The 57,671-nt window shown below is 60.4% G+C and carries 53 protein-coding genes (1 of these 53 only partly in view); 28 read left to right on the top strand and 25 right to left on the bottom strand.

What is annotated here, in order from left to right:
* Both K328_RS0113875 and K328_RS0113870 read right to left on the bottom strand, forming a co-directional pair.
* On the bottom strand, positions 1-511 hold the 5' portion of the coding sequence (locus K328_RS0113875) for a mechanosensitive ion channel family protein (RefSeq protein WP_028466488.1). Its footprint begins 308 nt before the window's first position; the window shows 511 of its 819 coding nt (coding positions 1-511); the start codon lies at positions 509-511; its stop codon lies beyond the left edge, outside the window.
* A gap of 49 nt (positions 512-560) precedes the next feature.
* The gene (locus K328_RS0113870) at positions 561-1,919 is read right to left on the bottom strand and encodes a hemolysin family protein (RefSeq protein ID WP_028466487.1); all 1,359 of its coding nucleotides are present in this window, start codon (positions 1,917-1,919) and stop codon (positions 561-563) included.
* Between the two features lie 124 nt (positions 1,920-2,043).
* Between K328_RS0113870 and K328_RS24075 the strand changes: the two genes are divergently transcribed.
* From K328_RS24075 to lepB, 5 genes are all read left to right on the top strand, one after another.
* Positions 2,044-2,415: a hypothetical protein gene (locus K328_RS24075; protein WP_051284908.1), complete on the top strand. Its 372-nt coding sequence runs from the start codon at positions 2,044-2,046 to the stop codon at positions 2,413-2,415.
* Entirely contained in the window at positions 2,412-2,900 is a 489-nt protein-coding gene (locus K328_RS0113860) for an ATP-dependent zinc protease family protein (RefSeq protein WP_028466486.1), read from the top strand. Before K328_RS24075 ends, K328_RS0113860 begins: the two co-directional genes overlap by 4 nt.
* The gene (gene rimK / locus K328_RS0113855) at positions 2,900-3,829 is read left to right on the top strand and encodes a 30S ribosomal protein S6--L-glutamate ligase (protein ID WP_028466485.1); all 930 of its coding nucleotides are present in this window, start codon (positions 2,900-2,902) and stop codon (positions 3,827-3,829) included. Before K328_RS0113860 ends, rimK begins: the two co-directional genes overlap by 1 nt.
* Complete coding sequence (locus tag K328_RS0113850; RefSeq protein WP_028466484.1) at positions 3,822-4,859, top strand: succinylglutamate desuccinylase/aspartoacylase family protein; 1,038 nt, start codon at positions 3,822-3,824, stop codon at positions 4,857-4,859. Before rimK ends, K328_RS0113850 begins: the two co-directional genes overlap by 8 nt.
* Positions 4,860-5,049: 190 nt before the next feature.
* Complete coding sequence (lepB, locus tag K328_RS0113845; protein ID WP_084608307.1) at positions 5,050-5,694, top strand: signal peptidase I; 645 nt, start codon at positions 5,050-5,052, stop codon at positions 5,692-5,694.
* A 12-nt stretch (positions 5,695-5,706) separates the two neighbouring features.
* Here lepB and K328_RS24070 read toward each other — a convergent pair whose 3' ends face one another.
* From K328_RS24070 to K328_RS26395, 3 genes are all read right to left on the bottom strand, one after another.
* On the bottom strand, positions 5,707-7,308 hold the full coding sequence (locus K328_RS24070) for an adenosine deaminase family protein (protein ID WP_051284907.1): 1,602 nt from the start codon (positions 7,306-7,308) through the stop codon (positions 5,707-5,709).
* A gap of 57 nt (positions 7,309-7,365) precedes the next feature.
* The gene (locus K328_RS0113835) at positions 7,366-7,755 is read right to left on the bottom strand and encodes a DoxX family protein (protein WP_028466482.1); all 390 of its coding nucleotides are present in this window, start codon (positions 7,753-7,755) and stop codon (positions 7,366-7,368) included.
* A 229-nt stretch (positions 7,756-7,984) separates the two neighbouring features.
* Complete coding sequence (locus tag K328_RS26395; protein WP_036554309.1) at positions 7,985-8,146, bottom strand: YqaE/Pmp3 family membrane protein; 162 nt, start codon at positions 8,144-8,146, stop codon at positions 7,985-7,987.
* Positions 8,147-8,446: 300 nt separating this feature from the next.
* On the opposite strand from K328_RS26395, the gene K328_RS0113825 reads away from it, so the two are divergent.
* Positions 8,447-10,798, top strand: a complete 2,352-nt coding sequence (locus tag K328_RS0113825) for a hypothetical protein (protein WP_156901356.1) — start codon at positions 8,447-8,449, stop codon at positions 10,796-10,798.
* A gap of 53 nt (positions 10,799-10,851) precedes the next feature.
* On the opposite strand, the gene K328_RS24060 is transcribed toward K328_RS0113825, so the two are convergent.
* Entirely contained in the window at positions 10,852-12,771 is a 1,920-nt protein-coding gene (locus tag K328_RS24060; RefSeq protein WP_051284906.1) for an ATP-binding protein, read from the bottom strand.
* Positions 12,768-13,835, bottom strand: a complete 1,068-nt coding sequence (locus K328_RS0113815; RefSeq protein WP_084608306.1) for an ABC transporter substrate binding protein — start codon at positions 13,833-13,835, stop codon at positions 12,768-12,770. Before K328_RS0113815 ends, K328_RS24060 begins: the two co-directional genes overlap by 4 nt.
* A 275-nt stretch (positions 13,836-14,110) precedes the next feature.
* On the opposite strand from K328_RS0113815, the gene K328_RS0113810 reads away from it, so the two are divergent.
* Positions 14,111-15,322: a M20/M25/M40 family metallo-hydrolase gene (locus tag K328_RS0113810; protein ID WP_028466479.1), complete on the top strand. Its 1,212-nt coding sequence runs from the start codon at positions 14,111-14,113 to the stop codon at positions 15,320-15,322.
* 58 nt (positions 15,323-15,380) lie between these two features.
* Here K328_RS0113810 and K328_RS0113805 read toward each other — a convergent pair whose 3' ends face one another.
* Positions 15,381-15,965, bottom strand: coding sequence for a GNAT family N-acetyltransferase (locus tag K328_RS0113805; protein ID WP_028466478.1), 585 nt, complete (start codon positions 15,963-15,965; stop codon positions 15,381-15,383).
* A 51-nt stretch (positions 15,966-16,016) separates the two neighbouring features.
* Complete coding sequence (ehuR, locus tag K328_RS0113800; RefSeq protein WP_028466477.1) at positions 16,017-17,417, bottom strand: MocR-like ectoine utilization transcription factor EhuR; 1,401 nt, start codon at positions 17,415-17,417, stop codon at positions 16,017-16,019.
* Positions 17,418-17,622: 205 nt separating this feature from the next.
* Between ehuR and K328_RS0113795 the strand changes: the two genes are divergently transcribed.
* The 5 genes from K328_RS0113795 to K328_RS0113775 all read left to right on the top strand — a co-directional run bounded on the left by K328_RS0113795 (position 17,623) and on the right by K328_RS0113775 (position 22,240).
* Positions 17,623-18,612: a threonine dehydratase gene (locus K328_RS0113795; protein WP_028466476.1), complete on the top strand. Its 990-nt coding sequence runs from the start codon at positions 17,623-17,625 to the stop codon at positions 18,610-18,612.
* Entirely contained in the window at positions 18,609-19,313 is a 705-nt protein-coding gene (locus K328_RS0113790) for an alanyl-tRNA editing protein (RefSeq protein WP_028466475.1), read from the top strand. The genes K328_RS0113795 and K328_RS0113790 overlap by 4 nt, the downstream gene beginning before the upstream one ends.
* Positions 19,314-19,340: 27 nt before the next feature.
* A complete protein-coding gene (locus K328_RS0113785; protein ID WP_028466474.1) occupies positions 19,341-20,147 on the top strand; it encodes a PhzF family phenazine biosynthesis protein in 807 nt (268 codons plus the stop codon).
* Positions 20,148-20,406: 259 nt separating this feature from the next.
* Complete coding sequence (locus K328_RS0113780) at positions 20,407-21,522, top strand: bifunctional transcriptional activator/DNA repair enzyme AdaA (RefSeq protein WP_028466473.1); 1,116 nt, start codon at positions 20,407-20,409, stop codon at positions 21,520-21,522.
* Positions 21,476-22,240, top strand: coding sequence for an isocitrate lyase/PEP mutase family protein (locus K328_RS0113775; protein ID WP_028466472.1), 765 nt, complete (start codon positions 21,476-21,478; stop codon positions 22,238-22,240). The genes K328_RS0113780 and K328_RS0113775 overlap by 47 nt, the downstream gene beginning before the upstream one ends.
* Here the strand turns inward: K328_RS0113775 and K328_RS0113770 are convergent.
* Genes K328_RS0113770 through K328_RS0113760 form a run of 3 tightly spaced genes read right to left on the bottom strand, consistent with a single transcriptional unit; the run spans position 22,237 to position 24,534 of the window.
* On the bottom strand, positions 22,237-23,409 hold the full coding sequence (locus K328_RS0113770) for an amidohydrolase (RefSeq protein ID WP_051284905.1): 1,173 nt from the start codon (positions 23,407-23,409) through the stop codon (positions 22,237-22,239). The genes K328_RS0113775 and K328_RS0113770 overlap by 4 nt on opposite strands.
* A gap of 19 nt (positions 23,410-23,428) precedes the next feature.
* Positions 23,429-23,719 carry a cupin domain-containing protein gene (locus K328_RS0113765; protein ID WP_156901354.1) on the bottom strand — a complete coding sequence of 97 codons (291 nt, stop codon included), beginning with the start codon at positions 23,717-23,719 and terminating at the stop codon, positions 23,429-23,431.
* A 17-nt stretch (positions 23,720-23,736) separates the two neighbouring features.
* A complete protein-coding gene (locus tag K328_RS0113760) occupies positions 23,737-24,534 on the bottom strand; it encodes a phytanoyl-CoA dioxygenase family protein (RefSeq protein ID WP_028466469.1) in 798 nt (265 codons plus the stop codon).
* Positions 24,535-24,691: 157 nt separating this feature from the next.
* Here K328_RS0113760 and K328_RS0113755 point away from each other — a divergent pair, with 157 nt between their 5' ends.
* Positions 24,692-26,317 carry an acyl-CoA synthetase gene (locus tag K328_RS0113755; protein ID WP_028466468.1) on the top strand — a complete coding sequence of 542 codons (1,626 nt, stop codon included), beginning with the start codon at positions 24,692-24,694 and terminating at the stop codon, positions 26,315-26,317.
* 19 nt (positions 26,318-26,336) lie between these two features.
* On the opposite strand, the gene K328_RS0113750 is transcribed toward K328_RS0113755, so the two are convergent.
* The 4 genes from K328_RS0113750 to fabI form a co-directional block, all read right to left on the bottom strand.
* Positions 26,337-26,819, bottom strand: a complete 483-nt coding sequence (locus K328_RS0113750) for a hypothetical protein (RefSeq protein WP_156901352.1) — start codon at positions 26,817-26,819, stop codon at positions 26,337-26,339.
* 10 nt (positions 26,820-26,829) lie between these two features.
* Entirely contained in the window at positions 26,830-28,599 is a 1,770-nt protein-coding gene (gene sppA, locus K328_RS24055) for a signal peptide peptidase SppA (RefSeq protein WP_051284904.1), read from the bottom strand.
* Between the two features lie 93 nt (positions 28,600-28,692).
* Entirely contained in the window at positions 28,693-29,778 is a 1,086-nt protein-coding gene (gene aroC, locus K328_RS0113740) for a chorismate synthase (protein WP_028466466.1), read from the bottom strand.
* 18 nt (positions 29,779-29,796) lie between these two features.
* Positions 29,797-30,609, bottom strand: a complete 813-nt coding sequence (fabI, locus tag K328_RS0113735) for an enoyl-ACP reductase FabI (protein WP_028466465.1) — start codon at positions 30,607-30,609, stop codon at positions 29,797-29,799.
* Positions 30,610-30,788: 179 nt separating this feature from the next.
* Here fabI and K328_RS25880 point away from each other — a divergent pair, with 179 nt between their 5' ends.
* Complete coding sequence (locus K328_RS25880) at positions 30,789-32,114, top strand: YihY family inner membrane protein (RefSeq protein WP_051284903.1); 1,326 nt, start codon at positions 30,789-30,791, stop codon at positions 32,112-32,114.
* A gap of 50 nt (positions 32,115-32,164) precedes the next feature.
* Here the strand turns inward: K328_RS25880 and K328_RS0113725 are convergent, their stop codons facing one another.
* Together K328_RS0113725 and K328_RS0113720 are read right to left on the bottom strand one after the other, a co-directional pair.
* Positions 32,165-33,112 (bottom strand): DnaJ C-terminal domain-containing protein, encoded by a 948-nt coding sequence (locus K328_RS0113725; protein WP_028466464.1) that lies wholly within the window; start codon positions 33,110-33,112, stop codon positions 32,165-32,167.
* An 83-nt stretch (positions 33,113-33,195) separates the two neighbouring features.
* Positions 33,196-33,669 carry an RT0821/Lpp0805 family surface protein gene (locus K328_RS0113720; protein WP_028466463.1) on the bottom strand — a complete coding sequence of 158 codons (474 nt, stop codon included), beginning with the start codon at positions 33,667-33,669 and terminating at the stop codon, positions 33,196-33,198.
* A gap of 275 nt (positions 33,670-33,944) precedes the next feature.
* On the opposite strand from K328_RS0113720, the gene pdxH reads away from it, so the two are divergent.
* The 4 genes from pdxH to K328_RS0113700 all read left to right on the top strand — a co-directional run bounded on the left by pdxH (position 33,945) and on the right by K328_RS0113700 (position 36,766).
* Complete coding sequence (pdxH, locus tag K328_RS0113715; RefSeq protein ID WP_036554304.1) at positions 33,945-34,541, top strand: pyridoxamine 5'-phosphate oxidase; 597 nt, start codon at positions 33,945-33,947, stop codon at positions 34,539-34,541.
* A gap of 140 nt (positions 34,542-34,681) precedes the next feature.
* Positions 34,682-35,551 (top strand): universal stress protein, encoded by an 870-nt coding sequence (locus K328_RS0113710; RefSeq protein WP_028466461.1) that lies wholly within the window; start codon positions 34,682-34,684, stop codon positions 35,549-35,551.
* A 40-nt stretch (positions 35,552-35,591) separates the two neighbouring features.
* Entirely contained in the window at positions 35,592-35,951 is a 360-nt protein-coding gene (locus K328_RS0113705) for a hypothetical protein (protein WP_028466460.1), read from the top strand.
* A gap of 74 nt (positions 35,952-36,025) precedes the next feature.
* Positions 36,026-36,766, top strand: a complete 741-nt coding sequence (locus K328_RS0113700) for an SDR family NAD(P)-dependent oxidoreductase (RefSeq protein ID WP_028466459.1) — start codon at positions 36,026-36,028, stop codon at positions 36,764-36,766.
* A 37-nt stretch (positions 36,767-36,803) separates the two neighbouring features.
* Here K328_RS0113700 and K328_RS0113695 read toward each other — a convergent pair whose 3' ends face one another.
* From K328_RS0113695 to K328_RS0113670, 6 genes are all read right to left on the bottom strand, one after another.
* Positions 36,804-37,169 (bottom strand): hypothetical protein, encoded by a 366-nt coding sequence (locus K328_RS0113695; RefSeq protein ID WP_028466458.1) that lies wholly within the window; start codon positions 37,167-37,169, stop codon positions 36,804-36,806.
* Positions 37,170-37,422: 253 nt separating this feature from the next.
* A complete protein-coding gene (locus tag K328_RS0113690) occupies positions 37,423-37,962 on the bottom strand; it encodes a transcriptional regulator (protein ID WP_028466457.1) in 540 nt (179 codons plus the stop codon).
* A 129-nt stretch (positions 37,963-38,091) separates the two neighbouring features.
* Positions 38,092-38,946, bottom strand: a complete 855-nt coding sequence (locus tag K328_RS0113685) for an ABC transporter permease (RefSeq protein WP_028466456.1) — start codon at positions 38,944-38,946, stop codon at positions 38,092-38,094.
* A gap of 11 nt (positions 38,947-38,957) precedes the next feature.
* On the bottom strand, positions 38,958-40,220 hold the full coding sequence (locus K328_RS0113680) for an ABC transporter permease (RefSeq protein WP_028466455.1): 1,263 nt from the start codon (positions 40,218-40,220) through the stop codon (positions 38,958-38,960).
* A gap of 99 nt (positions 40,221-40,319) precedes the next feature.
* Positions 40,320-41,390 carry a polyamine ABC transporter substrate-binding protein gene (locus tag K328_RS0113675; RefSeq protein ID WP_036554302.1) on the bottom strand — a complete coding sequence of 357 codons (1,071 nt, stop codon included), beginning with the start codon at positions 41,388-41,390 and terminating at the stop codon, positions 40,320-40,322.
* Between the two features lie 109 nt (positions 41,391-41,499).
* The gene (locus K328_RS0113670) at positions 41,500-42,588 is read right to left on the bottom strand and encodes an ABC transporter ATP-binding protein (protein ID WP_028466453.1); all 1,089 of its coding nucleotides are present in this window, start codon (positions 42,586-42,588) and stop codon (positions 41,500-41,502) included.
* Between the two features lie 282 nt (positions 42,589-42,870).
* Between K328_RS0113670 and K328_RS0113665 the strand changes: the two genes are divergently transcribed.
* The 6 genes from K328_RS0113665 (at position 42,871) to ygfZ (ending at position 51,790) form a co-directional block, all read left to right on the top strand.
* Positions 42,871-45,312 (top strand): GcvT family protein, encoded by a 2,442-nt coding sequence (locus tag K328_RS0113665; protein ID WP_028466452.1) that lies wholly within the window; start codon positions 42,871-42,873, stop codon positions 45,310-45,312.
* Positions 45,313-45,491: 179 nt separating this feature from the next.
* A complete protein-coding gene (locus K328_RS0113660; protein ID WP_028466451.1) occupies positions 45,492-47,060 on the top strand; it encodes an ABC transporter substrate-binding protein in 1,569 nt (522 codons plus the stop codon).
* Positions 47,061-47,148: 88 nt separating this feature from the next.
* Complete coding sequence (locus K328_RS0113655) at positions 47,149-48,123, top strand: ABC transporter permease (protein WP_028466450.1); 975 nt, start codon at positions 47,149-47,151, stop codon at positions 48,121-48,123.
* 3 nt (positions 48,124-48,126) lie between these two features.
* Positions 48,127-49,065: an ABC transporter permease gene (locus K328_RS0113650; protein ID WP_051284901.1), complete on the top strand. Its 939-nt coding sequence runs from the start codon at positions 48,127-48,129 to the stop codon at positions 49,063-49,065.
* 7 nt (positions 49,066-49,072) lie between these two features.
* On the top strand, positions 49,073-50,803 hold the full coding sequence (locus tag K328_RS0113645) for an ABC transporter ATP-binding protein (RefSeq protein ID WP_028466448.1): 1,731 nt from the start codon (positions 49,073-49,075) through the stop codon (positions 50,801-50,803).
* A 96-nt stretch (positions 50,804-50,899) separates the two neighbouring features.
* Entirely contained in the window at positions 50,900-51,790 is an 891-nt protein-coding gene (gene ygfZ / locus K328_RS0113640; RefSeq protein WP_028466447.1) for a CAF17-like 4Fe-4S cluster assembly/insertion protein YgfZ, read from the top strand.
* Positions 51,791-51,821: 31 nt separating this feature from the next.
* Here ygfZ and K328_RS0113635 read toward each other — a convergent pair whose 3' ends face one another.
* A complete protein-coding gene (locus tag K328_RS0113635) occupies positions 51,822-52,898 on the bottom strand; it encodes an ankyrin repeat domain-containing protein (protein WP_156901350.1) in 1,077 nt (358 codons plus the stop codon).
* Between the two features lie 201 nt (positions 52,899-53,099).
* On the opposite strand from K328_RS0113635, the gene K328_RS0113630 reads away from it, so the two are divergent.
* The 4 genes from K328_RS0113630 (at position 53,100) to K328_RS0113615 (ending at position 57,428) form a co-directional block, all read left to right on the top strand.
* Positions 53,100-54,032: a DMT family transporter gene (locus K328_RS0113630; protein WP_245577541.1), complete on the top strand. Its 933-nt coding sequence runs from the start codon at positions 53,100-53,102 to the stop codon at positions 54,030-54,032.
* Between the two features lie 69 nt (positions 54,033-54,101).
* Positions 54,102-55,688: a bifunctional phosphoribosylaminoimidazolecarboxamide formyltransferase/IMP cyclohydrolase gene (purH, locus tag K328_RS0113625; protein ID WP_028466444.1), complete on the top strand. Its 1,587-nt coding sequence runs from the start codon at positions 54,102-54,104 to the stop codon at positions 55,686-55,688.
* A gap of 10 nt (positions 55,689-55,698) precedes the next feature.
* A complete protein-coding gene (locus tag K328_RS0113620) occupies positions 55,699-56,709 on the top strand; it encodes a DUF3137 domain-containing protein (RefSeq protein ID WP_028466443.1) in 1,011 nt (336 codons plus the stop codon).
* Between the two features lie 137 nt (positions 56,710-56,846).
* Positions 56,847-57,428 (top strand): LemA family protein, encoded by a 582-nt coding sequence (locus K328_RS0113615; RefSeq protein ID WP_028466442.1) that lies wholly within the window; start codon positions 56,847-56,849, stop codon positions 57,426-57,428.
* Positions 57,429-57,671: the final 243 nt, after the last annotated feature.

Here is a 57,671-nt window from a genome sequence, read left to right as displayed (position 1 = left end):
CGACGACAACCAGCACCACGACCGTCAGCCCCTGCACCAGTCGGCCGAGCAGGTTGCGCTGCTGCTCGGGAACACCGGGCAGGGCGGCGATCAGGGCGTCGCGGGCAATATTGGCAAGAATGATCCCGGCGAAGATGATCAGCGCGCCGGAGAGGATCTGCGGCAGATAGGTGACCAGTTGTTCAAGCCAGCCGGTGAAAACCGTCAGGCCCAGCACATTCGTGGCCGAGGTCAGGAAAAACAGGATGACCAGCCAGTAGAACACGCTCGCCAGTACCTTCGTCGTCGAGCCTTCGGACCCGATGGTCCGGACCAGGCCGCCAAGCCCGAGCGCCTGCGCTCCCCGGTTCAGGGTCTTCGCTGACCGAAGGGTGATCGCCCGCACGGTGCGAGCCACAAGCCAGCCAATGACAAGAAGCAGACCGGCACTCAGCAGTGCCGGTAGCAGCTCGATAAGTGAATTCGCGATCTGCTTCAGCCCGGAAACGATGGGTTCTGCATGTTCAAGCATGGTGCTTCTCCTTGTTCGGATTGTTCACGTGCAGCTTTGTTGTGGTTTGTTAGTGCTTGGTCTCGTCGTCGCTATCGTTTTCTTCTGTAGACGCGGTGGCGTCGTCGTCGATCCGCGAGATGCGTAACCGCTCTATGCGCCGGTCCTTCATTGCGAGGACTGTGAAGCGGAAGCCATCCAGCTCAACGACGTCCTTCGCGAGTGGAATGCGTCCGAGCAGGCTCATGACGAGGCCAGAGACTGTATTGACCTCATACTCGTCGCTTCCGACGAAACCGGTTTCACGCTCGAAATCGGCCAGCGAGGCAAGGCCGTGGGAATCCCAGTGATCGCCCTTCCAGACAATCGGGAATTCCTGCTCGTCCTTGTCGGTCTCGTCCGCGATTTCGCCGACGATTTCCTCAAGCAGATCCTCAAGCGTGACGATGCCGACGAAGGAGCCGTATTCGTCAATCACGCACGCCATATGCGCCCGCTTGGTGCGCATCATTTCGAACAGGGTGGAGACACGCAGGGACTCAGGCACCACGAGTGGATCGCGGCAATAAGGCTTGAGGTTTTCCCAGGGAGCTTTTTTGCCGTCGACCAAGGCGTTCACCAGGTCGCGGACAAGGATGATGCCGATCAGATTGTCGTGACCGTCGCTAACAATCGGGAACCGCGAATACTGGGATTGACGGATGGTATCCAGATTCTCGGCAGCACTGGCTTCGGTCCGCAGGACCCTGGTTTCGGTACGCGGGATCATCACGCTCTCGACGGTGCGCTCATCGAAATGAAACAGATTGTGCAGCATGGTTGCACGCTCCGCCTCGACCTCTCCGTGTTCCGCTGAAACATGGATCAGGCCTTTCAACTCGTCGCTGGTCAGAACTTCCGCGTGGCTGGCTTCCTTTACGCCCATCAGGCGCAGGAGCGAGATCGAGGCCCAGTTCAGCACCCAGCTCAGCGGGAAGATGGCGAGGTAAAACCAGTGCAGTGGATAGGAGAGGAGAATGGAGACCGCGACCGCCTTGCGGATTGCATAGGTCTTCGGAACTTGCTCGCCAACGACGATATGCAGGGACGAGAAGACGATAAAGCCGATCACGAACGAGATCGTGTGCAGGGTTGCATCCGAAAGATGGAGAGGCTCCAGCACGGGCTTCAGGATCGCGGCGACCGCCGGCTCGCCAAGCCAGCCGAGACCGAGCGAGGCCATGGTGATGCCGAGCTGGCAGGCGGACAGATAGGCATCGATGTTTTCTTTGATCCGCAGGGTCATCCGGGCCGCATTGCTGCCGCCCTTTGCCCGGGTCTCGATCCGGAAATGCCGTGCTGAAACGAGTGCGAACTCGGCAGCGACAAAGAAGGCGTTCGCGGCCAGAAGCGCAGTGATTGCAAGAAGTTGCACGTAAAACGAGTTCAATTCGGCTCTCCGAAATCTCTTTGATTGATCGGCGGAATATATAAAAATATTAGCTTTAGTCAAAAAAATATTTGCTATAGCGAATAAAATTTATATTTTGGGTCGCGAAATGTGAGGCGGAAATATGGGTGACGACGTGGATATCGATTACGTGGATGTACGCACACGCCTAGTGGCGCTTTACGAGCATCCCTTCGCGGGGAAGCCGCGCGGGCGGTACCGGATTTCGATGAAGCTGATGCGCCAGCTGATGGGCGTACGGCGACTCTGGCCGGAGCAGATCGAGGCCCTCCGCCGGTCGCTTTACGAGATGGGATATCTGCTGATCGATCTTGAGACTTATTTCATCGTCGTCAGTCAGCAGACCTTTGCCAGTTACCGGCGCGTGAACGAGAGCGTCATTGCCGCCGCCATGGAGTTTCCTGTCGGTGCGGTGGTGGAAGCGGTGGAGCAGGGAAGCCTGGCAGATGAAACGCCGGGCGACGAGGGCTTATGACGCGTCACAAGGATGAACGGTTGCCGGTGATCGGGTGGCGCGAGTGGGTGTCCCTCGGTGAACTCGGTGTCGATCAGATCAAGACCAAGATCGATACCGGTGCCCGGACCTCCGCGCTGCACGCTTTCGACGTCCGTCAATTCACGGATCACGGTACGCCGCATGTCGCCTTTATCGTGCACCCACGCCAGCGCTATCGGCTGCCCGCAGTCGAATGCGTCGCGGAAGTTCAGGACATGCGCGAGGTAACGAGTTCCAGCGGTCACAAGGACGTTCGCTACGTCATCTCAACCGATGTTTCGCTCGCCGGCCTTACTTGGCCGATCGAAATCACCCTGGCGGATCGCGATCCGCTGGGGTTCCGGATGCTTCTTGGCCGTCAGGCTGTCCGGGATCGCTTTCTTATCGATCCGGGAAGCTCGTTCATGGCCGGCCGGAAGCAGAAAACAGGTTTAACCAAGGTAAAGACTGAAAGGACAAGCTAATGAAAATTGGTCTTCTTTGCCGCAATCCCGAACTCTACTCCCACCGGCGCCTTGTCGAGGCAGCCGAAGAGCGGGGACACGATATCGATGTCATCGATCACCTGCGCTGTTTCATCGACATTGCGTCGAATGACCCGGAAGTGCACTACAAGGGGCACTCCCTGACCGGCTATGACGCGATTATTCCGCGTATCGGTGCGTCGGTGACGTTCTTCGGGACGGCGGTTCTGCGCCAGTTCGAGATGATGGACGTTTATCCGCTGAATGAATCAGTCGGTATCTCCCGTTCCCGCGACAAGCTGCGCAGCATGCAGCTCCTGTCGCGTGAAGGCGTGGGGCTTCCCGTCACGGTCTTCGCACACCGGACCTCCGATGCCGAGGAATTGCTGCGCATCGCCGGCGGCGCGCCGGTCATCATCAAGCTGCTCGAAGGAACCCAGGGTATCGGTGTCGTACTCGGCGAAACACCGAAAGCGGCCGAGAGCATTATTCAGGCCTTTGGCGGGGTGAAGACGAACATCCTCGTCCAGCAGTTCGTGAAGGAAGCGAACGGCGAGGATATCCGCTGCCTCGTGGTCGGCGAAAAGGTCGTGGCGGCGATGATCCGCCGCGGCAAGGAGGGCGACTTCCGGTCCAACCTGCATCGTGGCGGCTCGGCGGAAGCGATCAAGATCACCGCTGCCGAACGGGCGACGGCGCTCAAGGCTGCGAACGCGATGGGACTCAATGTCTGCGGTGTCGACATGCTGCGCTCCAATGACGGGCCGGTGGTGATGGAGGTCAACTCCTCGCCGGGCCTCGAAGGTGTCGAGAAGGCGACCGGTGTCGATGTGGCCGGTAAGATCATCGAGTTCCTGGAAAAGAACGCACGTGCCGGTCGCACGCGAACCAAGGGCGGCAAGAGCCGCAAGAAGGTCAAAGTTGCGTAAGCCATTTCAGATCGGGGGAGAGGAAATCTCCCCCGGCACCCGCCGGATTGTCGATATCCCGCTGAGCGTGCTTTCCAATCACACCCCGATGAGCCTGCCGGTCCAGGTCATCCATGGCCGCAAGGACGGACCGACTGTGTTTGTCAGCGCGGCCGTGCACGGGGACGAGATTATCGGTGTCGAAGTCATCCGCAGGCTCGCGAGGAGTTCGGCGCTGCGGCGGATTTCGGGCACGCTTCTGCTGGTGCCGATCGTCAATGCCTTTGGCTTCATCAGTCACAGCCGCTATCTTCCCGACCGCCGCGACCTTAACCGGAGCTTCCCGGGGAGCCAGACCGGCTCCCTCGCCAGCCAGCTTGCATACCGGTTCCTCAACGATGTGGTTTCGCTGTGCGATCTTGGCATCGACCTGCATTCGGCTGCGGTGCATCGCGTGAACCTGCCGCAAATCCGGATCAATGCCGACGATACGAAGGCGCTGGAACTTGCACGTGTGTTCGAACCCCCTGTGATTATCAAGTCGGCTTTGCGTGAGGGATCGCTTCGTGCGGCGGCCGCGAAAATAGGCGTGCCTATATTGCTCTATGAGGCAGGTGAGGCCCTGCGGTTGGATGAGTTTTCAGCGCGGGTTGGCGTCAAGGGTATCCTCAAGGTGCTGAAGCAACTCGGCATGATCAGTGCGCGCAGCATCAAGATCGGCAATGTGGCGCCGCCACTGGTTGAGAAGTCTGCCTGGCTTCGGGCTACCGAGGGCGGCATCTTCCGGACATCGCGCAATGTCGGCGATGTTGTCCGCAAGGGCGATACCATGGGCTACATCGCCGATCCGTTCGGCGAAAAGGAAACGGAACTAAAAAGTGAAGTGTCCGGGCTGATCGTCGGCCGCACGAACCATCCGTCCGTCAATCAGGGCGATGCGCTCTACCATGTCGCCCAGCTCCCGCGTTCCGCTTCAATGGAGGGAACGATGGGGGCGATCGAGGAAGAATTCGCCAACGACCCGCTGCTCGACGAGGACGAGATCCTCTGATCGTCTCGGCGTCACCCTGTATGATCTTACCATCGCCACAAGGCCGATAAGTTCATAATATTCAGACGATGGTGCGCACGATCTGGGATAACGGTCTCGAGTTTGTCCTTTTGCGGTGACTTGGGAGCGTCGAATCCTCGCCGCCCTTAACAGGACCGGGAGGTGCGTAGTTTGGTCGCAAAGGTGGAATATGGGCCGTCGAGCAAAGCGAATCGCAGTCTTTCTGGTCGTGCCAGCAATCTGGGGCGTTCTTACATATGCTTTGCTCGTATTTACACCAGCGGAACTCAAGTTTCGCGAGTTGGTGACGGACTGGAAATCATATCATTCGGTCACCCGTTCGATGGAGCCCACCCTCAATCCCGGTGACTATTGGGTCGCTTGGAGCGGTCAAAGTGGTGATGCGTTTCCGCGGCGGGGCACGGTGATCATTTTCCAGAATCCGTTCAAACCGCAACAAGATTGGGTTAGACGGCTGGTCGGTCTGCCTTTTGACGAAATTCTCTTCGCTGACGGTGATCTGCATCTTAATGGTAGCCTCGCCGAGCAACTCTATCTGGGGGAAGAAGAGGACGGATACCTTCGGGTCCAGGAAACATTGCCGGGTGGAAGTTCCTATACGATTCTCAGACCGAGCGAAGGCAAGGAGGCAACGAAGCTAGAGAAATTTGTCGTGCCGCACGGCCACATATTTGTTCTGGGAGACAATCGCGGGACGGCGATTGACAGTAGGCACCCGGAAGTCGGTATGGTACCGATTGAGAACATCAAAGGCTTCGCCAAACTGGTTTACTGGTCGGATGATTTGATGAGGATCGGCGCGATCGTTCGTTGATTTCCCTTATCATCACCATTCCGCCTCGAATGCCTTGAACCTTTCCTCCAGCTCCAGCTGTGCGAGCGCCTTGTCGCTGTGGCTTACGAAGGCCTCGCAGCCTTCTGTCTCGAAGCCATGCACGCACGGTGCGGCCGGCAGGCGCGCTCGGAAGTCGTGCCAAAGCGATTTCCCGGCAAGGAAACTCTTCTCCAGACTTTGCCGCGACAGGGTTTTGAGGGCGACATAGCCGAGGTCATACCGCTCACTGGCGAGCTGGTATTGGCTGGTGAGGTCGATGCGCTCGACACCCTCGTCGTCGGTGGAGAGCATCACCGGCACTCCCGCCTTCAGATAGGTCGGGAACGGGTGGTCCTTGCCGGCGACGCCGAGGATCTGCTCGTTACTGGAAAGGTTGATCTCGACGGCGATGCCGTCCTTCGCCATCCGCTCGATCAACGCGCCGCTGTCTTTCTCGAAGCCGATATCGACGCCGTGGCCGATGCGGTCGACGCCAGCAATCTCCACGGCTTCCCGGATATGGAAGGTCATGTCCTTCAACTCTGTGACGCCGAGCCAGAGCTCGCCAGCATGCAGGGACAGGCCGACCGTCTCAAACTTCCGCTTGAAATAGCCGAAGATCTTCATGTGTAGGGAATAGTCCCGGAGCGCGACGTGATAGTCCTCCGGCGCGACGAAATTCACCCCGACGCTGAGCTTTTCCCGCTCCGCGATCATGTAATGCAGCATGACTTGCGCGAAGGTGTTTTCCGGCGGCTGTGTCCGGATGCTCTGGCCGAGCTGGCGGAGCGTCACGGTGCAGCCCGGCTCGGGACTGGCGGTGCCGCAGCCCATCTGTGCACGGGCGCCAGCCATAGCGTCGTTCAGCACTTTCGCACCCTGATCCACCAGTTTACCGAAACCGTGATCAAGCAGCGCCTTCTCGAAGGCCGCGAGATCCTTGTCGCTACCGCCGGCGAGTTTCTGCGTCACGCCGAGAGTTGCCGGATTGACCCAGCCGAGGGTCATCATCGGCTCGACATAGACCACGTTCTGCAAAGCGGCGTTTCTGGCGAGCCAGGCAAGGCTCTCCGCCTTGCGCTCACCGGAAATAGCGCCGAACCGGGCGAAGGTGGAGAAGAACTGGTCGTGGCCGGAACGCTCGTCCCAGAGTGGGTTGGGCTGAAAATTGCGCATTGAGAGATTGTCGGTGATGGCCGCGATGCAGGCATCGCTTTGCGCGGCATCACTCATCCGCACCTGCGTCGCGCTTTCGCAGTCCGGCTTCGCCATTGGCGGGACGTGGGTGGCGCATTGCACGATCGACCGGGCGCCCGGGTCGTAGCAAAGCTGGAGATCCGGATCGGCGGCCCAGCGGATATAGGCCTCGGCATAGACGGCGCCGGAGAGATGGGTGTGCAGATCCGCGCCCTTCGGCATCTCCTGCAGGAAGGCGCGGGTCAGTGTGCGGTCGTCCCGGATTGCTTCGAAATGGGCGCTGGTGCGGCCTTCCGGGCTACCGGGTGAAACACCCGCGCAGGCGCCTAACCCCAGGGCAAGTACAGCCATGATCGAGATGATCCGCATCATCTGCTCCTTCTTCGTGAGGGTGAATGCAGAGTATATGCGGATCATTTTTTATGCACGTTTATGTTGTCTGAGCGGTGTGCCCTGGATCAATGCGTTCCTTGCTCAGGCGCGGCGGCGAATGCCATCGATGCTCAGCGGACCGGGGCCGGCGAAAACCAGATAGAGGAACAGGAAACAATAGAGGATTGCAGCGTCACCGCCATTGTTCACCGGGAAGAAATCGCGCGGTGCGTGAGCGATCCAGTAGCCGACGGCCATCAGGCCGGACGACAGGAACGCGGCGGGGCGTGTCAGAAACCCGATGGCGATGAGTGCGCCGCAGATCAGCTCTATGACGCCTGCCGTCCATGGCATGGAAAACATCGCCGGCGTATGTCCGCCAACCGGAAAGCCTAGAATTTTCTGCGTGCCGTGGGCCATGAAAACCAGCCCGGAAACCGCGCGGGTAATGCTTAGAACCGTCGGCACCCAGGGCGCTAGCTTGTTCCTCATCAGAGCCTAATCCATTCTTGTCGGAGGGGTAATTTCCCGGACCGTAGCGCATCGCCCCAAGCCTGGCAAAAGCTGTTGCCATGTCTCCAGTGATTTTCCCGATAAGCCTGTTTCAGATCGCGCGGGGTTAAAAAATTATAACTATATCAATATGTTGTTGGATGGGGATTTGTACGGGAAATCTCGAACGGTCGTAACTTGGCGCAGCGGGCCTTCCCGAAGCGGCTCATCATGACCGTTTCGCGATGACCCACACCCCGTGAACGATACCGGGGATGTAGCCAAGGATCGTCAGCAGGATATTCAGCCAGAAATGGCCGCCGATCCCCACAGTCAGGAAGACGCCAAGAGGCGGCAGAAGGATGGTCAAAATCAGTCGGAGCAAGGTCATGTTTCTATCCCCGGGAAGCGTTCCGGTTTGAACTATAACGCCGGGATGCGGATAAGGGTCCCAATCAGCATGGCGCAGGTGGCGGCAAATATCAGCATGGATTGTGATCACATGACGCTTACGAGATCTCTGTGGGTGTCCTTCTGCTGCTGCGCAAAAAAAACGAGGCTGAGACGAGGGGGGCTTCTGACAGTTCATTAAGTGCGGGGAGAAAAGAGGGGCACAATTAAAATGCGAAAAAAAATCTTGAACGTACTACCCTTTATATCTCGGTGCTCTTGAAATGAAGGTGGGGTCGTGGTGGCAGATACGGATGTGTTCGGTGAGGTGCGTGATAATGCGGGTCCCTCTGGGGGCGGAGCGAAGGCCGATGCAGTGAAGGCCGATACAGCGAAGGCCGATACAGCGAAGGGCGGTGGAGCGAAGGGCGGTGGAGCGAAGGACGGTGGAGAGAAGGACGGTAGGACGAAGGACGATGGAGCGAAAGATGAGGGCGGGCATTCCGATCCTATGACACCCGATTACCTGGTGCCCAGAATGCGCCAGTATCAGGTCGGCGAGACGGTGCAGTATCAGACGGCGCATCTTGTCGGGCACTTTCCCGATGTTAAGACGAATGATATCGAGGAGGCGCTGGATCCCTTTCTCGAGAAGGCCGTTATTCACGCGGGCGGAAAACCGCTCGAAGGTGTCTTGCTGACCCATCGCCAAGCCTGGCAGCAGCACGGCCTGGCAATGGGTGAGCTGTTGCACTCGATCTGTCTTGCGCCCGGTGAGGCGACGCGCATTGCCGTGGTGGACTGGCGCCGGCAGGCCCGCAGTATCGGCTCGGAGGATATTGAGGAGAGCGACCTCCTGGCGCGCGAGGACGAGCAGAACCGCTCGGTATCGGAAATACAGCAGGCCGTCGCCCGGGAAACCCAGACTGGCCAAACCCGTACGAGGATCAAGAGCGCCAGCAAGCAGAGTGGGGGCAGCAGCTCGTTTTTCGGATTGTCTGGCAGCTCATCATCGCGCAGCAGCATGACGGCTGACGTGTCGTCTGTGTCATTCAGTGCTGGGCAAAGGGACCTGTCCTCCGAGGCGAGCCAGAAAGTGCATCAGCGCACCCGGGAATTGGCTGAGGCGGCCCGCTCCAGACGGGCGACCGCGGTGCGAGAGATCGACGAGCGTGAAGGCGAGACAGCCTCGACCCGGGTGGTGGCGAATTACAACCACATGCACGCAATGACCGTCATGTATTTCGAAGTGCTTCAGGTCTTCGAGATCGAGACCAAGGTTTCCCAGGCCGAGCGGATTCTGTTCCTGCCGATGAAGATGATCGAATTCACGCCGACGGAAATCGGCAAGCACCGGGAAGCTCTGGTCGACATCGCGGTTGATTTCGGGTTTGACGACTTGCGCGTCGCCTTGCTCTGCGTGAATTGGGGAACGGATTCCATAGGCAAGGACGCAAGCGAAATTGGGGAGCTGGAGGAAAAAGAGGTCCTTGAGCAGATTAAGGAAATTCAGAATAAATTAAATCATTTAAGTGATGAATTGAAATCAATAAATGAAGATTTAAAAAATAAAGAAAAAGAGAAAGAAGAAATATCAGATAATATTAATATTGTTGGATCTAAGATTGCTGAGGCAAAGAAAAAAGGAAATCTTGGCAATTTTGGGGAGTTACTCAAAGAATTTGAAAGATTAAAATATGACAATAAGAACGTGGAAAAAGCAGAAAAAAATCTCTCCGCGGAGAAATTAAATAAACGTAGAAGTGTTGTAGATCTTACGCAAAAAATAGAAAACTTGCAAAATGCGCTTTCGGCTTTGCGTCAGAACAGGTTGACCAAAGGGTTGAGCTTGAAGCGGCAGTTTTTCAGTCAGCAATTATGGCTGCGTATGGGGGCGCATCAGGTTCAAGGACTGATTCAGGACCGCACCTATGACGGCCGGTCCTTGTTTGGGTGGATGGACCCGGAGCCGGTTGCGGTTTTCGGGAATTATGTCGGCTTTCGGCTGCCTTTCACGGATGCGGAAAGCGAAGGCGAGGGGAAGAGCGCGAAAGAGCTTTTCCGCAAAGATTTCCTGGCAGCGGATGATTCGAAGATCCGGACGAAAGTCGCCTTGCCATCCGGTGGGGTTTTCGCCGAGGCGGTGCTGGGAGAGGCAAACAGCGCGGAAGAGATTGATCTCGGCCGGTTCTGGAACTGGAGCGAGTCACCGATCCCGATCTCACCGCCTGGAATTTCTGACGTTTCGACCGGCTCCCGGGCGGCTATGGGAGAGGCGCAGCCCGGCCAGTTGAGCGATCCTGCAGTGCAGCTACAGGGGCGGGCGGCGATGCCCGATCCGACGAGCGGGCTGATCCAGGCTCTCGCCGCCGGCCAGCTTTTCCGGGACATGAGTGGTCTCGCGGGTGGCCAGCAGGCCGCGGGCGACGCCGGCAGGGAGACGGGCAGGGGCGCGTCCGATGCGGCGGGGCGCGCGAACGAGGCGAGTGCGAATTTCCTCAACTATATGAAGACGATCGTCGAATCCGGGACGAAACTGCTTTCAACAAGTAACACCACCGTGCTTGGGGGGCTGATCAAGTCCCTCGGGGTTGGAACGTTAGGCTCCGGCGAGAAAGACAAGAGGCCTGATACCGGCGCGGGTGATGCCTGACTGACAGTTTGAGTTGCTTACTGGTCAGGCGTTAACAGTCTGGCCAGGCAGCATCACCCATACCGGGACAGTACCTTGAACAGCTGGTCTTCCGTGAACGGCTTGGTCAGCACATCGTTCATGCCCGCGTTCCTGAATTCCGAGTGGCGCTCAACGAAAGCCTCGGCCGTGAGGCCGATGATGGGGACATCATTGTGGGATGCGGCGGCTCTGATTTCTCTCGTCGCTTCGATCCCGTCCATCTCCGGCATGTGGACATCCATGAAGACGAAGTCGGTTTCGCCCCGCATGACTTCGTCAACGGCTTCGCGGCCGTTCTCGACATGCTTGACGGACTGACCGAGTTTTTCGAGGACGGCGGTTACCACCATGGCGTTGATTGCGTTGTCCTCCGCGACCAGGACCTTATAAACAGGGAGCGTTCGCCTTTCGCCGGAAGCTGCCAGGCTTGCCGACTTCGTAAGTGCCAGATCCTCCTCGGTGACGGTGCCGAAGGGGATAAAGACATCTATCGTCGTCCCTTTCCCGAGTTCGCTTTCGATCCCTATCTGGCCGCCCATGAGCTCGACGATCTGACTGACGATGGAGAGGCCGAGGCCGGTACCTCCGAACTTCCGGGTGATCGAGCTGTCTTCCTGGGTGAAGGCCTCGAAAATGGATGCCTGGCGGTCCGGCGCGATCCCTGTGCCGGTATCGGTTACGGCAAAGCGGATTCCGCGTGTTGTCTCTGGTGAGGGCACGGAGGTCGGGGCAGCGTCCGCGCTGACTTCCTTGACCGTGAGTACGACACTGCCTGAATCCGTGAACTTCACGGCATTGCTGAGCAGGTTCCAGAGTATCTGCCGCAGCCGGACAGGATCGCCGCGCATCTGGGCGGGCTCCGACAACGCGTACTCGCCTCTTATGGTCAGGCCTTTTTGCCCGGCTGCGGTCTGGAACGGGGTCATGATCGAGGACAGCAGCTCTTTCAGGTCGAAGACCGTGTCTTCCAGCTCCATGGCGCCGGATTCGATCCGGCTCATGTCCAGCACGTCATTGATGATTGCAAGCAGGGTCTTGCCCGAGGCAACGATGTTGGAGACTTTCCGTTGCTGGTCCGGATTGAGATCCGTGTCTTCCAGAAGCTGGGCAATGCCCAGCACACCGTTCAACGGTGTTCGGATCTCGTGGCTCATTGTCGCCAGGAACCCGGACTTTGCCTTGTTCGCGGCGTTTGCCCGCTCGACATAATCGTGGGTCGCCTGGGACATCATCTCCATATCCCGGGCGAGGCGGCCGAGTTCGTCGTTCGAGTTGATATCGATCCGGGATATCGGCTCTTGCCGGGCAATGGAATCCGCAGCAAGCTTGAGCTTCAGGATTGGCGTGACGAGGAGGCTGCGCGATACCCAGGCGATCATTCCGGCGACGGCGAGTATGGACGCGAGAGAGACAATGATCGTCGCCAGCCGGATATCCTCGACATCCTTCGAGACTACGGACTCCGGGATCGTCAGGAGGACGACCCAGTTCCATTCCGGTTTTGCGAACCCGGCTGCGCTGAAGACCGCGTGGTCGCCGGGGGCGGCGTAATGGGTTCCGAAGAGCTTGTCGGTGACGTCAGATACAAGCTCTCCCCAACCGTCGGGAAAGAGATCGTCCTCGCAGCCGCCGCAGAACAAGGCGGAGCCGTCCCGGTTGAAAATCAGAACGCGCCGGCCGGTTTTCTGACTGAGAGTCCTGAAATCGGTCAGCGCCTCGGATTTGTACTGATCGACGTAGGAGGTCAGCGAGTTCAGCCCGGTGGTCTCCAGAAGCCGGTAGCGGCGGTCGACAAACTGGTCGATCGCACTCTCAAGCCGCAGGTTCATCGACTGTTGCTCGGTCCTGTAGAGCACATCCCTGGAATGTGTGAAGGACCAGTAGCCGAGAGCGCCTGTTCCCAGCAGAACGATGGGAATGATCGCGGCGATGAATTTCGTGTAGAGGCTCAATTTCCGCGACCTTGTCGATAAAAGACGTTTTCCTGCGCCAGTTCCAGAATGCCGGAGGGAATGACGGCACCAAGTCTGGCGGCGGTCAGAACATTCACGCCGGCAATAAACTTGCTCGGCCGGGTTACCGGAATGTCCGCGGGGTTGGTTCCGGACAGGATAGCGCTTGCCGCTTCTGCAGCGGCCCTGCCGTTGAGTTCCACCGTGGACTGCAGGGCGAGCATGGCCCCGAGACGGGCATTCCTGATATTGCCGCTATTCACGATAGGCATGCCCGTGGCCAGGACTGTGTTCACGAAATCGAGGTTGGTCTGGTTCGGCCCGGCCACCAGCCAGATGCCGTCCAGGCTGTCTTTGTGCGTAGTTATCAGTTCCACTGCCGATTTGCTCATCTCTGGGCGTCCGCTGTCTCCAGGCAAATAGGGGAAGCCGAGATCGGTCAGGCTCACGACCGGGAACTGGTGCGCGGCAGCGCGCAACTGGGCGGATTCGCTGACCGCCGACGGATATGTGGAGCGCAGGATGCCGATGCGGAACGGTGTGTCACGCCTGGCCGTCTGCAATATCTGGGAGACCAGGGCGAGCTGGGATTCCACCGGGACGACATGACTCTGACCCGTGATGTTCGATCCGCTGGTTTTCCCCATTTCACTGACGAACCCTTCACCAACCGGGTCCGTGACGATCAGGAACATCTGCGGGATCTTCGTACCCGACAGCAGGTCCCGTCCGGCGCGGGTCGCGAGGGTGGCAACTGTCACAACCAGATCCGGGGTGTTCTCATCGATTGCGGATGTCAGCAGGGATTTGGCCCGGCCGTAATCGCCTTTGGCATTCAGGACGGTATAGGAAACATCTGTTCCGTCCTTGAAACCCAGGCGGGTCATTTCCGCGCGGAACCGTACGGTCGACTTTTCCAGAAAGGTAGAGGAGAGAGTCTGGAGGATCACAATCCGTTTAGGCGTTTCGCTGGCAACCGCGCTCTGCGGAAGCAGCCAGAAGCAGAGGCCAAGAAACAGCAATTTCAAAAACGCGTGCGTCGGACGGCTCCTGATTGAAGGCACTGCGGCACCCTGTTTGTGTGCAAATACTTTTTGAGTCTAAACCTTTAGCGATTGTAAGGGCATCATAAAAAATGCAAAGCACGGAACTGTGTTTTGTGCAGAACCAAGAGGATAAAGCGATGTAGTTGCCAGCCATCGTCGCTCGAATCGACCGTTATCGGCTGCTTCCTGATCGGCATTCCGGTGATGCCGATCCAGTGGATGCTGAGCCCGGTCTGTTTCCTGTACTCTATGATCCCGTTGCCCCTTCCCGAACGCCCCCGCGAGCAAAAAACATGACCAACGATACCGCGACCATCCGCGCCTCCGCGCAGTTCCAGAAAGCCACCGACGATCTGCGTGCGGGGCACGACAGGTTCGTCGGCGAGATCGTCACCCTGACCGAGATCCCGTCCCCGCCTTTTAAGGAAGAAAAGCGGGCGGCGGCGTATGAGGAGATGTTCCGGGCGCTCGGGCTGGAAGACGTGCAGCGGGACGGCATCGGCAATGTCACCGGCCTCCGGCGCGGGCGCGGCAATGGCCCCATTGTCGTGGCGGCGGCGCATCTCGACACGGTGTTTCCCGAAGGCACGGACGTGAAAGTCCGTCGCGAGGGCACCAAGCTGTTCGCCCCCGGCGTCGGTGACGACACGCGGGGGCTGGCGACGTTGCTGGCCTTCATCCGGGCGCTCGATGCGGGCGGGATCGAGACCGAGCAGGACATTTTGTTCGTCGGCGATGTCGGCGAAGAGGGCAAGGGCGACCTGCGCGGCGTGCGCTATCTCTTCACCGAGAATGCCTATCGCGAACGCATCGCCTCCTTCTTCACCTTCGACGGTATTGAGACTCAGGATCTGGTCACCGCAGGTGTCGGCTCCTACCGCTACAAGGTCGCGTTCAAGGGCCCGGGCGGGCACAGCCTCGGCGCGTTCGGCACGGTGAACCCGGCCTATGCGCTTGGCACTTTCCTGGTCGGCATGTCGAAGATCGAGGTGCCGGGCGATCCCCGATCATCCTATTGCGCCAGCACGTTTCAGGGCGGCACGTCGGTGAACGCGATTCCGGAAGATGTCTGGACCGAGATCGACCTGCGGTCTGAATCCGCCGAGGTGCTGAACCGGGTGGATGGAGAGGTGAAAGCGCTGATCGATGCGGCAGTCGCAGGCGAGAATGCGCGCGGCGATACCACGAACGGCGAAATCAGCGTCGAGCTCACCCAGATCGGCAACCGCCCGGCAGGCACCACGGCGCACAACACCACCATCGTCGAAGCCAGCGTCGCCGCGATAAAAGCCTACGGATTCGAGCCTGCCTTCTCCGCCTCTTCGACAGACGCCAATATCCCGATGGCGCACGGCGTCCCGGCCGTAAAATTCTCCCACGGCGGCGCCGGTGGCCGGGCCCATACGGTGGACGAGTGGATCGATGTCGAGCCGAAGCTGAGCCTGCGGGGCTTGAATGCAGGCCTGCTCGCGCTGGTGGCGACGGCTGGGTTCGTGGAAGGTTAATTTACTGAAAGGATCCGGGCCGGATAGCTTCTGAGAGCTTGTCCGACCCGGTAGGGTGCTATCTCGCGGCCAGCTTCGCTTCCAGCATCTTCTTCACCTCGGGCCATTCCTTGTCGAGGATGGAGAAATAGACCGAATCCCTGAGCGTGCCGTCGGTGTGGATCATGTGCTGGCGCAGGGTGCCTTCATAGATCGCGCCGATGCGCTTCAGGGCGTTCTGGGACTGCTCGTTCCTGTGGTGGGTCTTGAACTCGACCCGGATGCAGCCGAGCGTCTCGAACGCATGGGTCAGCATCAGGTATTTTGCTTCGGTATTGAGAGGCGAGCGCTGATAGCGCGGGTTCAGCCAGGTGCTGCCGATTTCCACACGTGTGTTCTTGGTGTCGATGGTCATATAGCGGGTTGAGCCTGCAACCTCGCCGCTGGCGACGTCGACGGTGACGAAGGGCAGGTCGATGCCCTTTTCCTGGTTCTCCAGTGCCAGACGCACATAGGCCGCGACCGCATCCGGGTCCGTTCCGGGCCAGGTCCATTTCCAGATCGCCGGATCTTCCGCAGCCTTCTGCAGGGCCGGGATGGCGGCTTCGCTCATCGGCTCCAGGCGGACATGTTTACCGGTCAGGGTGACGGGTTCGACTTTCATTTCGGGTGGTCCTTCAGCATGCAAATGGAAAGGCAATAGGCAGGAAGTGGGTCAGACGATGGAGGCGGCCTGTTGCGGAGCACCGGCGAGGGTTTCGGCAATAACGCCGAGACCGTGGCGCACGATCTTCAGGTCTTTCGGGTTGCCGAGAGAGAGGCGGAGACGGTTGCGGCCGGCGCCGGGAGCGGTGGCGAAAACCTGACCGGAGGAGGCGATGACGCCATGCTCTCCCAGCACCGCCACGGCATCGCGGTCGGTCCAGGGCTCCGGCACGGTCAGCCAGAGATGCATGCTGGTCGGGTGCCCGGTGAACTCGAAGCCTTGCAGGATTTCGGCGGCGGCGGTCTGGCGGCTCCGCATTTCCTCGGCTTTTTCCCGGGCGAGAATGCCGGCGATGCCCCGGTCGACCCAGAGCGCGAAGACTTCCGCCATGGCCGGCGCGGCCATCCAGGTTGAGGCCCGCATCGCCCGTTCCAGCTTCGGCACCATGGCGCGCGGTGCGCTGACCCCGCCGATGCGCAAACCCGGCGCCAGTTGTTTGGCGGCGGAGGTGATGAAGATCGTCTGGTCCGGCAGGTAATTCGCCAGCGGCGGCGGTGCGTCCGCCACCAGGAAGCGGTAGAGATCGTCCTCGACCAGGATCAGATTGTAGCGTTCCGCGATGGCGGCAATGTCCTGCCGTCGCTGCTCGCCCATCACGGCGTTGGTCGGGTTTTGCAGGGTCGGCATGCAATAGAGCGCGCGCGGTGCGAAACTGCGGCAGGCTTCTTCCAGCGAGTCCGGGCGCACGCCTTCGGCATCCATATCCACCGGCTGCACTTTCAAGCCGAGCATTTCCGCGAGGGGGACAATGCCGGGATATGTCAGCTTTTCGACAAGGATTGTATCCCCCGCCTGCACCAGAGCTGCAAAGGCGGCGAGCATGCCGTTCTGCCCACCCGTGGTGACAATGGCCCGGCCCGCATCGGTCTCGACACCGAGGGCGCGCATCCAGTCCGCCGCCGCTTGCCGGTGACGCGGGGCGCCGCCATGCGGGGCATAGGCCATCAGGTTCATCAGGTCGCGGCTGTCGGCGATTTCCTTCAGGGCGTCGGAGAAGGCGTCCCGTTCCGTGTTCCCCATCGGCGGAAAGTTCAGTCCGAAATCGATCCCGCCCCGGTTAGCGCCTGCCGGTATCTCGCCCATGTCCCGGCCGATCCGGCGGCGGACAAAGGTGCCGCGGCCGACTTCTCCGTCGATCAGGCCGCGCCGGGTAGCTTCGGCATAGGCACGCGATACCGTGCCGACAGTGACACCGAGCTGATAGGCCAGCTCGCGGTGCGTCGGCAGTTGCGTGCCCGGTTGCAGGGCGCCGGTGGCGATGTCTTCCGCCATGGCGCGGGCGATCGAGAGATATTTCGGTCCGGGCCGGTCGCTCAGATCGGGGACCCAGTCCATCGGGTGGCTGTGCATACTTTGTCTCTGTGACAATGTTCCGATTGATCGATGATTGAACCGATATTACGCAGGTATTGGATCGGTTCAATCGCAATATTGTATCGATTAATGGCTGGGGAAATAGAGACAATCCGGTCGCAGGGCTTGATGGTGCCATGGATTGATGCCGCCTGCTTTGACATGATGCGGGCTGATTGACTGCAACCGGGAAGGATGGATCGTGGCTTTTTCTTTCACACGCGACGAACTTGAAGAGACGGCCCGGCTGGTACATCAGCTTGTGCCGCCGACGCCGCAACATCACTGGCCGCTGCTTTCGCAGCGGGCCGGAACAGAGATCCGCGTCAAGCACGAGAACCACACGCCGCTCGGTGCCTTCAAGATGCGTGGCGGGCTGGTTTATATGGACGGCCTGAAACGCCGGGTGCCGGACTGTCCGGGTGTGATCACCGCGACCCGGGGCAATCACGGCCAGAGCGTCGCCTTCGCGGCGGCGCGGGCCGGGCTGCGCGCTGTCGTCGTGGTGCCGCGCGGAAATTCGGTGGAAAAGAATGCGGCCATGCGGGCGCTCGGTGCCGAGCTGATCGAGCATGGCGAGGATTTCCAGGCGGCGTTCGAGCATGCGGTCTCCCTGGCCGAGGGCGAGGGGCTGCATCTGCTGCCGAGCTACCATCCGGATCTGGTGCGCGGGGTGGCGACCTATGGGCTTGAGCTGTTCACGGCCTGCCCGGACCTTGACCGGGTCTATGTGCCGATCGGGCTTGGCTCCGGCATCTCCGGGGTGATCGCCGCGCGGGATGCGCTCGGCCTGAAGACGCAGGTGATCGGCGTGGTGGCTGAAAACGCGCCCGCCTATGCGCTCTCTTTCGAGCAGAAGAAGCCGGTCTCGACCAACAGCGCGGACACGATGGCGGACGGCGTCGCCTGCCGGGTGCCGGTGGAGCAGGCGGTCGAGGTTATCCTGAAAGGGGCGGAGCGGATCGTCCGGGTCTCCGAAGACGAGATCAAGGCGGCCATGCGGCACTATTTCACCGATACCCACAATGTCGCCGAGGGCGCGGCGGCCACACCGCTGGCGGCTTGCCTGAAAGAGAAAGACTCCAATGCGGGTCAAAAGGTTGCGCTCATCCTCAGCGGTGCCAATGTCGACCTTGCGCTCTATCGCGACGTGCTGATGGGCGCGGAGACACATGAGGAGACTGCGACGTGACTGAAGAGCTGTTCCGGGAAGATTCATATCTGAAATCCTGCACCGCGAAAGTGCTGGCATCCGGCCCGGACGGGGTTGTGCTGGACCGCACCGTTTTCTACCCGACCGGCGGCGGCCAGCCCGGAGACAGCGGCACGCTGGCAGGCCCGGGAGGCACGGTCGCCATCACCGAGGCGGTGAAAGGCGAGGACGGTATTCTGCATAAACTCGAAGAAGGCGCGGCGGCCCCGGCCGTTGGCGACGACGTCGAAGTCACCCTCGACTGGGACCGGCGCTACAAGCACATGCGGGTTCATACGGCTCTGCATCTGCTTTGTTCCGTCGTCGATGGCGGCGTGACCGGCGGGCAGATCGGCGCGGGCAAGGGCCGGCTCGATTTCAACATTCCGGGCGAGCGTCCGGAAAAAGAGGCCCTGACCGAGCAACTGAACCAGGTCATCGCGGGCGACCACGGGATCAGCATCTCATGGATCACTGACGATGAGCTGACAGCCAATCCGGATCTCGTCCGGACCATGTCCGTGAAGCCGCCGATGGGAAGCGGCAAGGTGCGCATGATCCGGATCGGTGACGATGTGGATTTCCAGCCCTGCGGCGGGACGCATGTCCGCTCCACGTCGGAGATCGGCACCATCCAGATCGGCAAGATCGAGAACAAGGGCAAGCAGAACCGGCGGATCAATCTGACGCTGGTTGAGTGACCGGAAGTACAAGAAGGAAACAAGGAAATGCGGGTTCCAATTTACCAGATCGATGCCTTTACCGAGAATGTGTTCGGGGGCAATCCGGCGGCCATTTGTCCGCTCTACAGCTGGCTGACCGATCCGACCATGCAGTCGATCGCAGCCGAGAACAATCTGGCGGAAACCGCATTCTTCGTCCCCGACGACACAGGCGAGGCCGACTTCCACCTGCGCTGGTTCACACCGGCGGTGGAGGTCGATCTGTGCGGCCATGCGACCCTCGCCAGTGCCGCGCTGATCTTCGACGACCTGATGCCGGACCGTCAGGAGATCAGCTTCCGGACCCGCAGCGGTGTGCTCAAGGTGCGGCGGGACGGTGATCTATACGTCATGAACTTCCCGAGCTATCCGCCGGCGAAGCGGGACGCCCCGGCTGGGCTTTTCGAAGCCCTCGGCACGGAACCTGTCGCACTCTACGATGCGCCGCAGGAGCCGGAGCGGGACCGGTTGATGGCGGTGTTCGAGAACGAGGATCAGATCCGTGCGCTCAGCCCGGACTTCGGCGCCCTGAAAAGGCTCCAGTCGGTCTCCATAATGGCGACGGCGCCGGGCTGGCAGGTCGATTTCGTCTCCCGTTATTTCGCGCCGAACCACGGTATCGACGAGGATCCGGTGACCGGCTCGAACCATTGCCTGCTGATCCCCTACTGGGCGGACCGGCTGGGCAAGAAAGAGCTGCTCGGCCGGCAGATCTCGGCCCGCGGTGGGGAGCTGAAATGCAGCCTCAAAGGCGACCGGGTGGAGATGGCAGGCAAGGCCGCGCGCTATCTCTCGGGCCATATCGAGATCTGAGGCCACTTCAACGGTCCTCATCCCGGCTTTTCCCTCACATCGTCATCCCTGCCGGAGAGCAGGGACCCAGTCGATCATGGAGCCCGGCTCTTCGCTCCCTGGGTCCCCGCGTACGCGGGAATGACGAAGAGAGGAGTGCAGGGATGACGGCGCAGGGGAAGAGCGGGGACAGTGATCTTTCATCGTTGAGACAGCGAAAAGAAATATAGCTGCCCGAAAATCGGCGTACGCTCCGGGCGCGGTTTGATAGAGGAGGGGCATGCTGTACGACATTGAAAATCATGACCTCCTCTACGACGCCCTTGTCCGGCGGGACCCGGCCTATGACGGCAGGGTCTATGTCGGCGTCACCTCGACCGGGATCTTCTGTCGGCTGAACTGCCCGGCGCGTAACCCAAAACCGGAAAATTGCCGTTTCTTTGCCACGGTCGGTGAATGCATCGAGTCCGGCTTCCGGCCCTGCAAGCGATGCAAGCCGGTGGCGACGGCGGCGGAGGCCGATCCGGCGGTGAAGATTCTCGTCGCCGCCTTTGAGGACGACCCGGCGCGGCGCTGGACCGAGGCGGACGTCATCGCGCTTGGTCTCGACCCCTCGACCGTGCGGCGCAGTTTCAAGCGCCAGTTCGGCGTGACCTTCCTTGAAATGGCCCGGCTCAGCCGCTTGCGGGACGGGTTCGTCACCCTGTCGGATGGCGGCCGCGTGATCGATGCGCAGCTTGAGGCCGGGTTCGACTCGCCGAGCGGGTTTCGTTCTGCCTTCGCCCGGCTGCTCGGCCAGTCGCCCGCAAGCTTCACCGGTGAGGAATTCCTGAAAGCGGATTGGATCGACAGCCCGATCGGTGCGCTGGTCGCGGTCAGCGACCGCTCCAGCCTGCATCTTCTGGAATTTGTCGACCGCAAGGCTTTGCCGCGCGAGTTGAAGCGGCTGCGCGATGCGACGCGCGGTGGCATCGGTATCGGCCGCTTTGCTCCGACGGAGCAGATCGAGGCCGAGCTGAAGGCCTATTTCTCGGGAGAGGGCGCCCGGTTTGAAACGCCGATGACCTATCACGGCAGCCCCTTCACGCGGGAGGTCTGGCTGGAACTGCGACGCATCCCGGCGGGCGCGACGCGGAGCTACAGCGATCTGGCTAAGGCCATCGGCCGCCCGTCCGCGACCCGGGCAGTCGCGCGCGCCAATGGCGCGAACCAGATAGCCATCGCCATTCCCTGCCACCGGGTGATCGGGGCCGACGGCTCGCTGACCGGGTATGGCGGCGGGATCTGGCGCAAACAGAAACTGATCGAGCTTGAACAGGCCTATGCAAGCCAAGGGGGAGAACAAACACATGTCGCAAGCGGACAAGGCACAGGCATTCGCGGATCTGCATCGTAAGGGCGATCCGCTCATTCTCTTCAATATCTGGGATGCGGGCAGCGCCAAGGCTGTTGCCGTTGCCGGGGCAAAGGCGCTGGCGACGGGGAGCTGGTCGGTCGCGGGTGCGCAAGGCTACGGCGATGGCGAAGCGCTGCCGCTCGACATGCTGGAAATGATCGTGAAGCGGATCACGGCCACCAGCGATTTGCCGCTCAGCGTCGATTTCGAAGGCGCCTACGCGGCGGGCCCGAGCGGTGTGGGCAGGAACATCGCGCGGATGATCGCCGCCGGTGCCGTCGGGGTGAATTTCGAGGATCAGAAGGTCGGCGGGGAAGGGCTCTATCCGGTGACGAAACAGGCGGAGCGAATCCGTGCCGCGCGGACCGCCGCCGAGGATGCGGGCCTGCCGTTCTTCATCAACGCCCGCACGGACATCTTCCTCAAGGACCGGGATGTTGCAAACCATCCTCGCCTGATCGACGAGGCGCTTGCCCGCGCCAAGGCCTACGCCGAGGCGGGCGCCAGCGGGATTTTCATGCCCGGGCTGAAGAGTCCGGAGCTGATCAGGAGCGCCGCAGAGGAAATCGCACTGCCGCTCAACATCCTGATCATGCCGGACGTGCCCGCTCCGCAGGAACTGGCGGCACTCGGCGTGGCCCGGATCAGCTACGGGCCCGGACCATGGCGCGACATGATGGCCTGGGTGACGGAGCGGGCGTCGGCGGTCTACGCCTAACGTGCAGCTCCCAGATAGTTCCGGATTGCCCGCATGAAGACGCCCGAGCCGATGGAGATCAGCTCGTCCGGAAACACGTAATCCGGATTGTGCACATGCGGGCGGTTCTCACCGGCGCCAAGGAAGAACATCGCGCCTTTCGAGCCCTGTCCGAAGCGGCCGAAATCCTCTGAGCCACGGAACGGCAGGTCGCCTGGATCATGGGTAACGCCACGTCCGTCCAGTGCTTGTTCGAGCAGTTGCACGGCTTCGGGATGGTTCTCCGTGTGGTCGAACACGTCGTCATAGGAAATCGTGAATGTCAGCCCGGCGGCTTTCGCGGCGTCGGCGACCATCGCTTCCGCCTCGGCCACCAGAGCTGCCATTTCCCCGTCCGACTTTGTCCGCAGCGTTGCCATCAGCCGTCCCGCACCGGGGGCGACGCCGTAGGCGGGCTCGCCCATGGACGCGTGGGTGACCGTGACCATGGAGAAATGCGCGCCCTTGATGTCGCCGCCGCCGAGCGCGGACAGGGCCGGCATCAGGGTGGAGAGCGCAGCCATCGGCGAGGTGCCGGTTTCCGGCTGGGAGGCATGAGCTGTCTTGCCGGTCAGCCGGACTTCCATGCCGCGCGAGGCGCAGGTGACGATCCCCGGTGCCAGCGTTGCGTGGCCGATGGGAATGCCCGGCATGTTGTGCAGGGAGATCGACATGTCCGGGCGGATCTCGTCATAGCGCGGGTCCGCGATCACGGCGGCTGAGCCCGCGCCGGTTTCCTCCGCCGGCTGGAACATCAGCACGACACGGCCCCGCGCTGGTCGTTCCCGCTCCAGACCGTAGGCCAGCGCGGCCAATGTGGTCGTGTGGCCGTCATGGCCGCAGAGATGGGCCTTGCCGTCAATTTCAGAGCTGTAGTCGAGGCCGGAGAGTTCCTGGATCGGCAGGGCATCGAGTTCGGACCGGACAAGCAATGTCGGTCCCGGCTCCGCGCCTTCATAGATCGCCGCGACCCCGTGCCCGCCAAGGCCTGTCAGCACCTTGTCGGGTGAACGGGCGCCGACGAACTCCGCGACCTGCCGTGCGGTCCATTCTTCCTCGCCGGAAAGCTCCGGGTGGCGGTGCAGGCCGTGCCGGAAGGCGACGAGGGTTTCTTCTTCTTCCGGTGTCAGGAAATGGTCGAAGTTGCGCATGGTGTCCGGTCGATCCTGTTTACTTGTATTCGATCTCGATGAAGGCCATCGGCGCGTCGCCGCCATTGACCACGTTATGTTCGACCCCGGCATCGCGCCGGTAGGCGGCACCGGTAGCCATGTCGACGCGGCGCGGGCCTGCCGGCTCTTCCAGCAGGAACTGGCAGTCGGTCATCGGCACGACGACATAGCCCATGCCGTGGACATGATGGCCTGTTTCGGCGCCGGGCTGGAAATCCCACCGGGTGATGCGGACGACGTCGTCGTCCAGCAGGGTCGTGGGAACGGCTTGAGGGCGGGCCTCGGTCATGGCGATTTCCTTCCGGATCAGGTGGAGTAAAGAAACGGAAACCAGTCTTCCCGAAGCACCTGCCCCGGTTTCATGTCGTGGCCCGGAAAAGGCGGGGAGGTCGGGCCGGGGCGTTCCACATAGCGGGCATCGTCACCGACAAGGCGGAGCGAGAAGGCCCGCCGCCGGTTGCCGGTCTCGTTGCCGCGGGTGCCGTGCAGATTGCGGAAATGGAAGGCGACGGCATCGCCCGGCTCCAGCGGCCATTCGACGATAGGCATGCCTTCGGCGTCGGGATCGGGGATCGGCATGTAATCGTCATCGCCCGGATAGAAATTGGTGTCGGAGAGCCAGCGCGTCGGCAGGACTTCCTTCTCCCAGCGGTGCGAGCCGGCGACACAGCGCAGGGAGGCATCGGTCACCGGATCGACCGGCGCCCAGAAGCTGACATTCTGCATGCCGTCGACGAAGTAATACGGGCTGTCCTGATGCCAGGGCGTCGGTTTGGAAGTCCCCGGCTCCTTCACCAAGACATGCTCGTGAAACATCTGGGTTTTCTTCGAGCCCATCAGACCTGCTGCAACTTCGGCGGCCGGCGAGTTCCTGACCACATCGGCGAATTCCGGGATGCGCTCCCAGTTGCAGTAATCCTCGAAGAAGCGGCCGCCTTCCCCTGGCTTCAGATTGTCCCCGGCGAACGGACCCGGCTCGGCCAGATTGCGCTCGATGCCAGCGGCAATCCGGTCGACATAGCCCTTGAACAGGCCCTTGATCAGGACGGCGCCGTCGCGCCAATAGGCGTCGACCAGAGTCTGGGTGAGAAGTGGATGCAGCATGGGATGGCTCCGGAAGGCAGGAACCCGAAGGCTAACCCTGCCGAACCCGGCTCCGCAATGACCTAAAATGCCGCGCGCATTGCAGCCCGGTCCTTCGGACGTTAGCCTTCGGCACAGCGAAGGGCCGGACCGGCCAAAAATCAGGGGGAACAGCGGAATGAGCGGGAATCCGTTCGAGGAAAATCTGGACCGGAACGCGGCGAACTATGTGCCGATGACACCAATTTCATTTCTGACCAGAACCGCCGCTGTTTTCCCGACCAGGGCTTCCGTTATCGACGGGGACCGTCGCTTCACCTGGGCCGAGACGCGGGAGCGCTGCCATCGCCTGGCTTCCGCGCTGGCGAAACGCGGCATCGGCAAGGGCAGGACGGTTGCCGTGATGGCGCCGAATATCACCGCTGCGTTCGAAGCAAGCCTCGCGGTGCCGATGACCGGCGGCGTGCTGAACGCCATGAATGTCCGGCTCGACGCGCCGACCATCGCCTTCATCCTGGAGCATGGCGAGGCCAGCGTGCTGCTGACCGATACCGAGTTCGCGCCGGTGATCCGGGAGGCGCTGAAACAGGTGACGCGGGATATCCTTGTCATCGATGTCGAGGATCCGGCGGCAACCTCCGGCGAGCGCCTCGGCGAGATGGAATATGAAGCGTTCCTTCTGACCGGCGATCCGGATTTCGCCGCCGTGCCGCCGGGTGACGAATGGGACGCCATCGCGCTGAACTACACGTCCGGCACAACGGGCAATCCGAAGGGCGTGGTCTATCACCATCGGGGCGCCTATCTGAACGCTTTGGGCAATGCGATGGTCTGGGGCATGGCGCACCACCCGATCTATCTCTGGACCCTGCCGATGTTCCACTGCAACGGCTGGTGCTTCCCCTGGACCATCACCATGCTGGGCGGCACCCATGTCTGCCTGCGCCGGACCGCCGCCAAGGACATCAACGATGCCATCGCCGATCATGGCGTGACCCATCTCTGCGGCGCGCCGGTCATCATGTCGATGCTGCTGAACGCACCGGAAGAGGACAGCCGGGAGTGGGATCATCAGGTGCAGATGATGACCGCCGCCTCCGCTCCGCCTGCTTCCGTGATCGAGGGCATGGAGGCAAAGGGCGTCAAAATTACCCATGTCTACGGCCTGACAGAGGTCTATGGACCGGCGGTGGTCTGCGAATGGCACGAGGAATGGAACGGCCTGCCGATCGAGGAGCAGGCCCGGCTGAAGTCACGGCAGGGCGTGCGCTATCCGGTGCAGGAAGGCCTGATGGTTGCCGGGGCGGAAACCCTGGAGCCGGTACCGCAGGACGGTGAGACCATGGGCGAGGTCTTCATGCGCGGCAATATCGTCATGAAGGGCTATCTGAAGAACCCGAAAGCCACCGATGACGCCTTTCGGGGCGGCTGGTTCCATACCGGCGATCTCGGGGTCTGGCACGAGGACGGCTATGTCGAGCTGAAGGATCGCTCGAAGGACATCATCATCTCCGGCGGCGAAAACATTTCGACCATCGAGATTGAAGGCGTGCTGTACAGGCATCCGGCCGTGCTGGACGCGGCCGTGGTGGCGCGGCCGGACGAGAAATGGGGAGAGACGCCCTGCGCCTTCGTCACCCTGAAGAAAGGGGCGACGGTCAGCGAGGCGGATCTGATCGCTTTCTGCCGGGAGAAAATGGCGCATTTCAAGGTGCCGAAAACCGTGGTATTCGGCGAGTTGCCGAAAACCTCGACCGGCAAGATCCAGAAATTCGTGCTGCGGGATCAGGCGAGGGCGCTCTGATCCCGAGAGTAGGCTGTCCCTAGAGGACTGACTCGATGTAGACGCCCTTCAGGCTGTCCTTGAACCGGGTCGACACGTTCTTTTGTACCTGCGCCTTGAAAGCAAGGATGTCGGACGAGGATGGCCGGCCTTTTTCAAACAGCTTGAGGCAGAGCGGATAAACGATCCCGTAGAGCTGTGTCTTGGCGGCCTCGAGTTCACTTTTCTTGGCCGTGTCTACCGCTTGCAGCGCGACCTTGAGGCGGTGCTCCGTCAGGCGCCCGTCGATATAGAGCGAAATGGTAAACGGACCCAGCGGCAGCACGTCCGGCCCGATGGCGTGCCGGTAGGTAATGTCGCGATTGAACTTTTTGTCCTTTTTACGCTGGTCCTTGTCCTTCTGCAGGCGCTCAGCCTCGACTTTTGCGTTCGCTTCGTCGCCCTCGCTGGCGGCCAGCGCGTGGGGGCCGTGGCTCATCGCAAGCAGGATGGCCAGCCCGAAGACAGGCATAAGTCGCGGCATCGGATTCTCCTCAGCGGACATTTATGGGGGGCGCCGAAGCGTCTATTCGGCCACCTCCGGTGCTGTTTAGCACTGACTCTATAATTCCATGATATCGTATAAAAGTTAACAGCGCGTCTAGACGACTGACGGATTCACCGATCTCGCCGTCCTCAAGCGCGGTCACGAAGGCGTTCAGATCCTGGCGCGGTTCTGGATAGGCAACCAGGGCGGTGCGGGTTTCGGGGGCAATTCCGGCCGCGTCCCGGGCAAGCCCTTCGGCCTCCGCATAGCCGCCGAGTACATCGACAAGGCCGATACGTTTCGCGTCTTCGCCGCTCCACACACGTCCGCGCGCGGCGGCGTCAACCTCCGCCGGACCGAGGCGCCGGGCGGTGGCGACCTTGGTCGTGAAATCCTCGTAAATAGTATCCAGAACAGCGTCGAGCCGGGCACTTTCATCGGCGCTGAAGGGCTTCGTCATGCTGAACATGTCGGCATTGCGGCCGGCGCTGACGCTGTCTGTCCGGACGCCGTATTCACCCAGAAACCCGGACAGGTTCAGCTTGCCGCTGACAACCCCGATGGAGCCGGTGATGGTGTTCGGATGGGCGACGACATGGTCTGCCGCGAGCGCGACGAAATATCCGCCGGATGCCGCCATGTCGCTCATCGAAACAATGATGGGCATGCCATCGGCGCGGGCCGCCGACAAGGCGTGCAGAATGGTGTCCGACGCCACGTAGCTGCCGCCGGGGCTGCTGACCCGGAGGATGATCGCCTTGACCCTCGTATCATTCCGGGCATCTTCGACGGCATCGACGATGCTTTGAGCCGCTGCCTGACGATCGCGTGCGAACAACGGTGCGCGGCCGCGCACGATCGGACCGTCGACCGCGATGACCGCGATCCGCGTCGGGGTTTCATCGTCGTTTTCCGTACCCGCATCGTTCCAGTAGCGGGTGAGCGGGACCAGTCTGGCGCCGTCCGCCCGTGCTCTGGCTGCGTCGATTGCCTGGTCGCGGTAAAGCATCTGATCGATCAGGCCGTTGCTCTTGGCTTCTCCCGCTGTCAGCGGAGCTGTATCGATGAGTCCGTTCACCGAAGACGGGGAGAGCCGCCGTGCGGTGGCGATATCGGCGGCAATCCCGGCGTAGAGCGAGTCCACAAGCCGACGATAATTCTGCCGGATCGGGGCCGGGAACGCCGCGCTCGTCATGGACGCTGCGGCGCCCTTGTATTCGTGGCGGGTGCGGAAGTCGGCTTCGATCCCGAGTTTTTCCAGCGCCTCGCCGAAAAACGGCGTTGAGAGGCTTATGCCGCGGATGTCGAGCAGTCCGGAGGGCTGCAGGGCGATGCTCTCCGCGCCGGTCGCAAGGTGATAGGTCGAGATCCCGCCATTGCCTTCCAGGCTGTCCGCATAGGCTTGTACGAAACGGCCGCTGGCCCGGAAGCGAGAGATCGCCTCTCTCAGCTCCTGCGCTTCGGCCGGGCGAACGTCGGCGGCGGAAAGATCGAGGAACAGGCCCTGAACGCGTTCATCTTCGCTTGCCGTTTTCAGAATGTTCACGAGGTCCAGCAGCGAAGGGGAGCCGGGATTGAAGACGTTCTCGAAAGGAAGTGCGCCGACCGATGTCTCGCGCAGCTCGGGCTTCAGCGTGAGGGAGAGGACCATATGCTCGGGGAGGGGCTCTGGCTGCCATTGGCTCGCCACATAGCGCAGGCCGACGATGCCACCGACGATCAGAACCAGGAACAGGACCCCGAAACTGATCAAGAGCCCTTTCAGAAATTTAAGCATTGCGGCAGCACCCCTCGTTATCTCCCCTACATATAGGAGTTCCGCTAGAGCAAAACGATGGCTTTACAAAGGCAGAGGAGGTTCTGGCCGCTCTCAGCTTCCGCACTGGGCCGCGTGGCGCATCAGATGATCCGCCAGAACGCAGGCCATCATGGCCTCGCCGACAGGAACGGCACGGATACCGACACAAGGGTCGTGCCGGCCCTTGGTTACCACATCGACCTCGTTGCCATCCCTGTCGACGGATTGGCGCGGGGTCAGGATGGAGCTGGTCGGCTTCACGGCGAACCGCACCACGACCGGCTGGCCGGAGGAAATCCCGCCGAGCACGCCGCCTGCATGGTTCGACAGGAAGACCGGTTTGTCGCCGTCCATCCGCATTTCGTCCGCAGCTTCGTGGCCGGGAATCTCCGCAGCTGCAAACCCGTCCCCGATTTCGACGCCCTTGACCGCGTTGATGGTCATCATGGCGGCCGCAAGATCGCTGTCGAGCTTGCCGTAGACCGGCTCGCCCAGTCCGGCAGGCACGCCCTCGGCGACGATCTCGATCACCGCGCCGGCGGAGGAGCCGGCCTTGCGCACACCGTCGAGATAGTCCGTCCAGACCTCGGCGGCTTTCGCATCCGGGCTCCAGAACGGGTTACGCTCGACTTCTACCCAGTCCCAGTTGTCCCGGTTCACCTTGTGCGGGCCGACCTGAACCAGAGCGCCGCGCAGATGGAAGGCATTGCCGAGACGGGCACTGATGATCTTGCGCGCAATCGCGCCGGCGGCCACCCGCATTGCGGTTTCCCGCGCGGAAGAACGTCCGCCGCCGCGATAGTCGCGGATGCCGTATTTGGCCTCGTACGTGAAGTCGGCATGGCCCGGCCGGAACCGGCTCATGATGTCGCCGTAATCCTTCGAGCGCTGGTCCGTGTTCTCGATCATCAGCCCGATCGGGGTGCCGGTGGTCTGGCCCTCGAACACACCGGACAGGATCTTCACCTGATCCGGCTCCTGGCGCTGTGTTGTGAAACGGTTCTGCCCGGGCTTGCGCCGGTCCAGATAGAACTGGATGTCCGTCTCGGAGACGGGCAGGCGCGGCGGCACGCCATCGACTACGCAGCCGATGGCGGGGCCGTGGCTTTCGCCCCATGTCGAGAAGCGGAAGACCTCACCGAAGGAATTGCTGGCCATGTATTTTTACTATCCGGGTCAGACCGTGGAGATGTCGGGCGCGTCCACCGCCTTCATGCCGACGATGTTGTAGCCGCAATCGACATGATGCACTTCGCCAGTGACACCGCTGGACAGGTCGCTCAGCAGGTACATGCCGGCGCCGCCGACATCTTCCAGCGTCACATTCCGGCGCAGCGGCGAGTTGTACTGGTTCCATTTCAGGATGTAGCGGAAGTCGCCGATGCCGGAGGCGGCAAGCGTCTTCATCGGTCCGGCGGAAAGGCCGTTCACCCGGATATTGTCGCCTCCGAGATCGGTGGCAAGGTAGCGGATGCTGGCTTCCAGCGCGGCCTTGGCGACGCCCATCACGTTGTAATGCGGCATCACTTTTTCGGCGCCGAAATAGCTCAGTGTCAGCAGCGAGCCGCCATCCGTCATCAGATCGGCCGCCTCTCTTGCGATCCGGGTGAAGGAGTAGCAGGAAATATCCAGCGTCTTCAGAAAGTTATCCCGAGTCGTGTTGACGTATTTGCCTTTCAGCTCGTCCTTGTCTGAATAGGCAATGGCATGCACCAGGAAGTCGAGCTTTCCCCACTTCTCGCGGATCGTCTCGAAAGTCTTGGTGACGCTTGCGTCATCGGTGACATCGCAGGGAAGCACCAGATTGGAGCCAATTTGTGCGGCCAGCGGTTCGACCCGCTTTTGCAATGCCTCGCCCTGGAAGGTGAACGCGAGTTCCGCCCCCTGGGCAGCTGCCGCTTTCGCGATGCCCCAGGCGATGGAACGGTCGTTCGCGACCCCCATGACAAGCCCCTTTTTGCCACTCATGATCGGGCTTGGTTCACTCATTGATGCCTCACGACGCAGGTTGACGTAAAAAGTTACGCATGATTCGCGCGATCCTACACTAAAGGCAGCGTGCGGCAAACTGCATGCAGTGGCCTGAAGGCTGCGGAATCTGCCGTGGCGCGATCCTGTCCGGGTGCGGGCGCGCGTTGTTCTACAGGCTTTCGTGATAAGCTGACAACATGAGCAAAAAAGCCAATCGACTCGACCGCTGGAAAACCCTCGCCGCCGCAGCCGTTGTGGCTGACCTGGCGGAATATATCGGTTTCGCGCTGATGCGGTTCTATCGCGGCCGGGGCATGCAGGCGGCCGCCGCGCTGACCTACACGACGCTGCTGGCGTTGGTGCCGCTTCTGGCAATTGGGTTTGCGATTTTCACCGCTTTTCCGGCTTTCGAGACGGCCCGGACGGCCATCGAGGCGACGATCTTCGAGAATCTGGTGCCGGAGATCGCTGGTCCCGTCCGGACTTATCTGAACAGCTTCATGCAAAACGCATCGAAACTTGGCGCGGCGGGCATCATCGGCCTTTCCGTTTCCGCGATTCTGTTGCTAGCGACCATCGAATCGACCTTCAATGCAATCTGGCATGTGGAGAGACAACGGCATCTGCTGATCCGTTTCCTGATCTTCTGGGCGGTGTTGTCTCTCGGGCCGATCCTGATGGGGCTGATCCTTTCCACCACCAGCGATGCATTCGGCGTGTTGCGACAAACCTGGACGGATGCCGGTCTGGACGCGGAATCGCTCAATGTCGGCGGTGAGTTCCGAAATCATGTCATTGCGATCATTCTGCAGAGCGTCGGCTTCACGCTGCTCTTCATGATCGTGCCAAACCGTTCGGTCGCCTGGCGGGATGCGCTGATAGGCGGTTGTCTCTCCGGCACTGCGTTCGAAATCCTGAAGCTTGGTTTCGGTTGGTATCTGGCGGCGTTTCCGACCTTTCAGACGATCTACGGCGCGATGGCCGTGATCCCTATCTTTCTGGTCTGGGTCTACTTTTCCTGGACGGTGATACTGCTGGGCGCGGTTTTCGCCGCGTCCTTCCCCGACTGGTGGCACTCTCGCCAGCTTGATGCCGCGCCCGAGCTAGGCCCGGCCCGTCTCTTCTCCGTTGCTCTTTCGACCCTTGCGGCGATTCGGGAGAAGGCGGGGCCGATGGAGCAGGCCGCGTTGGACGATGTTGCTTCCGCGGATGCGGTCGGTCAGGTTCTGGAGCGCTTGCTCGCTGCCCAATTTGTCGCACGGATTGAGGACGGACGCTTTGTCCTGGCCCGCGATCCGGCCCGCTTTAGCCTTTACGATCTCTATCGGGGGCTTGGCTGTGCGGTGGATGCGGCGGAGCCGGGCAAGAACAAGGATCCGGATTCTATTGCTGCCGTAGTCGACGCTCTTTCGAAATCAGAACGCAACGCTTTGTCCCGTTCGGCGGCGGATGTGCTTGACGAACTCACTGGTGAGAAAGGCGGCGTCAGGGAGTTGCCGGAGATACCGGCGGTCGCGGAATAACCGGACGCTGTACCGGATAGCTGAGAGCGATCCACCCCGGCTTTCAGAGGTCAGCTGAAGCGCATCTTGTGGCGCGGATTGTAGCCTTTTTCATCGGCCCATTTCTGCATCAGTTTGATCAGCTCCGGATCTTCTGTGTCGGGCAGAACCACTTTCAGGGTGACGAGCTGGTCGCCGGCCGGTTTGCCGCCATGCGCAGGGACGCCTTTGCCTTTCAGGCGCAGAGTCGCGCCGGTATTGGATTTCGCCGGGATCTTCAGCGAGACATTGCCATGAACGGTCGGCACGGTGATGGTGCCGCCAAGGACCGCTTCGTAGAGCGTGACCGGCATTTCCACTTTGATATTCCGACCGTCGCGATGGAAATAGTCGTGCGGCTCCACAGTGATCTCGACGAAGGCGTCGCCGGCGGGGCCACTATTGCTGCCCTTGCGGCCCTGGCCCTTGAGCCGGAGCGTCTTGCCGCTTTCCGTCGCGGGCGGAATCTTCAGGTCGAGGGACTTGCCGTCGGACAGCGTGACGCGCTTCGTGGAACCTGCGGCTGCTTCGGCAAAACTTACCTTGAGCTTGTAATTGACGTCCGGCCCGACCGTGTAGGCGCTGCCGCCCTGGCTTGAGCCGCCGCCGGCCTGCCCATGTCGGCGCAGGATGTCGTCGAACATATCCGCGTCGTCACCGTCGAACATGTCGGAAAAGCCGCCGGACTGCTTCTTGCGGGCCGACGTCCAGGCCTTCCAGAAACCGCTTGTCGCCTTCGCCGATGCGCCGCCGGCACCACCCGCGCCCGCGTTCATGCCGCCGCGATCGTACTTGGCGCGCTTTGTCGCATCCGAAAGCAGGTCGTAAGCCGCCGTGACTTCCTTGAACTGCTGCTCGATTTTCGTGTCGCCGGGATTGAGATCGGGATGAAGCTTCTTCGCGAGCGTGCGGTACGCTTTCTTGATCTCGTCCTGCGAGGAGTCGGGTTTTACACCCAATATCTTGTAAGGATCGCTCATGGCCCGGGAGTATATGGAAAAAGCAATTGGACCGGATGCAAAAATCCGCCCGCTCCAATCATTGCAGAGCCGAAGGCCGCTGCCTAGTTCTGGATTTTCCAGCTGCCGTCGGGCTGACGGCAGGCTTTCCCGTAGGCTTCCTCGGTCTGTCCGCCGATATTCACCGTTTGGGAATATTCACGGCAATAATCTCCGGAAGGGGCCTGATAGGTGCTGGTCGGGGTCACGGTGCCAGAGTGACCGCTGTCCGGATTGTGCCAGGTCGATGTCGTGCCGACCGGCTGGGTTTCCAGCGTGTTCTGCGTTGTTCTGGCCATCGCCGCCTTGTCGGCATTGTCGAGCGACTTGCCGATTTCGCTGCCGATGAAGGCGCCAAGCAGGGTGCCGATGGCAACGGCCGCAACCGTACCTTTGCCGCCCCCGATCTGGGAGCCTGCCACCGCACCGCCGACCGCACCGAACAGGCCGCCAGCTGTCTGCTTCGCCCCGAGTTGATCTGTCTGACACGCGCCGAGGGCCAGAGAGGCGACGACGACAATCACGGCTTGAGTTCTCATGGTTCTGTTCCTCACAGTTGCGGCCGACGGGATCTATAACGGATGAAGCCGCTGAACCCGTCGCGCGGGAATTCCTTTTCGATAGTACCTCGCTCTGGCGATGGCATCCCGCTGGTCCTGGGAGGCATGCTGCGACGTTTCAGCGCTGGACAGGCCATGTTGACGCTCGCTAGTGATAGGTACTCTTCGGTCCTTATTTGGCGATCAATAAGGCAATAAAAAGACCGAAGTTGCGTTTCCTGTGTGATTCGCCACCTTCAGATTGAGGCTTGAGCATGTTTGAACCCGATACAGACAATCCTTTTGAGCTTTTCGATGGCTGGCTTAAGGCGGCGTCCGAAACGGAACCGAACGACGCCAATGCCATGACCGTCGCGACAGCTGATGCCGATGGCCGTCCGTCTGCGCGGATTTTGCTTCTGAAGGGGTTCGACGAGCAGGGCTTCGTTTTCTACTCCAACATGGAAAGCCAGAAAGGACGGGAGATCGAGGTCAATCCTTTCGTGGCGCTGTGCTTCCACTGGAAGTCGGTGCGACGGCAAGTCCGCGTAACCGGGCCGGTGGCGCGGGTTCCAGACGAAGAGGCGGATGCTTATTTCAATTCCCGGCCGCGCGGCAGTCGTGTCGGTGCTTGGGCTTCGCAGCAATCGCGTCCGCTGGCGGACCGCCCGGCCCTGATGGCGGCGGTTGAGAATGCCGACAGTAAATATCCCGGGGAATCGGTCCCCCGTCCGGATTACTGGTCCGGCTGGCGCCTGACGCCGCTCACCATCGAGTTCTGGCAGGATGGCGAGTTCCGCCTGCATGACCGGTTCTGTTTCAGCCGGGCAAGCGAAAGTGAAGCCTGGACCGTGGATCGGCTTTATCCCTGAGCCGGGAGCTGGATGCACAGAAGGATTCCGCACTGAAATTCTGGCGGGATGTTTTTTAAGGTTTTGACCTAGGTCAATGTGGGAGCATTCTTGGCCCAGATAAGGTTAACGAAAGAATCATACTTACAACGAGGTGCACCATGTCTCTGAAAACTGTTCTTGCTCCTGTGCTTGGTAATGAAGCTGATGCGGCGGTTCTTAAGGCTGCGTGCGCTCTTGCGACGCTGCATGGGGCGCATATTTTTGTCGCTCATATTCACCGTGACCCCCGCGAAGTGCTGGTGCCGCAGATCGGCATGGGCATGAGTGCGTCGATGATCGAAACGATCATTGAGCAGGCGGAGAATGCAGCGAACGAGGCCCGCGCCGCATCGCTTGCCGAATTTGACCGCTGGCGCGAAGCGAACAATCTCCCGGTGGTCGAGAAGCCGACTGCTACGGATGGGGTTACTGTTTCGTTCGAGACGCTGGTGGGTGAGCCGGGCAGGGTGGTCGCGCGTCGTGCCCGGACCGTAGACGCTATCTGTGTGGTCGCGCCGTCAGACAACGACGGTGCCGACGCCGCGGTGATCGCCGAGGCGGCCATGCTGGAGAGCGGCAAGGCAACGCTGGTGGTGCCGCAGGATGTTGAGATGCCGGCAATCAAAGGGATTGCGATCGGCTGGAATGCGTCCAAGGAAGCGGCAGCAGCCGTCGCGCATGCCATGCCGTTGTTGGTGACGGCAGAGAATGTTGCCGTGATGGCTGGAATCGATGAGGATCTGACAGAGGAAGATCTTGCAGCTTTTGTCGACTCCCTGCGCTGGCACGGCGTGAAGGCGACAGCGAAAAGCTTCGATGCATCCTCCGGCAGCATTTCCGGCAGGCTTCAGGCCGAAGCACGCGAGGCGGGTGCGCAATTGCTGGTCCTTGGTGCCTATAGTCACAGTCGGCTTCGCGAGTCGATTTTTGGCGGTGTTACCGACGATATTTTGACCGCAGCGCGAATTCCGGTTCTGATGGCGCACTAAGCCTGATGACCGTATCTGATCGAACAAAGGAGATATCCTCGTGAGTGTGCGTACCATTCGCCTTGAGTTGGCGCGGAACCCGGACTTCCCGGAAGGCAGCATCAACCACGGCTATGAGTTCAAGGCTCCTCTGACCGGGGATGGCAGTCTCGACCTTGATGCCTGGCAGAAAGTGAAAGCCGACTGCACGGTGCATCGGTTCTGGCAGGGTGAGCCGGACGAGGAAGGTCACCTGCTTCATACCCGAGGCCGGCGCTGGTTATTCAGCTATGCGGACGGCGAAGAGGATGATGAGCCGATCTTCAAATTCGACCGGCATCACTTCGTCGAAGGGGAATATGTCTCCATCACCGAGCATGACGGGGTGCAGCGCACCTTCCGGATTGCATCGGTAAAATAAGCTTCGATGACAAGTATATTTGATGCGTGCGGCGGCCTTTCTCGGGCCGCCGTATTTGCTTACACTCCGGCACCATGAGCACGATCCAGAAAACCATGCTGCTGACCGGCGCCAGCCGGGGCATCGGCCACGCCACGGTCCGTTTCTTCAGTGAACGGAATTGGGAAATCATCACCTGTTCGCGCGATGCGCCGCCGGAAGAGTGCCGGCGCGATCCGAACTGGAGCCACCATATCACCGCCGACCTGGCGGACTCGGACAGCCTCGACAATTTCATCGATGAGGCAAACGAGTTGCTCGGGGAAAAACCGCTGCATGCTCTGGTGAACAACGCCGGCTGGTCGCCGAAGACCCCCTTCAAGGAACGGCTCGGCTGCCTCAACGGCGATATCGATGAATGGCGGCGGGTCTTCGAGCTGAATTTCTTTGCCCCTCTCCGTCTCGCGCGCGGCTTCGCGGCCCCGCTTCACCGGGGCAAGGGCGCGATCGTCAACATCACCTCGATCGCGGGGCATTTCATCCACCCCTTCGCGGGCTCCGCCTACAGCACCTCGAAGGCGGCCCTGTCGTCGCTGACCCGGGAAATGGCAAACGAGTTCGCGGAACTCGGCGTCCGCGTCAACGCAGTGGCACCGGGCGAGATCGAGACGGCGATGCTGTCGCCGGAATACGAAATGCTGATCCCGCGCATTCCGCTGAACCGGATGGGGACCCCGAAAGACGTGGCGTCGACGATCCACTACCTTTGCTCGGAAGATTCCAGCTATGTGACCGGCACGGAAATCTTCGTGACCGGCGGACAGCACATGTTCTGAGCCGGGTTCCGGCGTTCCGAGGGGCTGGTTTTGGCCGTCAGGCGGAAAGTTTCCCGGTGAAATACTGCGCAAGCGCGGCCAGTTTGTATTTCGGCAGCCCGGTCCACCGGGCGGCCAGAATCCCGTTCCCGACAATGTCGACAATGACTTCGCCGTCGATTTCCAGCGGGCCGTCCGGATCATGGATGTCCCGAACCAGCATGCTTACGCGTGCCTTCTGGCGTTGGATAAGGGAGCCATTGTAGGGCGAGAGGGTGAACCCTGCCGGAGACCAGCATTGCAGCGGATAGTCGCGCCGGTCTATGCGGACATAGGAATCACCGCGTGGCCGGAGTACCTGTGCGGCCGCGAATGTATTCGCGGGTTTTGGGGTTTCTGTGCGCGACCTGAATAAGGTCATCATGTGCGTCTCCTTTCCTCAGCTTTAGCCGATTCCAGCTCTGGCACTTCAGTATCGTCAATATATATTAAAAATATCTAAAATTCAAAATAATGATGTTTTCTCTTTAATAATAAACCCTTGGGTATTTATCTGAACGTCAGCGGTCCGCCAGAAAGACTTAAAGAGGATACTCGGCTGCTCACGCTTACGCGGGACGAAATACCGTCCGCACGCACGTCAGCACGATTTACGACTGTCTGAAAGAAACGGGCTTCTAAAGCTCGGCGGCGATACGGTCGCACCAGGCCATGCGGTCTTCGACCTGGGAGATTTCCATCTCGATCCACGCGCGCAGATGGCCTTGCTGCCATTCCTCGTGGGTGAGGAGGTCAAACAGGCGGGCGTGTTCACCTTGATAGAGCGCGCGCAGATTATCGATCTGCTCGACCTGTTCGTCTTTTTCGAGAAGATGCAGAAAGCGTAACTTCAGGGCGACGACCAATTTGTTCAGGTCGTTTGAACCCGGGCGCACGGCCGCGGTCAGATAATCTTTCAGCGCGGTCCAGCCTGCATCCGTAAGACGGAGCTCGGCATTATCCTCGAAGCCTTCTCCGGCGACCGGTGCAATCAACCCTTCGAACTTCAGCAGTTCGATCGAGCTGCCGAGCAAATCGAGGGACGGGCCGACGATACGGGCGGCGAACTGACGGACTTCACCGGCAATATCCGCATAAGGTCGCGGACCACCCGACAGCGCGCCAAGCGCGGCCATGCGGATTGCTTCCTTGGGGATCAGTGAATTATCGCGGTACATCCGTCGTCTCGCAGCGGTTTTGCGCTTCGCAGAGATTTTTTTGCGAACCGTTCTTAAAATGGGACCATATGCCGCAGATGTAAAGGGGGCTCATGCAAAATGAGCCCCCGGAAGTCAAAATAGCTCAGATCAGTTGGGGCTCAGTCCGCGCAGGCGTTCTGATCTCCGTCGCAGAACCTCCATGGTTGCCAGCAGCAGGATCGAGATGCCGACCAGAATGGTGGCGACGGCAAGGATCGTCGGGCTGATCTGCTCGCGGATACCGGCCCACATCTGCCGGGGCACCGTGCGCTGCTCGAAACCGGCGAGGAACAGGGCGACCACAACTTCATCGAAAGACGTGACGAAGGCGAACAGGCCGCCTGAGATAACGCCGGGCGAGATCAAAGGCAGGATGACCTTGAAGAAGGTGCGCTGCGGTGAGGCGCCGAGGCTCGAAGACGCCCGGATCAGGTTCCGGTCAAAGCCCGAGAGCGTCGCCGTCACCGTGATCACCACGAAGGGCGTGCCAAGCGCGGTATGGGCCAGGATAAGGCCGGTATAGGTTTGGGCCAGGCCGATAGAAGAGTAGAAGAAAAACAGGCCGGCCGCGGTGATGATCAACGGCACGATCATGGGCGAGAGCAGGAGGCCCATGATCAGGGTCCGATAAGGCATGTCGGATCGGGACAGGCCAAGCGCGGCGATGGTGCCGAGCGACGTCGCCAGGAACGTTGCGGCGGCACCGACGATGAAGCTGTTCTTCATCGAGTGCAGCCATTGCTCGTTATCCAGGATGTCCTGATACCAGCGCATTGAGAATGCTTCCGGCTTCAAGGCCAGCATTTCCGGTGTGAAGGTGAAATACGGTTCCGCATTGAAGGACAGCGGGATCATCACGATGATCGGTGCGATCAGGAACAGGAAGATCGAGCCGCACAGAACGCGAAAGGCATAATACCAGAAGCGCTCGAGCGGGCCGGCGTAGGAGGGAAGGGCTGCCATGGTCTCTCTCCTTATCCGAGCTTCATGTTGCTGATGCCGACGATGCGGTTATAGAGCCAGTAGAGGGCGAGCACACCGGCCAGCAGAATGCCGCCAAGCGCCGCAGCGAGGCTCCAGTTCAGCGATTTCTTCATGTGGTATTCGATGATGTTACTGATCAGCTGGCCATCCTGACCACCGACCAGCGCCGGGGTGATGTAGTAGCCGATAGCGAGAATGAACACGAGGATCGAGCCCGCGCCCACGCCGGGGATTGTTTGCGGCAGATAGATCCTGCCGAAAGCAATTGCCGGGTTCGCGCCGAGCGAGCGAGCGGCGCGCATATGATCGCGCGGGATCGTCTTCATCACGCTGTAGAGCGGCAACACCATGAACGGCAGCAGGATGTGCGTCATGGCGATGAAGGTGCCGGTCATGTTGTAGATCATCTGTATTCGGTCGTCGGTCCCGACAATGCCCAGAGATACCAGTATGTCGTTGATCACCCCGTTGGTTTGCAGCAGCACGATCCATGAGGTGGTGCGCACCAGGAGCGAGGTCCAGAACGGTAGCAGGACGAAGATCATCAGCAGATTGCTGGTTCCCGAGGGCAATGTCGCGAGCAGATATGAGATCGGATAAGCAAGCGCAATGCAGGCAATCGTAACGCCGATCGAAACGAAGATCGTGCGTTCGAACAGGGTCACATAGATCTGCTTAATTTCAGGCTGGGCTACGATGTTGCCGTCCGGTGCCTGGGTCAGATCGAGTGCGTTCAGATAGGCGCGATAGGTATATGGGTCGCCGGCGAGCCTGATGATTTTCCAGGTATCCGTTTCGCCCCATCGCTTGTCGATCTTGATGAAGGCCTCTTTATAGGGCCCCGCGTCGACACGCTTGATACGGCGAACGGTCTTGTTCATCAGGGAGCGGAAACCGCTCTCGATATAATTCAGCCGGGTACCGGCCTTGCCGAGTTTGAAGCGGTTTTCCGGATCCGCCATCTCGGCCGCGAGAGAGGCATAGATTTCTTCGCTGGGCTGACCGACACCGTCCCATTGCTCAAGAATGGCGACGGTTTTCGGGAAAGCCTCGGAAACTTCCGGCGCTTCGATACTGCGGAACAGCATCATGCCGATGGGCAGGATGAAGGTCACCAGGATAAAGGCGAGCAACGGAGTGGTTAGCAGAAAGGCGCGCGCCTTGTTCATGCGGGTGGCCCGCGCGAGCGCTTGCTTCAGCGGCGTACCGTCCGCCGCGCGCATCAGGCCGTCATTTTCGGTGATTGCCGCCATGTCCCAGATCCTTCCAAACCGATCCTCAACCCCGGACCGGAGCTCGAGGTTGAGGATCGGTCGGGAGCGGCTCGCAAGCCGCTCCCGACCGGAAGTCGATTAGCCGGCGAGCCAGGCGTTGAAACGCTCGTTCAGCTCGTCGCCATAGTCAGCCCAGAATCCGAAGTCGTTCTGCAGCGGGTTCTTGAAGTTGACCGGAGCGGTCGGCATATGCGGCTGCATTGCCGGCGCAACCTTCGCGAAGGAAGATTTCCGGACCGGACCGTAGGAGATGTAGTTGGCCTGATCGGCAAGGCGCTCAGTGTCCGTGGCGAACTTCACGAAGTCCATCGCGGCAGCCTTGTTCTTGGAACCCTTCGGCATAACCCAGAGATCGATATCCCAGACCTGGCCGTCCCAGACGATGTCGAACGGCTTTTTCTCGTTCACGATCGCGTTGAAAAGACGACCGTTATAGGCGCTGGTCATCACAACTTCGCCGTCTGCGAGGAGCTGCGGCGGCTGCGCGCCGGCTTCCCACCAGACAACATCGTTCTTGATGGTGTCGAGCTTGGCGAAGGCGCGGTCGATACCGGCCGGAGTGGCCAGAACTTCATAGACCTTGTCGGCCGCAACGCCGTCCGCCATCAGGGCCCATTCCAGGTTCACCTTCGCGGTCTTACGCAGGCCGCGCTTGCCCGGAATTTTCTTCAGATCGAAGAAGTCGGCGATGGTGGTCGGCTTGGTCGCGACTTTGGTGGTGTCGTAGGAGTAGACCGTTGACCAGACGATTTGACCGACCGCGCACTCATGCAGGGTACCGGCAATGAAGTCGTCTTTCGCTGCGGTACCATCTGTGCCGGCCGGAAGTTCGCCCAGCGGCATCGGCTCGAGGATGCCTTCATCACAACCGCGAACAGCATCGGCCAGCTCGACGTCGACCAGATCCCAAGTCACGTTGCCGGCTTCCACCTGGGCACGGACTTCGGCGAGGCCGCCGTTATAGTCTTCTGAATTGATCTTGTTGCCGGTCTTGGCGATCCACGGCTCGTGGTAGGCCTTGACCTGGCTGTTCGTGTAAGCGCCGCCCCAGGAGACGACGGTAATGGTGTCGGCAGCCTGGGCCGCCGTGGTCAGACCGATGGCGGCGAGGCCGGCGATCAATAGCCTGGATGGTTTAATTGCGCTCATTTGCGAAGAACTCCCTGTTTCGGATGCACCCCTGGAATTGTCCGCGGCGGTGCCGCTTATTAAGAACCGGATGGGGGGGCCGGTCTCCTTGTTCCGTTCGCTGGACGCCTTATGCGTCCAGTGCCCGGCAATCGTCGATTTCCCAACCCACGCGCACATCGTCGCCCTTGGCGATCGAGGTGTTCGAGTGCGTGTTCGGAACCTTGACGATGAATTCGTCATCGCCACAACAGGCCATCCGGCACCGGATGTGGTCGCCGAGATAAATCAGCTCCAGCACCTTGGCGTCGAAGATGTTCGGCAGAGAGCCGGGCGCAGGGGCAAGCTGCACCCGCTCCGGCCGGATCGACAGGGTCGAAATATCGCCCTGGCCTGAAATATTGACCTTGAGTGACTGCACCGCATTGCCGGCGACTTCCACCGTGCACCCGGTACCGTTCACGGCGGTCACCTTGCCCGAAAGCCGGTTGTTCTCGCCGATGAACTGCGCCACGAAAGCATTATCCGGTCGCTCGTAAAGATCCGCCGGTTTTGCGAGCTGCTGGATCTTGCCGTCATTGAACACCGCGATGCGGTCCGACATGGTCAGCGCTTCGGACTGGTCATGCGTCACGTAGACGACCGACATGCCGAGATTTTCGTGGATGTGCTTGATCTCATACTGCATCTGCTCACGCAGATTCTTGTCGAGCGCACCGAGCGGCTCATCCATTAGCACCAGATCGGGCTCGAAGACGAGGGCGCGCGCCAGGGCTACACGTTGCTGCTGGCCACCGGAAAGCTGTGCCGGGCGCCGGTCGCCAAAAGCGCCGAGCTCGACCATGTCGAGTGCCCGGTTGACCTTCTGCTCGGTCTCGGCTTTCGTCAGTTTCCGAACCTCAAGCGGGAATGCGAGGTTTTCGGCGACGCTCATATGCGGGAACAGCGCGTAGTTCTGGAACACCATGCCGATGCCGCGCTTGTGCGGCGGCACATTGTTGAGCTCCGTGCCGCCAAGCATGATCTGGCCCTGGGTCGGTGTTTCGAACCCAGCCAACATCATCAGGCAGGTTGTTTTTCCCGAACCGGACGGACCCAACATGGTCAGGAACTCGCCGTTCTCAATGTCTAGGTTAAGGTCTTTGACGACGAGAATCTCACCGTCATAGGTCTTTTGAACGTTCTTAAATTGAACGAACGGCTGGTTGCCGTTTGCCATTGATTCTGCGCCCCTGTTCTGCCCTTGCGGTCGCGCGTTCCTCTCGCATACCGGCTTGGTGTCGTGTTGGTCACGATCTGACCCAAGCCTAACCACGCTCGTTCCCACTTGTCAAAGCGGTCGCGTCGATATGGACATAATCCGCCAAATTTTATGCAATCCCAACGTTCCGAATCCGACATCACCCGGTCGCTTTTCGTGAATTGCATGCGAAGAAATGGTGCCATCTCTGTTTCGGCAAAGAAATTCAACCGGCTGGCCGGTTTACGGGGGAATGGGCAAATGAAGACTCAGGCACGGGCAGTGGTGATCGGTGGCGGTGTGGTCGGGGTCAGCACCCTCTATCATCTGGCCAAGAAGGGCTGGAGCGACGTCGTTCTGCTTGAGCGCACCGAACTTACGGCAGGCTCGACCTGGCACGCGGCCGGTCTGCTGCCACTGTTCAACATGAGCTACAGCGTCGGCCAGCTGCACCAGTACTCGGTTGAGCTTTACAAGAAACTTGAGGAAGAAACCGGTCAGGCCGTCAGCTTCCATCAGACCGGCAACCTGCGCCTCGCCACCAACCGTGAGCGCATGGACGAGTACCGGAACTATCAGTGTACGGCGGAGACCATCGGTGTCGAGGCGCATCTGGTCGGTGTCGACGAGATAAAGAAGCTCTGGCCGCTGGCGATGACGGATGATCTCGTTGGCGCACTCTGGCATCCGTCCGACGGCCATATCGCGCCGGTGGATCTGACCATGGCGCTGGCCAAGGGCGCGCGGATGCACGGCGCGGAGATCTATCAGCAGACCCAGGTCACCGGTATCGAGCGCGAGAACAGTGAGTGGATCGTCAAGACCGACAAGGGCGATATCCGCTGCGAGCATGTGATCTGCGCGACCGGCAACTATGCTCGCACCACGGCCAAGATGGTTGGACTCGAAATCCCGGCCATCCCGGTTGAGCACCAGTACATCGTCACCGACGTGGACCCGACCCTGAAGGAATACCGCGAGGCCGGGAACCACGAGTTGCCGGTGCTGCGTGAATCCGATTCCCAGTATTATTTCCGTGAGGAACGGAACGGCTGGATTCTCGGGCCGTATGAGCGCCACGCTCCGGCCTGCTTCGTCGACGGTGTGCCGTCCACCTTCGAGAAAGACCTGTTCCCGGGCGACCTTGAGCGCCTGATGCCGCATGTCGAGGCCTGCATGGCTCGTGTGCCGTCCTTCGAGAATGCCGGCATCAAGGACATCGTGAACGGCCCGATCTCCTACACGCCGGACGGAAACCCGATGGTCGGCCCGGCTTTCGGTCTGGAGAACTTCTGGATTTCGGAAGGCCACAGCTTCGGCGTTACCGCCGCCGGCGGTGCCGGCTGGCAGCTTGCCAACTGGATCGTGGACGGGGAGCCGTCGGTCGACATGATCGGCGTCGACCCGCGCCGCTTCGGTGTCGTCTCCAAGAACTTCGCCAAGGTGAAGAACGAGGAAGCCTACGAGCACGTTTTCTTCAATCACTTCCCGATGGAAGAGCGCGAGGCGGGCCGCCCGGCCAAGACCACGCCTGCCTATCCGCGTCTGGACGATGCGGGTGCCGTCTGGGGCGCACGCTTCGGCTGGGAACGCCCTAACTGGTTCGCGCCGAAGGGTGTCGAGCGTAAGGATATCTATTCCTACCGCCGGTCCAACTGGTTCGAGCATGTCGGCAACGAAGTCCGCACCATGCGCGAGCGGGTCGGTCTGCTGGAGCTGTCCTCCTTTGCCAAGTACGAGGTCGAGGGGCCGGGCGCCCGCGAATGGCTGGACCGGATGGTGGCGAACGCCATTCCGAAAGGGCTTGGCCGGATCAATCTCTGCCATGCGCTGAACCCGTCGGGCTCGATCCGTTCCGAATTCACCATCACCCGGATGCCGGACGGTTTTTACGGCGAGCGCTTCTTTGTCATCGGCCCGGGTGCCGGGCACGATTACGATCTCGATTTCCTACAGAAGCGCCTGCCGCGCGACGGCTCTGTCTTCCTGACGGACATTACGACCCAGTACGGCGTCTTCGTTCTGGCTGGTCCGGACTCCCGCAAGGTGCTTCAGAAGCTGGCGGACGCGGATATCTCCAACGAAGCTTTCCCATGGCTGACCATGCAGGACATCCCGGTCGGCTATTGCCCGAGCGTGCGTGCCTTGCGTGTGAACTTCGTCGGCTCTCTCGGTTGGGAGCTGCATCACCCGATCGAATATCAATTGCATCTGTTCGATGCGCTGATGGAAGCCGGCAAGGAGTTCGATATCGGCCTCGTCGGCATGCGGGCGATGGACTCGATGCGCTTGGAGAAGACCTACCGTCTCTGGGGAACGGACCTGAACGCGGAGAACTCCCTGCTCGAAGCCGGCCTGAAACGCTTTGTGCGTCTGAATAAGGGCGAGTTCACCGGCCGCGACGCACTGGTCCGGCAGCAGGAAGAGGGTATTCCGAATACCTATTGCACCATCGAGATCGACGCGGCCGATGCAGATCCGTTCGGCAATGAGCCTGTCTTCATGGACGGCGAGGTTGTTGGCCGGGGCACCGCAGGCGGTTATGGCCACTATGTCGGCAAATCGCTGATGCTCGGCTACATTCGAACCGACAAGGCGGTGATCGGTGCCGAATGCAAGGTCCGCGTTCTGGACCAGCTTCGCCCGGCCCGGATCGTCGCCGAAAGCCCGTACGATCCGGACAATGAAGCCCTGAAGGCCTGATAGAGATGTGATCGCAGCCGGGTATTTAACAATGCCCGGTTGCGCTTTACCCCTTTCCTTCCGCCTGTTGCCTGCTAGATTTCCTCTCTGATGATCCGGAATGCCGCAAAGCGGCGAGAGAAAAAATAATTTCGGACATCGCAGGGACGCATGTGCATCAGAGACGGGAGACTATCCTTATGAATATCCGCACGATCGCGATTGCCGCGATGATGTCGACGACGATGTTGGTCGGCGCCGCCCACGCAGAGAAAGTGCTGCGCTGGACGAGCCAGGGTGACGCCCTGACGCTTGACCCGATGGGCCAGAACGAAGGCCCGACCAACAGCATGAACGGCCAGATCTACGAGCCGCTCGTCAACCGCGATCGGGACATGGTCCTGGAGCCGGGGCTTGCCGAGAGCTGGAAGCCGCTGGGAGCGACCGGTTGGGAATTCAAACTCCGCAAGGGCGTGAAATTCCATGACGGCGCGGACTTCAACGCGGAAGATGTTGCATTCAGCATCGCGCGCGCGCAGGCGCAAAGCTCCGACTTCAAGGAGCAGGTGAAGTCGATCAAGGAAGTGAAGATCATTGACGACCACACGGTCCAGTTCCTGACCGACGGTCCGAACCCGATCCTGCCGAACGAGATTACCAACCTCTACATGATGGACAAGGGCTGGTCGGAGAAGCACAACGTCACCGTGCCGCAGGAATTCGAGGCAGGCGAAGAGACCTACGCCGTCCGCAACACCAACGGTACTGGTCCGTTCGTCGTCGATCAGCGCCTGCCGGATGAGTTGACGGTTCTGGTGAAGAACCCGAACTGGTGGGGCGCGGCGAATGCCGAGCACAATATTGACAAGATCGAGTACCGCCCGATCAAGAACGCTGCAACCCGCGTGGCGGCGCTGCTTTCCGGTGAGGTCGATTTCGTGCTCGATCCGCCGCTGCAGGATCTGAAACGTATCGATTCCACCGCCGAGCTGAAGACGGTGACGGTGAACCAGATCAGGACCATTTTCTTCGGTATGGATCAGGGTGTCGCCGAACTGCGCAACTCGGACGTCAAGGGCAAGAACCCGTTCCAGGACAAGCGTGTGCGCCAGGCCTTCTACCAGGCACTCGATGTTGCCGCGATCCAGCGTGTGGTCATGGAAGGTCTTTCCTTCCCGGCCGGTATCATCACGTCCCCGGGCGTGCATGGTTTCACCAAGGAACTCGATGCACGGCGGCCGTTTGATCCGGCGGCGGCCAAGGGCCTGCTTGCTGACGCGGGCTATCCGAACGGTTTCACCATCCAGCTCGACTGCCCGAACAACCGCTATAACAACGACGAAAAGATCTGTCAGGCGGCGGTGGCCATGCTGGCGAAGATCGGCGTGACGGTTAAGCTCGACGCCATTCCGAAGAGCCAGCATTTCCCGAAAATCAAGAACCGGGTCAGCGACTTCTACATGCTGGGCTGGGGGGTGCCGACGCTCGATTCGCACTATGTCTTCAGCTACTTGCTGCACAGCAAGGGCAGCTGGAACGGTACCGGTTTCGCCAATGCAAGGGTTGACGAGCTGACGGATACCTTTGCCGTCGAGACCGACCTCGCCAAACGCGACAAGATGATCGCCGAGGCATGGAGCATCGTGAAGGACGAAATCGTCTACCTGCCAATCCATCACCAAGTCATCGGCTGGGGCATGTCGACGAAGCTCGATCTTCCGATCACTCCGAATGACTCGCCGCAGTTCCGCTGGGCGAAACTGCAGTAACAGCTTGCCGGGTTTCGAGGGCGGCGGTATATCCGCCGCCCTTAACCTTCCGGGCACCTAAAAACAGTTTCAGGCGAGCCGCACACGTATGATCACTTATATTGCGCGCCGCATGCTGCAGGCCCTTGTGGTCATGGCTGCGGTGTCTTTCATTTCCTTTTCGCTCTTCAACTATGTTGGCGATCCGGTCGACAACATGGTCGGCCAGGAAGCAACGCTTGAAGACCGGCAGCGGATCCGCGAGGTGCTTGGCCTCGAGGACCCGTTCTTCGTCCAGTATGCCCGCTTCATGCAAAACGCCTTGCAGGGCGAGTTCGGTCTTTCCTACCGGACCAAGCGGTCCGTGACGGAGATGATCGCCGAACGGATTCCGGCGACGCTGGAGCTGGTCTTTGTCTCTGCATTGATAGCGCTCGGTCTGGGTATCCCGCTCGGCGTGTTCACGGGGATCAACCGGACCAGCTGGATCAGCAAGGCGGTGCTGACTGTCTCCCTTGTCGGGGTCAGTTTGCCGACCTTCATTATCGGCATCAGCCTGATCTATATTTTCGCCGTGAATATGGGCGTCTTGCCATCTTCCGGCCGCGCCGGAACCGTCGCGCTCGGTGGCTGGAAGACAAGTCTGCTGACTGTGGATGGCTGGCGCAGCATCCTGCTGCCGGCGCTCACTCTCAGTCTTTTCCAGGTGACCATGATCCTCCGGCTGGTGCGGGCCGAAATGCTCGAGATCATGCGCACCGATTTCATAAAGTTCGCCCGTGCGCGTGGCCTGCCGGAAAACCGGATCAATTATAACCACGCGCTGAAGAACACGCTGGTGCCCGTCATCACGATCATCGGCCTCAATATTGGCGGCCTGATCGCGTTCTCCCTCATTACTGAGACCGTGTTCCAGTGGCCGGGCACCGGGTTGATGTTCATCCAGGCGGTGGACTTCGTCGATGTGCCGATCATGGCCGCCTATCTCTGTTTCGTGGCGCTGATCTTCGTCACCATCAATCTTGTGGTCGATATTCTCTATTTCGTTATCGATCCGCGTCTGCGCGCCGAGGGAGGGCACTAACCCATGGCGATTCAACAGGATGAAAAGAAACCGGGACTCTGGGCGCGTCTGAACGACAACGATATCGCCTATTCCTTCTTCCATTCCCCGATCGCCATGGCGGCGGCTTTTGTCACGGCTCTGATCGTGCTGTCGTCCTTCGGTGCGCCGCTCATTGCGCCGTTCGATCCGTTCGATCCGGCGCAGATCTCGCTTTGGGACGGCAAGAAGCCGCCAGCCTGGGAAGTTGGAGGCGATCCCGCCTACTTGCTCGGCACGGACAATCAGGGCCGGGATATGCTTTCGACCATCCTTTATGGTGGCCGGATTTCCTTGCTGGTCGGGTTTGCCTCGGTGTTTCTCGGCATGTTTCTTGGTGTCGCGCTTGGCGTGATCAGCGGCTATGTCGGCGGCTGGTTCGAGACCCTTATCATGCGGCTTGCCGATATCCAGCTGACCATTCCGGGGATCCTGACGGCGATTCTCATAAACGGCATTCTACGGTCTGTGTTGCCGCCGGAGCTGCGTGACGAAATGGCGATCTATGTCGTCATCCTCGCCATCGGCCTCAGTGACTGGCCGCAATTCGCCCGGGTTGCCCGAGGGGCGACGTTGGTCGAGGCCCGGAAAGAATATATCCAGGCGGCACGGGTCATCGGTCTGCGGCCCGCACTGGTCATGGCGCGTCACATCGTGCCGAACGTGATGCGCCCGGTGCTGGTGCTCGCGACCATCGGTCTCGCGCTTGCGATCATCTCTGAGGCGACGTTGAGTTTCCTTGGGCAGGGAGTGCCGCCGACGACGCCGTCGCTCGGGACGCTGATCCGGGTCGGAAACGAGTACCTGTTCTCCGGGCTTTGGTGGATCACCTTCTTCCCGGCCATCGCGCTGGTCGTGCTTGTCCTCGCCGTCAATCTGCTTGGCGACTGGCTGCGCGACACGCTCAACCCGAAACTCCGGTGATCGCCCGATGAGCCTGCTTGAATTCAAGAATATGACCGTGGAGTTTCCGACCCGGCGTGGCGTTTTCACGGCTGTCCAGGACGTAAGCCTGTCGGTCGATCCGGGCGAGATCCTCGGGGTGGTCGGGGAATCCGGCGCCGGCAAATCGACCATCGGAAATGCGGTCATCGGCCTGTTGGAGCCGCCGGGCCGCCTCGCCGGCGGCGAGATCTATCTCAAGGGCAGCCGGATCGACAATCTGGACGAGGACGCGTTGCGGGCGATCCGCGGCAAGCGGATCGGCATGATCTTTCAGGACCCGCTGACATCGCTCGACCCGCTGCAGACTGTCGAGCAGCAGCTGATGGAAACGATCCAGCTGCATCTTAAGCAGAGCGACGAGGAAGCGCGGGCGAGCGCCGTGAGCCTGCTCGACCGCGTCGGCATCCCTGATCCCGCGATCAGGATCAAGCAGTACCCGCATCAGTTCTCAGGCGGCATGCGCCAGCGCGTGGTGATCGCGCTCGCCCTGTGCGCGGACCCGGAAGTGATTATCGCGGACGAGCCGACAACCGCGCTCGACGTCTCCATCCAGGCGCAGATCCTGGAGCTGATGCGCGAGCTGTGCCGCGAGCGGTCCGTGGGCATGATTCTGATCACCCATGATATGGGGGTGATCGCCGATGTGACCGACCGGGTCGCGGTCATGTACCGCTCCCGTCTTGTCGAGGAAGGCCCGACGGAAAAAATCCTCGGAGACCCGGACCACGATTATACCAAGAGCCTGATCAGCGCCGTGCCGCGGCCTGATGTGCGTCTCGCCCGGTTCCCGGTGGTCGAATATATCGAGAGCGCCGGTGACCGGCGGGACAGTATTGATGTCGCTACCCACTGGCTCGGCGCCGGGCAGACGGAATCGGGCGGCGAGACAATGCTCCGGGTCGAGGATCTGCATGTCCGCTTCCTCACCAAATTCTCCTTTCTCAAGAAGAACCGGATCTATCTCGATGCGGTCGACAGGGTTTCCTTCGATATCCGGCAAGGGGAGGTGTTCGGTCTTGTCGGCGAGAGCGGAAGCGGGAAGTCGACCATCGCCCGGGCCATCGCCGGCCTTTACAAGCCGGCTGGCGGTCATATCCACTTTGCCGGTGCCGATCTCACCGAGGTCAGGACAGAGTCGGAGATGGATCGCTACCGGCGGCAAATGCAGATGATTTTCCAGGACCCTTTCTCGTCGCTGAACCCGCGCATGAAGGTGCTGGATATCGTCGCCGAGCCGATCCGTTTCCATGGCCTCGCCTCGGGCGGTGCGGAAACCCGGCAGATCGTCATGGACCTGCTGGAGCATGTCGGTCTCGGGGCCGAGGCGGCGCGGAAATACCCGCATGAATTTTCCGGCGGTCAGCGTCAGCGTATTTCCATTGCCCGTGCCCTCGCCACGCGTCCGCGCTTCCTGATCTGCGACGAGCCGACCTCTGCGCTCGACGTCTCGATCCAGGCCCAGATCCTCAACCTGCTGAAGGATCTGCAGGCCGAACTCGGTCTCACCATGCTTTTCATCAGTCACGACCTGCCGGTGATCCGGCAGATGTGCGACCGGGTCGGGGTGATGCGGCACGGCAAGCTGCTGGAAGTGGCGGAGACTGAAACCTTGTTCGAATCGCCGCAGCATGAATACTCGCGGCATCTGCTCGATCTGATGCCGAGGCTCGAGGTGCTGTCGCACGAGTTGATCGCTGGGCTGGAGATGGCCGACTAAAGAGCGCAGCTTCTCGTGCTGCGGCGTCTGCCGCTTGACAGAGCCGCGGCGCGGTCGCACCTGTGCATGAGATCATTTTGAAAGTCGGGACCGGTCATGGCCGAATATATCGAGCTGAAAAGCAGGGGCGTATTGTCGGTCAGCGGGCCGGATGCGCGGAAATTCCTGCAGGGACTTGTCTCCAACGATGTCGAGAAGGTCTCGCTGGAACGGTCGATCCATGCCGCTTTCCTGACTGCCCAGGGTAAATATCTTTTCGATTTCATGATTGCCGAAGTCGATGGCGCGCTGCTGCTGGATTGCGAAGCGGGCCGGCTGGCCGATTTCCAGAAACGGTTGAAGCTTTACAAGCTGCGCTCCGACGTCACCGTCGAGGACGTGAGCGCCCAGTTCAGTGTGCTTGCCATTACCGGGGATGATGTCTCGAAAACGCTGGGTATAGATGCTGGGACGGGGGCGGCGAAAGCCGTTGAGGGCGGCGCGGTATTCACCGATCCGCGCCATGCCGGGCTCGGCGCCCGGGCGATCATTGGCACAGACAAGCTGGAAGGTTTCATCGCCGCGCCCGGCCTTACCGAAGGCACGCAGGAAGCGTACGACCTTGCCCGTATCAAGCTCGGCGTGCCGGACGGCACCCGGGACATGCAGCTCGAGAAAACCATTCTTCTCGAAGCCGGGTTCGACGAGCTGAACGGCGTCGACTGGAAGAAGGGCTGCTACATGGGGCAGGAGCTGACGGCCCGGACCAAATATCGCGGTCTGGTCAAGCGCCGCCTTATGCCGGTGCGTATTCTCGATGGCGATATGCCCGCGCCGGGCACGCCCGTGATGCGCGATGACCGGGAGGTCGGCGAGATCCGCTCAGGCGCCGGAACCATGGCGCTGGCCATGCTGCGGGTGAACGTCCTCGAGGATCTGGAGCATGCCGTGCTCAGCGCCGGGGGCAGCACCGTGCTGCCGGTAAAGCCGGACTGGGCGACGTTTTAAGTCACCTCTTGGTCTTCAGTGATTCTGGGAATCAATTTACGCTTCTGAGTAGCCTTTTTGCCTCTTCAAGGCATCCCGGGTAACAAACTCTATTTTTTGTGCATGTTCGGTCGCGCATAATATTCAGCACATCCAAGGGTGTCCGGCCGTGTTTGTCTTTTGCATCCTTGTTGACGCCTGCCGCGATAAATCTTTTCATGATGTCGATTACTGGGCTGTGCCGGTCCGGTGAGCCATAGGGGCGGCATTCATGATTGATCGACAGCAGGATCGTATGGAGCGCATTTCTACCGTCTTTGTTAATCAGGGTTGGATCGGCTCCATGATCCAATAGGAGATTCATCATGTCTGTATTAGGGGTTTTTACGAAGCCAAAATCATAAGATTCGATAGCTGCTTGCAAAGGCGTCCATGTTTTATTCTTAATTGTTCTTGGTGTCTCAAGCTCCATCCCTTTGCCGATTAAATATTCCGTCATTGTTATGTCTACACAGTCATAAGGCGAAATTATTACCGAATATATGGTTGGGTTGGAGAATTCGCCGGTGATTTTGTTCTGAGGGCCATTTATTTCCGCGCCGTGCTCAAGAAGAAGGTCCACTATCTCGTAAACTGAATTTCTCCATTCGTCGCAGTGTTTTCTGTGATCCGAAAAATCAATGCCACGCGCTGTGAAGTAATCTGGTCCCGACTGAAAGACGAGGCTCAGAGGAAATGAAGATGGTGATTTTACTGACCCGAGGTTGGGGTCCGCTCCATTGGCAAGAAGAAGCCTTACTGCCGCAGCATCGGCCCGCTGTGTTGACAATAATAGCGCTGTTGTCCCGTTGCGGCCCAATCGAACGTCGATGAGCGGAATGTCATCGAGAAAACTTTGCGTTATCGGGAGGGCCTCTCCCCTTGCGCGCGCTTCTAATAAATCTTCCTTCAGGCTGTCGAACTGCTTCTGAACTCTTTTGAGTTCATGATGCTCATCGGTCACCTCTCCTGGCCATGCGCTGCTTCCATCATTGAAAACTTCAAGCTTTCCCTGGGCGAAAGCGCCGCTTGTGAACAGCCAGAGGCACAGGAAAACTGAACCGACAATTCTGCTGGATTTCTGAAGCATTGGGACGACTGAACCGGTTATGTTGTGGACCGTTAATGAAAAATGCCTACGGCACTCGTTAATACCAAACCGTCACGTTAAACTCTAAAGCACATTCTTATCGGTTGAGGCGATGCCGATTTACAATTCGCGGCGGCGCGGCACCATTACTGTGCCGGCTGTTCGCTTGTGCGAGATGGCTGGCGGGCCTAGCGTGGGCCCGTGTCCAAGTTCATTGTTTTCAAACAGTATGTCGCCCGCCTGCCGGCTCCGGTTCGCGGGGTCCTCCTCATGGCGCTTGCTGCGGCCATGTTCGTCTGCATGCACGCGATCATCCGCGATCTCGGCAAGAACGCGGAGTTGCATCCTTTCGAGATTGCCTTCTTCCGTTCCTTCCTCGGCCTGTTTGTTCTGGCCCCGCTGCTGATCCGCCAGCGCTTCCGGCCGCTCCACACCAACAATATGAAACTGCTGTTTCTGCGCGGCGCGGTGAATGCGGCGGCGATGCTGATGTTTTTCTACGGCCTCTCGATTACGCCGCTGGCCGAGGCGACTGCTCTGGGCTTTACCGCACCGCTCTTCGCCACCCTGCTGGCCATGCTGTTCCTGGGCGAAGTCGTGCGGATCAGGCGGTGGATCGCGATCCTGATCGGCTTTGCCGGTACGCTGGTGATCATCCAGCCCGGCGTGACGGAGGTCGGCCTCGGCCCGATCCTGATTCTCTCCGCTACAATTGTCTGGTCCTTCGCACTGATCATCATAAAGTTCCTGACCCGGACCGAATCCAGCGTCACCATCACCGTCTATGCCTCGATTTTTCTGTCGCCCTTCACACTTGTCGCCGCCAGCTTCTTCTGGCGCTGGCCGACGGTGGAGGAGGCGGGCTGGCTCTGTCTGATCGCCGTTCTCGGTACCATTGCCCAGGTCGCGATGAACCAGTCCCTGAAGCTTGCCGATGCCTCGGTCGTTCTGCCGGTGGATTTCAGCAAGTTGATCTGGGCGGCGTTCATTGGCTTTTTCATTTTTGACGAATTGCCGGACCTCTATACCTGGATCGGCGGGGCGATGATTTTCTTCAGCACCACCTATATCGCCATCCGCGAGTCGCGCCTGAAAAAGCAGGCGGTGCCGGCCAGCGACAAGTCGTCCGGTTGACCGGGAGGCTCATCCCGCGCATAAGCAGGCCAAATTTCCGCAACTCTTTCTGAGAACGGGTCCCGAAAGATGGCTGACGATCTCGTACGTATCTCCCGCGCGCTCATTTCCGTTTCCGACAAGACCGGCCTGATCGAGCTCGGCAAGGCGCTGACGGCGCATGGCGTCGAGATCCTCTCGACCGGCGGTACCGCCAAGGCGCTGGCCGAGGCTGGTGTGCCCGTGAAAGAGGTCGCGGACCATACCGGCTTCCCGGAAATCATGGACGGGCGGGTGAAGACCCTGCATCCGGCGATCCATGGCGGCCTGCTTGCCCTGCGCGACAATCCGGAACATGTCGCAGCGATGGAAAAGCACGAGATCGCGCCGATTGACCTGCTGGTGGTCAACCTCTACCCGTTCGAAAGCACTCTGGCTTCCGGCGCCGGGTATGACGATTGCGTCGAGAATATCGATATCGGCGGCCCGGCCATGATCCGCGCTGCCTCCAAGAATCACGGCCATGTTGCCACGGTGGTCGATCCGGAAGATTACGCGGACCTGATCGCTGAGCTGGACGCGAACAAGGGCGGGACGACCTACGCGCTGCGCCGCAAGCTGGCCTCGGTCGCCTATGCCCGCACGGCCGCTTATGACAGCGCCATCTCCACCTGGCTGGCGGGTGAGATCGGCGACACCTATCCGCGCCGCATCACCTTCTCCGGTGCCGCGCCGAAAATCATGCGTTATGGCGAGAACCCGCATCAGTCCGCCGCCTATTACAGCAGCGGCGATCCGCGCCCGGGCGTCGGCAATGCCGAGCAGATCCAGGGTAAGGAGCTGAGCTTCAACAATCTGAATGACACGGACGCCGCCTTCGAGCTGGTCGCCGAGTTCGACGCGCAGCCCGCCATCGCCATCATCAAGCACGCCAATCCGTGCGGCGTCGCGGTCGGGGACGATCTTGTCTCTGCCTACCAGCGTGCCTTTGCCTGCGACACGGTCAGCGCCTTCGGCGGCATCATCGCCGCCAACCGGACGCTCGACGGCGCCACGGCGGAAGAGATTTCCAAGATCTTCACCGAGGTGATCATCGCGCCGGACGCGGATGAAGACGCCCGCAAGGTGCTGGCGGCGAAAAAGAACCTTCGTCTGCTGCTGACCCACGGCATGCCGGACCCGAGCGTTGCTGCACGCACCGTGCGCAATGTCGCCGGTGGTTATCTGGTGCAGGACAAAGATAATGGCCGGGTGACGGCTGCCGACCTCAAAGTCGTCACCAAGCGCCAGCCGACCGAGCAGGAGCTGGCCGACATGCTGATGGCCTTCCGGGTCTGCAAGCATGTGAAATCGAACGCGATCATCTATGTGAAGGACGGCGCCACGGTTGGCATCGGCGCGGGTCAGATGAGCCGGGTCGACAGCGCCCGCATCGCCGCCTCCAAGTCCCGCGACATGGCGGAAGCCGCCGGCGCGAGCCAGCCCGGCACAATCGGCTCCGTCGTCGCCTCCGATGCCTTCTTTCCCTTCGCCGACGGCTTGCTCTCAGCGGCAGAAGCCGGCGCCACGGCGGTGATCCAGCCGGGCGGCTCCATGCGGGACGACGAAGTGATCGAGGCGGCGGACGAGAAGAACCTCGCCATGGTCATGACCGGGATGCGTCACTTCCGGCACTGAGATCGGGATCATGAAACCGGAGGCCCCTTCCGAACCCGGCCTGACGGAAGGCGAAGATGCAAATAGTGCGGAGCTGGAGCGTCTCCGGCAGGAGTTCGCAGAGTGGGAGCGTAAACGGCAGCGGTACGGTACGATTGCTGCCGCCCTGTTCTACACTTTCATCGGCTGCATCATCCTCCCTCTGCTCGGAGGGTTCGCGGGGATTTTATCCGGCGGAATCGCAGTCTTCTTCATGGCGTTGGCGGGCTGTTGTTTTCTCGGTATCAAGCTCCTTATCCATATCCTTCCGAAAGACCCGTTCCGGCGAGTCAAGAAGTACATCCTCAAGCACCTCGGCTACAGATACAGCAAGGATGCTCACCGATTTCCGCTTCGGCAATTCGAGCGCCTCTACCTCTTGTCGGAGCATCTGAGATACAAACTCTCGGATATTGTCGAAGGTGACTTTGCCGGTGTGAAAGCAATGGCTTGCAAGGCGAAGAATTTCCAGGAGTCCAGAAAAGGCGACCGGCTTGAGGTGCGTGGCAATCAGGCGAACTTGCTTAACGTCCTGCATGCAGCATCCCGTTCGTCCGGGAAGTTCGAAGGGGGACTGATCGTCGCCGAATTTCCCAAGCCGTTCCAGAGTCGGGCAACGGTGCTGCCGAAGAATCTTCAGCCGCATTCACTGCTCTCGGGGCTCTTTCAGGGAGTAGGCGAACGGGTGGAGCTTGAATCCGAAGACTTCAACGATTCTTTCCTGGCCTACTCGACGGATCAGGTTGAAGCCCGCTATCTGCTGACGCCATCGATGATCGATAGGATTTTGCGCCTGAGGTCGATATTCCGAGCCGAGGTCGGCATCGGTTTCTCGGGCGGCAAGATTCATATCGCCATGAACGACGGACGGGAATGGTTCGTGGATCCGGGTATGGGGCGGGAGGTGACCGACCCGGCCTATTTGGATGATATCAGGGAGGATCTGGAATATGTCGGCGCGATCCTGCGGGAGCTGAACCTCGGGGCGTCCAGCCGGGTTTAAGGACAGCCTAAAGTTGGGCCAGAGGCATTCCGTGGCTGCACATTACGGAGAATAACTCATAGACTGATACGTCGGCGGCATGCTTCTCCCCGCAGGAGTGTGCCGCAGTTTTTTGACCCTTTGGGGGAGGTCTTTCGATGGATCCAATGATCGTCTACGGCGTGCCGGCCATCATCTGTATCGGTCTCTATTTCTGGTATGCCTCGATCATCTCGCGCAAGAACAAGGCGCTGGAGGCTCTGTCCTCCGTCGACGTGCAGCTGCAGAAGCGGTTCGACCTCGTTCCCAACATTCTGAAGCTGGCGCAGCGTTTCATGGATCATGAGAAGGAGCTGCTGACGCGTGTCGTCGAGCTTCGCGCCAAGGTACAGCAACCCTACAGTCCGACCGATCCAACGGAACTTGCCGCGCATCTGGAAGCCTCGCAGGCCCTCGAAACCGGCCTTGGCCGCCTCTTCGCGCTGGCGGAGAATTATCCGGACCTGAAATCCGATGCGACGATCATCCGGGCGCAGGAAACCTATGAAGAGGTCGAGGGGCATATCTCTGCCGCGCGGCGATATTACAACGCAGCCGTGAGCGATCTGAACAATGCGGTCGAGATCTTTCCCGGCAGCGTGATCGCGGGTTTTGCCAGGGTGAAGACGATGCCCTTCTACGAGATCGATAATCCGGAATGGCGCAAGCCGGTGGATGTTGATTCGGTGATGCGCTTGTGAGCGGGTCGGTTCCCCTGTTCAGCTCAGTACGGGCTGCCGAACCGTCCGGTCCATCCGTTACGGACGATCGTGACGTCTTCGTTGCGAAATGGAACCGTATTCGGCCTGAGATTGAAAAATGGGAGGCGGACCTCCGCAAGCGGCGGAGAATGGTCCAAATTCTCCTAGCTGTGTTCGGTTGTCTCATTCTGTCGTCATTCCTTCTATTTGGGGGCACGGACGGTGAACCGTTGCCTGCCGGCA

The sequence above is a fragment of the Nisaea denitrificans DSM 18348 genome (assembly GCF_000426505.1).
GTDB lineage: Bacteria > Pseudomonadota > Alphaproteobacteria > Thalassobaculales > Thalassobaculaceae > Nisaea > Nisaea denitrificans.
This window is presented reverse-complemented; position numbering and strand designations above follow the sequence as displayed.

Bases quoted from the DNA above. Each gene is read 5' to 3' on its own strand.
- K328_RS0113690 (WP_028466457.1), bottom strand. From the start codon at position 37,962: ATGTACCGCGATAATTCACTGATCCCCAAGGAAGCAATCCGCATGGCC.
- K328_RS0113765 (WP_156901354.1), bottom strand. From the start codon at position 23,719: ATGACCGAGGCCCGCCCTCAAGCCGTTCCCACGACCCTGCTGGACGAC.
- K328_RS25880 (WP_051284903.1), top strand. From the start codon at position 30,789: ATGAGCAAAAAAGCCAATCGACTCGACCGCTGGAAAACCCTCGCCGCC.
- K328_RS0113760 (WP_028466469.1), bottom strand. From the start codon at position 24,534: ATGCTGCATCCACTTCTCACCCAGACTCTGGTCGACGCCTATTGGCGC.
- K328_RS0113670 (WP_028466453.1), bottom strand. From the start codon at position 42,588: ATGGCAAACGGCAACCAGCCGTTCGTTCAATTTAAGAACGTTCAAAAG.
- K328_RS0113680 (WP_028466455.1), bottom strand. From the start codon at position 40,220: ATGGCGGCAATCACCGAAAATGACGGCCTGATGCGCGCGGCGGACGGT.
- K328_RS0113785 (WP_028466474.1), top strand. From the start codon at position 19,341: ATGCGGGTTCCAATTTACCAGATCGATGCCTTTACCGAGAATGTGTTC.
- K328_RS0113635 (WP_156901350.1), bottom strand. From the start codon at position 52,898: ATGCTTCAGAAATCCAGCAGAATTGTCGGTTCAGTTTTCCTGTGCCTC.
- K328_RS0113860 (WP_028466486.1), top strand. From the start codon at position 2,412: ATGACGCGTCACAAGGATGAACGGTTGCCGGTGATCGGGTGGCGCGAG.
- K328_RS0113660 (WP_028466451.1), top strand. From the start codon at position 45,492: ATGAATATCCGCACGATCGCGATTGCCGCGATGATGTCGACGACGATG.
- K328_RS0113620 (WP_028466443.1), top strand. From the start codon at position 55,699: ATGAAACCGGAGGCCCCTTCCGAACCCGGCCTGACGGAAGGCGAAGAT.
- K328_RS0113725 (WP_028466464.1), bottom strand. From the start codon at position 33,112: ATGAGCGATCCTTACAAGATATTGGGTGTAAAACCCGACTCCTCGCAG.
- K328_RS0113720 (WP_028466463.1), bottom strand. From the start codon at position 33,669: ATGAGAACTCAAGCCGTGATTGTCGTCGTCGCCTCTCTGGCCCTCGGC.
- aroC (WP_028466466.1), bottom strand. From the start codon at position 29,778: ATGGCCAGCAATTCCTTCGGTGAGGTCTTCCGCTTCTCGACATGGGGC.
- purH (WP_028466444.1), top strand. From the start codon at position 54,102: ATGGCTGACGATCTCGTACGTATCTCCCGCGCGCTCATTTCCGTTTCC.
- ygfZ (WP_028466447.1), top strand. From the start codon at position 50,900: ATGGCCGAATATATCGAGCTGAAAAGCAGGGGCGTATTGTCGGTCAGC.
- K328_RS26395 (WP_036554309.1), bottom strand. From the start codon at position 8,146: ATGACCTTGCTCCGACTGATTTTGACCATCCTTCTGCCGCCTCTTGGC.
- rimK (WP_028466485.1), top strand. From the start codon at position 2,900: ATGAAAATTGGTCTTCTTTGCCGCAATCCCGAACTCTACTCCCACCGG.
- K328_RS0113710 (WP_028466461.1), top strand. From the start codon at position 34,682: ATGTCTCTGAAAACTGTTCTTGCTCCTGTGCTTGGTAATGAAGCTGAT.
- K328_RS0113755 (WP_028466468.1), top strand. From the start codon at position 24,692: ATGAGCGGGAATCCGTTCGAGGAAAATCTGGACCGGAACGCGGCGAAC.
- K328_RS0113675 (WP_036554302.1), bottom strand. From the start codon at position 41,390: ATGAGCGCAATTAAACCATCCAGGCTATTGATCGCCGGCCTCGCCGCC.
- K328_RS0113665 (WP_028466452.1), top strand. From the start codon at position 42,871: ATGAAGACTCAGGCACGGGCAGTGGTGATCGGTGGCGGTGTGGTCGGG.
- K328_RS0113695 (WP_028466458.1), bottom strand. From the start codon at position 37,169: ATGATGACCTTATTCAGGTCGCGCACAGAAACCCCAAAACCCGCGAAT.
- K328_RS0113645 (WP_028466448.1), top strand. From the start codon at position 49,073: ATGAGCCTGCTTGAATTCAAGAATATGACCGTGGAGTTTCCGACCCGG.
- K328_RS24070 (WP_051284907.1), bottom strand. From the start codon at position 7,308: ATGATCCGCATATACTCTGCATTCACCCTCACGAAGAAGGAGCAGATG.
- K328_RS0113655 (WP_028466450.1), top strand. From the start codon at position 47,149: ATGATCACTTATATTGCGCGCCGCATGCTGCAGGCCCTTGTGGTCATG.
- K328_RS0113650 (WP_051284901.1), top strand. From the start codon at position 48,127: ATGGCGATTCAACAGGATGAAAAGAAACCGGGACTCTGGGCGCGTCTG.
- K328_RS0113615 (WP_028466442.1), top strand. From the start codon at position 56,847: ATGGATCCAATGATCGTCTACGGCGTGCCGGCCATCATCTGTATCGGT.
- sppA (WP_051284904.1), bottom strand. From the start codon at position 28,599: ATGCTTAAATTTCTGAAAGGGCTCTTGATCAGTTTCGGGGTCCTGTTC.
- K328_RS0113685 (WP_028466456.1), bottom strand. From the start codon at position 38,946: ATGGCAGCCCTTCCCTCCTACGCCGGCCCGCTCGAGCGCTTCTGGTAT.
- K328_RS24075 (WP_051284908.1), top strand. From the start codon at position 2,044: ATGGGTGACGACGTGGATATCGATTACGTGGATGTACGCACACGCCTA.
- K328_RS0113810 (WP_028466479.1), top strand. From the start codon at position 14,111: ATGACCAACGATACCGCGACCATCCGCGCCTCCGCGCAGTTCCAGAAA.
- pdxH (WP_036554304.1), top strand. From the start codon at position 33,945: ATGTTTGAACCCGATACAGACAATCCTTTTGAGCTTTTCGATGGCTGG.
- K328_RS0113805 (WP_028466478.1), bottom strand. From the start codon at position 15,965: ATGAAAGTCGAACCCGTCACCCTGACCGGTAAACATGTCCGCCTGGAG.
- fabI (WP_028466465.1), bottom strand. From the start codon at position 30,609: ATGAGTGAACCAAGCCCGATCATGAGTGGCAAAAAGGGGCTTGTCATG.
- K328_RS0113750 (WP_156901352.1), bottom strand. From the start codon at position 26,819: ATGCCGCGACTTATGCCTGTCTTCGGGCTGGCCATCCTGCTTGCGATG.
- K328_RS0113835 (WP_028466482.1), bottom strand. From the start codon at position 7,755: ATGAGGAACAAGCTAGCGCCCTGGGTGCCGACGGTTCTAAGCATTACC.
- K328_RS0113700 (WP_028466459.1), top strand. From the start codon at position 36,026: ATGAGCACGATCCAGAAAACCATGCTGCTGACCGGCGCCAGCCGGGGC.
- K328_RS0113770 (WP_051284905.1), bottom strand. From the start codon at position 23,409: ATGCGCAACTTCGACCATTTCCTGACACCGGAAGAAGAAGAAACCCTC.
- ehuR (WP_028466477.1), bottom strand. From the start codon at position 17,417: ATGCACAGCCACCCGATGGACTGGGTCCCCGATCTGAGCGACCGGCCC.
- K328_RS0113780 (WP_028466473.1), top strand. From the start codon at position 20,407: ATGCTGTACGACATTGAAAATCATGACCTCCTCTACGACGCCCTTGTC.
- K328_RS0113775 (WP_028466472.1), top strand. From the start codon at position 21,476: ATGTCGCAAGCGGACAAGGCACAGGCATTCGCGGATCTGCATCGTAAG.
- lepB (WP_084608307.1), top strand. From the start codon at position 5,050: ATGGGCCGTCGAGCAAAGCGAATCGCAGTCTTTCTGGTCGTGCCAGCA.